Here is a 57671-nt window from a genome sequence, read left to right as displayed (position 1 = left end):
CGGGGCGGACCGAGCGGTCGACCGTGGCGTGGTAGTGGCCCTCGGTCGCCGCGACGTCCAGGCCGAACCGGCGCAGCGCGATCATGTGCGGCTCGATGGTCCGCGTGCCGAGGTCGCAGCCGCCGGCGTACGGCAGCTTGAAGCGGTCCATCCGGTGCAGGAGCGGGCCGAGGAACATGATGATGGACCGCGTGCGTACGGCGGCCTCCGCGTCGATGGCCGCCATGTCCAGCTCGGCCGGCGGCACGATTTCCAGGTCGACGCCGTCGTTGATCCAACGGGTGCGCACACCGATGGAGTTGAGCACCTCCAGGAGGCGGTAGACCTCCTCGATACGGGCGACGCGGCGCAGCAGCGTGCGCCCCTTGTTGAGCAACGAGGCGCACAGCAGGGCCACACAGGCGTTCTTGCTGGTCTTGACGTCGATCGAACCGGACAGTCGACGCCCGCCGACGACCCTCAGATGCATCGGCCCGGCGTACCCGAGGGACACGATCTCGCTGTCCAGGGCTTCACCGATTCGGGCGATCATCTCAAGGCTGATGTTCTGGTTGCCGCGCTCGATGCGGTTCACGGCGCTCTGGGAGGTGCCGAGCGCCTCGGCCAGCTGCGTCTGTGTCCAGCCACGGTGTTGCCGGGCGTCACGGATGAGCTTGCCGATGCGTACGAGGTAGTCGTCTGCCATGAGGTTGAGGTTATCTCAGATATGAGATGGCACATCCCGAGGGGGCCATTCGGGTGACGGACCGTCAATGTCGCCTGGCGTTACGGGTTCGACGCCACCCGAAAGGTCCGGGCAAATCCACCGATGTCGTATGACGTCCGGTGCTGCTGTAGGTGTGGCGCGGTCCCTTCCTGCCGCCGGTGGTCAGGGACCAGGAGCGCCGGTTGATGTTCAGGCGCACTCCGGGCAGGATCCGGAAACTCTTGCGGAATGTGAGGGGCATGGACGCCTCCCGATGGGGTCGTGTACGTACCCCTCGGTTACCCCGGCTTGGCGAACTGATGGCACGAGGGGAAGCCGGAAGACGTGCGGGGAAAGCCGGAAGACGTGCGGGGAAAGCCGGAAGGCCGGCTCGGCGCCCTCGGCGCCCAGCCGGCCTTCCGGTGGTGGTGGTCCGTCCCCTCGTCCGCGGTCAGTCCGTGCCGGACTCCATCGCGGCGCGGTCCAGCAGCGCGTCCTCCGCGGAGACCTCGCCGCGGGAGGCGATGGCCTCGGCGCCGCCCTCCGGCAGCTCCGGCATGGTGCCGATCAGCCCGGTCGCGGCCGCCTGGGAGGCGCCGATGGTGGGGCTGCCGGTGCCGATCAGGCCGAGGCCGGCGTACTGCTCCAGCTTGGCGCGGGAGTCGGCGATGTCGAGGTTGCGCATGGTGAGCTGGCCGATCCGGTCGACCGGGCCGAACGCCGAGTCCTCGGTGCGCTCCATGGACAGCTTGTCCGGGTGGTAGCTGAACGCCGGGCCCGTGGTGTCGAGGATCGAGTAGTCCTCGCCGCGCCGCAGTCGCAGGGTCACCTCTCCGGTGACGGCGGCGCCGACCCAGCGCTGGAGCGACTCGCGGATCATCAGCGCCTGCGGGTCCAGCCAGCGGCCCTCGTACATGAGGCGACCCAGGCGCCGGCCCTCGTTGTGGTACTGGGCGAGGGTGTCCTCGTTGTGGATGGCGTTGACCAGGCGCTCGTACGCCGCGTGCAGCAGGGCCATGCCGGGCGCCTCGTAGATGCCGCGGCTCTTGGCCTCGATGATCCGGTTCTCGATCTGGTCCGACATGCCGAGGCCGTGCCGGCCGCCGATGGCGTTGGCCTCCATGACCAGGTCGACGGCGGAGGCGAACTCCTTGCCGTTGATCGTCACCGGGCGGCCCTGCTCGAAGCCGATCGTCACGTCCTCGGTGGCGATGTCGACCTCGGGGTCCCAGAACCGCACGCCCATGATGGGCTCGACGGTCTCGATGCCGGTGTCCAGGTGCTCCAGCGTCTTGGCCTCGTGGGTGGCGCCCCAGATGTTGGCGTCGGTGGAGTACGCCTTCTCGGTCGAGTCCCGGTAGGGCAGGTCGTGGGCGACCAGCCACTCCGACATCTCCTTGCGGCCGCCGAGCTCGGTCACGAACTTCGCGTCCAGCCACGGCTTGTAGATCCGCAGGTTCGGGTTGGCGAGCAGGCCGTAGCGGTAGAACCGCTCGATGTCGTTGCCCTTGAAGGTGGAGCCGTCGCCCCAGATCTGGACGTTGTCCTCCAGCATCGCCCGCACCAGCAGCGTGCCGGTGACGGCACGGCCCAGCGGCGTGGTGTTGAAGTACGCCCGCCCGCCGGAACGGATGTGGAACGCGCCGCACGTCAGCGCGGCCAGGCCCTCCTCGACCAGCGCCGCCCGGCAGTCGACCAGGCGCGCGACCTCGGCGCCGTAGGTCTTGGCGCGGCCGGGCACCGAGGCGATGTCGGGCTCGTCGTACTGGCCGATGTCGGCGGTGTAGGTGCACGGGACGGCGCCCTTGTCGCGCATCCAGGCGACCGCGACCGAGGTGTCGAGGCCGCCCGAGAAGGCGATGCCGACGCGCTCGCCGGTGGGGAGGGAGGTGAGGACCTTGGACATAGGAAGAGTATGCATGATCCCGCATGATCATGCAAAGGGCTTGCGTGAGAGCGCGCGATCCCGGTCGGGGGCGCACGGAAAGAGGCGGGGGAAAGGCGTGCCGAAAGAGGGGATTCCGGTGGTGGATCCGCGCGATTCCTGTGGCGGGCGCAGGGGTGGCGGGCCGGATGTGTGGAATGTCGCGAGCGGGTGTGGGCAACGACACGGCCGAATGGCGCGCGACGACGAGGCCGGGCATGACCATCCCGGCCCCATGTACTAGAGTTATCTCGACATCGAGATATCTGCCGAGGCGCACCGCAGTCGCCACTCCAGTAAGGCATGCCTAACTTAGCCTTACCTTAGCGGATCGGCCAAGACGGCGTGGCGGCAGGATGCGGTGGTAAGCGCACAAAAATGAAGGAGACTGTCGTGTCGGCGAACAGCTTCGACGCCCGCAGCACGCTGCAGGTGGGCGACGAGTCGTACGAGATCTTCCGGCTGGACAAGGTCGAGGGCTCCGCGCGCCTCCCCTACAGCCTGAAGGTGCTGCTGGAGAACCTCCTCCGCACCGAGGACGGCGCGAACATCACCGCCGACCACATCCGCGCCCTCGGCAACTGGGACTCGCAGGCCCAGCCGTCGCAGGAGATCCAGTTCACGCCGGCCCGTGTGATCATGCAGGACTTCACCGGCGTGCCCTGTGTCGTCGACCTCGCCACCATGCGTGAGGCCGTCAAGGAGCTCGGCGGCGACCCGGCGAAGGTCAACCCGCTCTCCCCGGCCGAGTTGGTCATCGACCACTCCGTCATCGCCGACAAGTTCGGCACCAACGACGCGTTCGCGCAGAACGTCGAGCTGGAGTACGGCCGCAACAAGGAGCGCTACCAGTTCCTGCGCTGGGGCCAGACCGCCTTCGACGACTTCAAGGTCGTCCCGCCCGGCACCGGCATCGTCCACCAGGTGAACATCGAGCACCTGGCCCGCACGGTGATGGTGCGTAACGGCCAGGCCTACCCCGACACCCTCGTCGGCACCGACTCGCACACCACCATGGTCAACGGCCTCGGTGTGCTGGGCTGGGGCGTCGGCGGCATCGAGGCCGAGGCCGCGATGCTCGGCCAGCCGGTCTCGATGCTCATCCCGCGCGTCGTCGGCTTCAAGCTCACCGGCGAGCTGCCCACCGGCACCACCGCCACCGACCTCGTGCTGACCATCACCGAGATGCTCCGCAAGCACGGCGTCGTCGGCAAGTTCGTCGAGTTCTACGGCGAGGGCGTGGCCGCCACCTCGCTCGCCAACCGCGCCACCATCGGCAACATGTCGCCGGAGTTCGGCTCGACCGCCGCGATCTTCCCGATCGACGACGAGACCATCAAGTACCTCAAGCTGACCGGCCGCTCCGAGCAGCAGCTCGCGCTCGTCGAGGCGTACGCCAAGGAGCAGGGCCTCTGGCTGGACCCGGCCGCCGAGCCGGACTTCTCCGAGAAGCTCGAGCTGGACCTGTCCACGGTCGTCCCGTCCATCGCCGGTCCGAAGCGCCCGCAGGACCGCATCGTCCTCGCGAACGCCGCCGAGCAGTTCAAGCAGGACGTCCGCAACTACGTCGACAGCGTGGACGAGGCGGGCCAGGAGTCCTTCCCGGCCTCCGACGCTCCGGCCGTCGCCCCGAACGGCGCCCCGTCCAACCCGGTCACCGTGACCGCCCCCGACGGCTCGACGTACCAGATCGACCACGGTGCCGTGACGGTCGCCGCCATCACCTCCTGCACCAACACCTCCAACCCGTACGTCATGGTCGCCGCCGCGCTCGTCGCGAAGAAGGCCGTGGAGAAGGGCCTGACCCGCAAGCCGTGGGTCAAGACCACCCTCGCCCCGGGTTCCAAGGTCGTCACCGACTACTTCGACAAGGCGGGCCTGACCCCGTACCTCGACAAGGTCGGCTTCAACCTGGTCGGTTACGGCTGCACCACCTGCATCGGCAACTCCGGCCCGCTGCCGGAGGAGGTCTCCAAGGCCGTCAACGACCACGACCTCGCGGTCACCTCGGTCCTGTCCGGCAACCGGAACTTCGAGGGCCGTATCAACCCCGACGTCAAGATGAACTACCTGGCGTCCCCGCCGCTGGTCGTCGCGTACGCCATCGCCGGCTCGATGAAGGTGGACATCACCAAGGACGCCCTCGGCACGGACCAGGAGGGCAAGCCGGTCTACCTGTCCGACATCTGGCCCTCCGAGGCCGAGGTCAACGACGTCGTCGCGAACGCCATCGGCGAGGACATGTTCAGCAAGTCCTACTCCGACGTCTTCGCCGGTGACGCCCAGTGGCAGGCGCTGCCGATCCCGACCGGCAACACCTTCGAGTGGGACCCGCAGTCCACGTACGTCCGCAAGCCCCCGTACTTCGAGGGCATGACGATGGAGACCACCCCGGTCTCCGACATCACCGGCGCGCGCGTGCTCGCCAAGCTGGGCGACTCGGTCACCACCGACCACATCTCCCCGGCCGGTGCGATCAAGGCCGACACCCCGGCCGGCAAGTACCTCACCGAGCACGGTGTGGAGCGTCGTGACTTCAACTCCTACGGCTCCCGCCGTGGCAACCACGAGGTCATGATCCGCGGTACGTTCGCCAACATCCGCCTGCGCAACCAGATCGCGCCGGGGACGGAGGGTGGCTACACCCGCGACTTCACCCAGGAAGGCGGGCCCGTCTCCTTCATCTACGACGCCTCCCGCAACTACATCGAGCAGGGCATCCCGCTCGTCGTCCTCGCGGGCAAGGAGTACGGCTCCGGCTCGTCCCGTGACTGGGCGGCCAAGGGCACCGCGCTGCTCGGCGTCAAGGCCGTCATCGCCGAGTCCTACGAGCGCATCCACCGCTCGAACCTCATCGGCATGGGTGTCCTGCCGCTGCAGTTCCCGGAGGGTGCTTCCGCCGAGTCCCTCGGCCTGACCGGCGAGGAGACCTTCTCCATCACCGGCGTCGAGGAGCTCAACAACGGCACCACCCCGCGCACGGTGAAGGTCACCACCGACACGGGCGTCGAGTTCGACGCGGTCGTCCGCATCGACACCCCCGGTGAGGCCGACTACTACCGCAACGGCGGCATCATGCAGTACGTGCTGCGCAGCCTGATCCGCAAGTAAGCGGTACGGCGCGGCAGTCGACGCCGTGAAGGGCCGCATCCCCGGCGACGGGGGTGCGGCCCTTCGGCGTCCCGGCGGCGGACCGACCGCGCGGTAGCGGCGGTGCGCCGCCGCGCTTTCCAACCGCGCACCGCGCTTTACAACCGCGCCCCACAGCGCTACTTTCCGAATCAGGTGGTGGTGGGAGCGCTCCCATGGTGGACCGGAACCCGCCCCGGACCGCTCCCGCCCCACGCTCCCGCACGCGCGCGCCGCATCCATGGCGTGCCTGCGGCACGACCGCACCCGCATGCGCAGGTATGCGCACGGCCCGTACCTGAAGGAACGGACTCTAATGTCATGATCCTGACAAAAATGGAGCCGAGTGCACCTTCGGCTCGCCGATTAACTCTTCCCACCCGTGTCAGAGCCCTCTTCCTCGTCCTGGTCTCCCTGCTCGCGACCATCCCGGCGGTCGCCCTCGTGGTGAGTGCCGGCGGTGAGGCGGAGGCCCACGGCACTCCCATGAAACCGGGCAGCCGCACCTTCCTGTGCTGGCAGGACGGCCTCACCGACACCGGTGAGATCAAGCCGGTCAACCCGGCGTGCAGGGCGGCCCAACAGGTCAGCGGCACCACGCCGTTCTACAACTGGTTCTCGGTGCTCCGCTCCGACGGCGCCGGCCGCACCCGCGGCTTCGTGCCCGACGGCGAGCTGTGCAGCGGCGGCAACACCAACTTCACCGGCTTCAACACGCCCAGCAAGGACTGGCCGCTCACCCACCTCACCTCGGGCGCGACCGTCGACTTCTCCTACAACGCCTGGGCCGCGCACCCGGGTTGGTTCTACGTCTACATCACCAAGGACGGCTTCGACCCGACCCGGACCCTCACCTGGGACGACATGGAGGAGCGGCCCTTCCTCTCCGTCGACCACCCGCCGCTCAACGGCTCCCCGGGCACGGTCGAGGCCAACTACTCCTGGACAGGAAAGCTTCCTGACAACAAGTCGGGCCGCCACATCATCTACATGGTCTGGCAGCGCTCCGACAGTCAGGAAACCTTCTACTCCTGCTCCGACGTCGTCTTCGACGGCGGCAACGGCGAGGTGACCGGCATCAAGGAGCCCGGCAACCCCACCGACCCGGTGCCCGGCGAGTGCTCCGCCACCCGCCGCACGACCGGCAGTTGGAACGGCGGCTACCAGTCCGAGGTGACCGTCACCAACACCGGTGACGTCCCGATGCTCGGCTGGATGGTCGACTGGACGCTCCCCGCCGGCCAGAAGGTCGACAGCCTCTGGAGCGGCACCGCGACCTACAACGGCCAGGCCGTGATGGTCCACAACGCCGACTGGAACGGCTCCCTGAGTCCCGGTCAGAAAGCGACATTCGGCTACGTCGTCTCCGGACCCGGCGGCGACAGCACCACGACCCTGCCCTGCCGGGTGGGCTGAGCCACCGACTCGGGCGGACCCGGTGGGCGTCGAGCGGGGCGTCCACCGGGTCCGTGTCCTGATGAACCGGTCGAATGGGTGATTGACAGGAGAACAAACTGATAACAGGGGGCAACCCGGGGCAGGTTGGCGCGGTCTAGTCCGCCATGAAGATCTCTTTCCTGTTGCACAACGCCTACGGGATCGGAGGCACGATCAGCACGACCTTCAATCTCGCGCAGGCGCTGGCCGAACGGCACGAGGTGGAGATCGCGTCCGTGCTGCGGCACCGCGAACACCCCAACCGCACGCTCGACCCGAGAGTGCGCCTACGACCACTGGTGGACCTGCGGCACGAGAAGGAACATCCCCTGCATCTGAGACCGGCGGGAGTGTTCCCCGCCGCCGAGTACCGCCACCGCCAGTACAGCGAGTTGACCGACCAGCGGATCGGCGAGTACCTGGCGGCGACCGACGCCGACGTGGTCATCGGCACCCGGCCGGGACTCAATGTGCACCTCGCGCTCCAGGCGCCGGAGCATGTCGTCCGCATCGGGCAGGAGCACCTCTCCCTCGACAACCATCCGCCGGCGCTGCGCATCGCGCTGCGCCGGGCCTACCGCCGGCTCGACGTGCTCACCACCGTCACGGAGGCGGACGCAACCGCCTACCGGCGCAGGATGCGGCTGCCGGGCGTTCGGGTGGAGGCGCTTCCCAACAGCGTCCCCGATCCGGTGCTGCCTGCGGCGGACGGCACCGCGAAGGTGGTGGTCGCGGCGGGCCGACTGGGCCCGGTGAAGCGGTACGACCTGCTCATCGAGGCGTTCGCCCTGGTGGCCGCCGAGCGCCCGGACTGGCACCTGCGTATCTACGGCAAGGGAGACGAACACGCCCGGCTCCAGGAGCTGATCCAGCGCCTCGGTCTGTACGAGAACGTCTTCCTGATGGGCGCGGCCGCCCCCATGGAGGCGGAGTGGGTCAAGGGGTCGATCGGCGTGGCCGCGTCCGACTTCGAGGCGTTCGGCATGACCATCGTCGAGGCGATGCGCTGCGGACTGCCGGTGGTGAGCACCGACTGCCCGTACGGACCCCGCGAGATCATCAAGGACGGGGTGGACGGCCGCCTGGTGCCGGTCGGGGACCGTGACGCGATGGGCGCGGCGCTGCTGGACCTCGTCCGCGACGACGAGTTGCGCCGGCGGATGGGGCGTACGGCGATGGAGAACGCGCGACGGTTCGCCCCGGTCCCCGTCGTGGAGCGGGCCGAGCGGCTGATCGGCGAGGCGATGTCCGCCCGCAGGGCCGGTCGGCCGGTGGCGCCGGAGCGCCGCCGAATACACCACACCCTGGTCACCCAGGGTTTCGCCGCACGCGACACCGCGTACGCCGCGGCGTACCGCGCGCTGCACACGGTACGGAGGGGACAGCGATGACGACGGAGCCCGGCGTGAGAAGCGGGGCGTCGCTCCGTGCCGACTGCACGGTCGACGAGGACGGGCGGATCACCTTCGTCCTGGGGGCGGACGCGGTGTCCGGTACCTCCGCGCCCCAGTTGCTGCTGCGGCTGCGCCCCAAGAAGGGGGCGCCGGAGAAGCTGCTGCACCCGCTCGATCCGGAACCCGTGGGCGACGGCCGTCTGCGGGCCGTCCTGGAGCCGAAGCCCGCACTCGCCGAGGGCCGGTGGGACGTGTACCTGGTCCCCGAACCGGGAGCCCAGCGTCAGCGCGTGCGCCCCGGTCTGCGTGACCTGCGGGCCCTCGTCGACGGCCGGGACCGCGACTGGCCGGCTCCGGTCGCCGTGCGGGTGCCGTACACCACCAAGGACGGCTATCTCGCGGTGCGGGCCTGGCTGCGCACCGCCCATGCGGAGGTCCACGGCATCGAGCTGACGGACCGGTCGATGACGTTCCGGGCCCGGCTGCACGGCGCCGCGCTCTCCGAGGGGGCCGCCGTACGACTGCGCCTGCGGGGCGGGAAGGGTGTCGTACGGAGCCTGGAACCACGGGCCGCCGACGACGGCCGGGAGTTCTCCTGCACCGTGGATCACGGGGAGTTGGCCGCCGACCACGGCACCGGAAGCCGCGTCTGGGACGTCTTCGTCCAGCCGCGAGCCGACGAGGGAGCCTCTCCGGTCCGGGTCGGCCGGCTGTTCGACGACGTGGCGGACCGCAAGGAGATCTTCGTCTATCCGGCGACCCAGGTCGCAGGCGCCACCGTGCGGCCCTACTTCACGGTCGACAACGACTTCTCCGTGGAGGTGACGGCTCCTACGGCGTGATGCCCCACACGTCGTCCAGCCAGTCCAGTTGGCGCCGCACGTGCACCGCGTCCCCGCCCTCGTGGCCGTTGAACCGGTACGCGTGGATCTCCCTGCGCGGGTCGGCGCCCGACAGCTCCGCATAGCGGTTGAAGGCGCCGTACGCCCCGCTCGGCGGGCACACCGTGTCGCGCAGGCCGACCCCGAAGTGGGCCGGGGCACGCGCACGCCGGGCGAAGGAGATCCCCTCGACGTAGGCGAGCGTGTCGTACGCGGCCCGCTCGGCACCCCGGTGCACGCCGAGGTACGCGGCGATCTCGCCGTACGGCCCCGCGTCGGTGAGGTCCAGCGCGCGCCGGATGCCGCACAGGAACGGCGCGGTGACCAGGAGCGCGGCGAGGTCGGGCACGAGTCCCGCGACGGCCAGGGCGAGCCCGCCGCCCTGGCTGTTGCCGACGGCCGCGACCCGGGTGCCGTCCACGCCCGGAAGCGCGCGTACCGCCCCGACAGCCCGGACGGCGTCCGTGATCAGGCGCCGGTAGTGGTAGCCCCGCGGGGATAGCAGGCCGCGTACCGCCGGGCCCGGGCCGCCCGGTGCCATGGCGTGCGGGTCGGGGGTGGCGCCGCCGTTGCCGTACTGGTCGCCCTGGCCCCGGTTGTCCATCAGCAGATGCGCGTATCCGGCGTTCACCCAGGTCAGCCGCTCGTGCGGGAGTCCGCGGCCGCGGCCGTAACCGGCGTACTCCACGACCGCGGGCAGGGGATCGCGCACCCCCGCCGGTCTGCTGAACCAGGCCCGGACCAGGTCCGCGCCGAAGCCCCGGAAGGTCACGTCCCAGGTCTCGGTCAGCCGTAGCCCGGTCCGCACCGGGTGCGCCGCCGCCAACCCCTCCTCCCGCGCCGCCTCCTTGAGGGTGTGGTGCCAGAACTCGTCGAAGTCGGCGGGCTCCGGAGGATCCGGACGGTAGTGCTCCAGTTCTGCCGGGGGCAGGTCGAACGCGGGCAACGAGGGCCTCCGATTGTTGCGCTGCTCCACCAGAATGTTTCGTAACCCTGGATCGCCTCGGTGGCAGCCCCCTCAACCGGTGTTCCCTGTCAGTCCCATTGACAGCCATTACACCCGCCCCTAACCTCGCCGCAAAGTTGCCGGTACGACTCCGAAACTTTCGGTGCCACCGGGAGGCCACCGTATGAGCACCTCCACCAGATCGGCTCCACCGCCCGGCACCCAGGAGCCGCCACCGACGAAGGCTCCACCCCGCCGCGCGCGGCGGCCGACGCGCACGGGCCGGCGGCGGGCGCTGCGCCGGGACTGGCAGTTGTACTCGCTGGCCGTGCTGCCGCTGCTGTTCTTCCTGGTCTTCCGCTATCTGCCGATGATCGGCAACGTGATCGCCTTCCGGCGCTTCGAGCCGGGCGGCTCGATCCTGGGCGAGCAGTGGGTGGGGCTGCGCTATGTCGAGATGTTCCTCTCCGACCCCACCTTCTGGCAGGTGTTCCGCAACACCCTGTGGCTCGGCGGGCTCACGCTGGTCTTCTGCTTCCCGATCCCGATCGTGCTGGCGCTGCTGCTCAACGAGGTGCGCCGGCAGTCACTGAAGCGGTTCGTGCAGTCGGTGTCGTATCTGCCGCACTTCCTGTCGATCGTGATCGTCGCGGGCATCACCATGCAGATGCTCGCCACCGACGGCCCGATCAACCACGTGCTGGGCTGGTTCGGGCACGATCCGATCCGGTTCATCCAGGAGCCCGAGTGGTTCCGCACCATCTACGTCGGCTCGGAGATCTGGCAGACCGCCGGCTGGGGCACGATCCTCTACCTCGCCGCGCTCACCACCATCGACGAGGACCTGTACGAGGCCGCCCGCATCGACGGCGCGGGCCGCTGGCAGCAGATCTGGCACGTCACCCTGCCCGGCATCCGGCCCACCATGATCACGCTGCTGATCCTCAACATCGGCACGTTCCTGGCGGTCGGCTTCGAGAAGGTCCTGCTGCTGTACAACCCGCTGACCTATCCGACCGCCGACGTGATCTCCACCTACCTCTACCGGACCGGTCTCGAGTCCAACAGCTTCAGCTACGCCGCCGCCATCGGCCTGTTCGAGGCGATCATCGGCCTGGTCCTGATCACGTCCGCCAACCAGCTCTCGCGCCGCACAGTGGGGACGAGCCTGTGGTGAAACCGAGCCGCTCCTACCGCGTCTTCCAGGGCATCAACGGGGTGATCCTCACCCTCGTCGTGCTGGTGACGCTGTATCCGTTCGTCAACATCATCGCCCGCTCGTTCAGCGGGGAACGGCAGATCCGGGCCGGCGAGGTGACGCTGTGGCCCAAGGGCTTCAACCTCACCACCTACGAGATCGTCTTCTCCGACTCGACGTTCTGGCGGAACTACGGCAACACCGTCTTCTACACGGTCGTCTCCACCGCCGTCGCGATGGTGCTGACGACCTGTTACGCGTACGTCCTGTCGAAGAAGCACCTCAAGGGGCGCAGCGCGCTCGTCGGTATCGCCGTCTTCACGATGTTCTTCACCGGCGGCCTGATCCCCAACTACGTGCTGATCAGCAGCCTCGGCCTGAAGAACTCCGTGTGGGCGATCGCCATCCCCAACGCCATCAGCGTGTTCAACCTGCTGGTGATGAAGGCGTTCTTCGAGAGCCTGCCGAGCGAACTGGAGGAGGCCGCGGAGATCGACGGCCTGAGTACGTACGGCATTCTGCTGCGGATCGTGCTGCCGCTGTCGAAAGCGGTGGTCGCCACGATGGTGCTGTTCTACTCGGTGTCCTTCTGGAACTCCTGGTTCTCGGCGTTCCTGTACATGGACAAGACCGAGTTGATGCCGGTCACCGTCTATCTGCGCAACCTCCTCGCGGGCGCGACCGGCGGCGGCAACGCCGGGGCCACCACGGAGCAGGGCAGCCAGGTGGCGACGAACATCCAGGCGGTCACGATCGTGCTGACCTCGCTGCCCATCCTCTGCGTGTACCCGTTCGTCCAGCGCTACTTCGTCTCGGGCGTGATGCTCGGCGCGGTCAAGGGCTGACCTCCTCAACTCACTTACGGAACGAGGGAGTTCCCGTGAAGAACACAGGACAACTGTCCCGGCGCCAGATCCTCGCCGCCGCCGGTTTCATCGGCCTGGCCACCCTCACCGGCTGCGGCGGCGACGACGGAGGGGGCGGCAAGGACCTGTCGAAGAAGCGACACGGCGCGATGAAGAACTACCGCGTCGGCGACCAGTTCAAGGCCGCCGAGCCGCTGTCGTTCTCGGTCCTGTACAACAACCACCCGGGCTACCCGCTGAAGAACGGCTGGCTGTTCTGGAAGGAGCTCACCCGCCGCACCGGCGTCACCCTGAAACCGACCGCCGTCCCGCTGAGCGACTACGAGAAGAAGCGCAGCCTGCTCATCGGCGCGGGCGACGCCCCCCTCATCATCCCCAAGACGTACCACCCCTCCGAGGCCGCGTTCGTGTCATCGGGCGCGATCCTCCCGGTCAGCGAGTACGTGCACCTGATGCCCAACTTCCGGGAGAAGGTGAAGAAGTGGCGCCTGGAGCCCGAACTCGACTCCATCCGCCAGTCCGACGGCAACTACTACCTGCTGCCCGGCCTGCACGAGAAACCCAAGCCCGGCTACTCGCTGTCGCTGCGCACGGACGTCCTCGACAGACTCGGCCTGAGCCTGCCCACCACCTGGGACGAGGTGTACTCCGTCTTCAAGGCGATCAAGGAGGAGTACCCCGACCGCTACCCCTTCTCCGACCGCTGGAGCGACAACACGCCCTTCCCCGCGGGCGCCCTGATGAGCTACCTCGGCCAGGCGTACGGCATCGGCGCCGGCTGGACGTACGAGAACACCACCTGGGACGCGCAGGCGAAGAAGTTCGTCTTCACCGGAGCCACGGACGCCTTCCGCCAGATGATCACGTACCTGCACAAACTGGTCGCCGAGAAGCTGATGGACCCCGAGAGCTTCACCCAGCACGACGACGAGGCGATCCAGAAACTGCTGTCGGAGCGGTGCTTCGCGATCAGCGCCAACCCGCAGGAGCTGGTGCAGAACTACCGGTACAACCTGGAGAGGCAGGTCGAGGGCGCGACCATCGAGATGGTGCCGGTGCCGCTCGGGCCGGCGGGACCGGTGGTGATGGGCGGCAGCCGCCTGGAGAACGGCCTCATGATCTCCAGCAAGGCCCTCGACAGCGACAACTTCGTGGCGATGATGCAGTTCGTGGACTGGCTCTGGTACTCGGACGAGGGCCAGGAGTTCGCCAAGTGGGGCGTCGAGAACGAGACGTACACCACCTCCGGGCCGGGCCGGTACAAGGTCAAGGACGGCATCACCCTCATGGGCTCGGACCCGGACGCCCCGAAGGACCTGCAGAAGGACTACGGCTTCTCCAACGGCGTCTTCGCCTACGGCGGCACCTGGGCCCTGGTCTCGTCCTCGTTCCTCCCGGACGAGAAGAAGTTCCAGGACGCCATGGCCGAGCGCGAGCAGCTGCCCATCGACCCGCCCCACCCCCTGCAGTCCACGGAACAGGAGCAGGCCACCCTCTGGGACACGCCGCTCAGGGACCACGTCACGCAGAACACCCTCAAGTTCGCCCTCGGCAAGCGCCCGCTGTCCGAATGGGACGACTACGTGGCCGAGTTGAAGTCGAAGAACATGGACCAGTACATCGACCTGCACAACCGGGCGTACGAGCGGTACCAGAAGGAGAACGGGTGATCATCCGCGTCCCCGCCGAGCCGAGCGGCCGCCTGTCCGACGCCTGGCGCCACTGCGTCGGCACCGGCCGCCTCGACCTCGCCCTGCGCCGCGACTACCAGGACTCCCTGAAGGTCCTGCGGGACGAGATCGGCTTCCGGCACATCCGCGGCCACGGCCTGCTCAGCGACGGCATGGGCATCCACCGCCCCTACGACCACCAGGGCACCCGGCACGTCCACCACTCGTTCACGTATGTCGACCAGGTCGTCGACGCCTACCTCGACCTCGGCATCCGCCCCTTCCTCGAACTCGGCTTCATGCCACCCGGGCTGGCCTCCGGCGAGCAGACGGTGTTCTGGTGGCGGGGCAACGTCACCCCGCCCCGCTCCCACCCGGAATGGGCGGAACTGGTCCGGGCCACGCTCACCCACCTCGTCGACCGGTACGGCCTCGACGAGGTGCGCACCTGGCCCATCGAGGTGTGGAACGAACCCAACCTGCGCGACTTCTGGCAGGACGCGGACGAGCAGGCGTACCACCGGCTGTACGAGGTCACCGCACACGCCGTGAAGGAGGTGGACGCCTCGCTCCAGGTCGGGGGCCCGGCGATCTCACCCGGCGCAGACGAGTGGCTGGTCCGCTTCGCCGAGTTCGCCGACCGCCGCGACGTCCCCGTCGACTTCGTCTCCCGGCACGCCTACACCTCCGGACCCGCCCAGCACGTCCCGTTCGGCGTCCACCAGACACTCGCCCCGGCGGACCACCTCCTCGACCAGTTCGCCCGGCCGCGGGACCGGCTCAAGGGCACCCGGTACGCCGAACTCCCCGTCCACATCACCGAGTTCAACTCCTCCTACCGCCCCGACAACCCCGTCCACGACACCGCCTTCCACGCCGCCTACCTCGCCCCGGTCGTCGCGGCCGGCGGCGAGCACGCCGACTCCTTCTCGTACTGGACGTTCAGCGACGTGTTCGAGGAGACCGGCATCCCCACCGCCCTCTTCCACGGCGGCTTCGGCCTGCTCACCCACCGGCAGATCAGGAAGCCGACGTACCACCTGTACGCGTTCATGGCCCGCATGGGACCGCAGCTGCTCGCGCGCGGTAACGGCCACCTCGTCACCCGGCACCCCGACGGCCGGGTCACCGTCCTCGCCTGGGCCCCGGTCGACCCGACCGGCGAGAGCCCCGGCCCGGACCGGCACACCCTGCGCCTGTCCGTGCCGGTGAGCGGCGGCGAGGTGTTCGTCCGCCGCTCCCGCGTGGACGAGGAGCGCGGCAACGCGTACACCGCCTGGCGGCACATGGGCAGCCCGCGCTCACCGAAACCCGCCCAGCTCGACGTCCTGCACGAGGCCGCCGAGCCCGCCCGCCACCACTCCCGGCTGCCGGTGCGGGACGCGCGCGTGACCCTGGACCTGACGCTGGGCCGCCACGAGGTCACCCTCGTCGAACTCACCCCGGTCGAGGACGAGACCCCACCCTGGTGGGACGAACGCCGACTGCTGGGAAGGGAGCCGCGGTGAGCAGCGTCCGTACGACCGACTTCGGCACCGGCGTCCTCTCCCGCGCCGCCGCCCTCATCCACACCCTCGTCACCGTCGAGGTCCTGCTGCTGGTCGCCGCCTCGCCGGGCCTGGCCGGGCTGTTCCTGCTCGGCGCCGACCCGTCCAACCTCCCCCTCGCGGCCGTATGCCTGCTGCCCCTCGGCCCGGCCCTGTCCGCCGCCCTGTACGCCCTGCACCACCGCAGCCGCGACCTCACCGAGCTGCGCCCGGCCCGCGCCTACTGGCGGGGCTGGCGGCTGGGCGCCCTCCCGGCGCTGAAGCTGTGGACCCCGCTGCTGGCGTGGCTCACCGTCATCGCGTTCACCCTCACGCACTTCTCGGCCACCGGCCTGCCCGGCTGGTGGGCGGTCCTGCTCGCGGCGATCGGCGTCGTCTCCCTGCTGTGGGGCGCGCACGCGCTGGTCCTGACCTCCCTGTTCACCTTCCGCACCCGCGACACCGCCCGCCTCGCCGCGTACTTCCTGCTCCGGCACGGCCGCGCCACCCTCGCCGCGGCCTCGCTGCTGGTTCTGACGGCCGCGGCGACCGCCCTGCTGACCGAGGCCCTGCCCGCCCTGCTGGCCGCCCCGCTGCTGCTGTCCCTGCTGCACGGCAGCCGCCCGGTGATCGCCGAGACCCAGGAGGAGTTCACCGCATGACCGCGCCCCGCCTCCCGAAGATCGCCTACGGCGGCGACTACAACCCCGAGCAGTGGCCGGAATCCATCTGGGACGAGGACCACCGCCTGTTCGACCGGGCCGGCATCGACACCCTCACCGTCGGCGTCTTCTCCTGGTCCCTCACCCAACCCTCCGAGGACACCTACGACTTCACCGTCCTCGACCGCATCCTCGACCGGGCCGCCGCCGAGGGCCGCGGCGTCTGCCTGGCCACCGGCACGGCCGCCCTCCCGCCCTGGCTCGCCAAGAAGTACCCCGAGGTCAACCGCACCGACTTCGAGGGCCGCCGGCACCGCTACGGCCAGCGGCACAACTTCTGCCCCAGCTCACCGGTGTACCGCGAGCAGGCCACCGCGATGGCGGGCAGCCTCGCCGAACGCTACGCCGACCGCCCCGCCCTGCTCGCCTGGCACATCAACAACGAGTACGGCGGCGCCTGTTACTGCGAGCGGTGCGCCGACGCCTTCCGCGCCTGGCTGCGCGACCGGTACGGCACCCTCGACGCCCTCAACGACGCGTGGTGGACCACCTTCTGGTCGCACCGCTACACCGACTTCGACCAGATCGAGCCACCGAACGCCCTCACCGAGCACTGGCGCGGCCCCGACCACACCGCCTTCCAGGGCATCACCCTCGACTACTTCCGCTTCACCACCGACGCCCTGCTCGGCTGCTTCCTCGCCGAGAAGGAGGCGATCCGCGCCCACGACCCGGACACCCCCGTCACCACCAACTTCATGGGCATGTTCCGCCCGCTCGACTACCACCGCTGGGCACCCCACCTCGACTTCGCCTCCTGGGACAGCTACCCGCCGCTCGACGCCCCGCCCACCTGGCCCGCCCTCGCCCACGACCTGATGCGCGGCCTGAAGGACGGCGCCCCCTTCTGGCTGATGGAACACACCCCGTCCACCACCGCCTGCCGTGACGTGAACCCGCTGCGCCGCCCCGGTGAGCTGCGCCTGGCCACCTTCCAGGCGATCGCCCACGGCGCCGACGCCGCCCTGTACTTCCAGATGCGCGCCTCCCGCGGCGCCTGCGAGAAGGACCACGGCGCCGTCATCGGCCACGCGGGCCGCGACGACACCCGCGTCTTCCGCGAAGTCGCCGACCTCGGCCGGGAGTTGAAGCTACTGGGCGACAGCACGCTCGGCGCGCGCACACCCGCCCGCACCGCCCTGGTCTTCGACTGGGACAGCTGGTGGGCCCTGGAGATCTCCGACGGCCCCTCCCGGCTGGTCAGGTACCAGGAGGTCGTCCACGCCTACTACCGGGCCGCCCGCGAGGCTGGCGCGGACGTCGACGTGGTCCCGGTCACCGCCGACCTCACGGCCTACGACGTGGTCCTCGCCCCCGCCCTCCACATGGTCAAGGACGATCTCGCCGAGCGCCTGGAAGCCGTCGCCGCACGCGGCGGCACGGTCCTCGCGACCTTCCTCTCGGGCCGCGTCGACGCACACGACCGCGCGTTCCTCACCGACGTCCCCGGTCCGCTCGTCCCGCTCATGGGCGTCCGCGTCGACGAGTGGGACACGAGGCCCCCGGAGTTCGTACAGCCCGTCCAGGTCGGGGAGCTGACCTGCGAGGCCCGCCTGGTCTTCGAACTCGTGCTGCCGCGCGGCGCCGAGCCGGTCGGCACCTACGGCGCCGACTTCTACGCCGGCACCCCTGCCGTGACCCGTCACCCCTTCGGCGACAGCGGGGGAGAGGGCTGGTACGTCGCCACCGCCCTCGACCAGCCCGGCGTCGACCGGGTCGTCCGCCGCGTCCTCGCCCGCCACGACCTGCTCGGCCCGTACGCCGACCACCCCGCCCTGGAGACCGCGACCCGGGTCGCCCCCGACGGCACCCGCCTCCTCTTCCTCCTCAACCACGCCCCCGAACCGGTCCACCCGACCGCCCACACCACCGCCACCGACCTGCTGACCGGCAAGCGGGTCGAGCAGGGCGAGCCCCTGGCCCTCGATCCGCTGGGCACAGCGATTCTGCGGATTCAGTAGATGCGCCGCCCATGTGCGTCGGGCACACCGGACTTGCGGAAGAAGTAGCTGTTGACCTGATCGCGCCACTCACGGGCACTGCGGAGCTGCTCCTCGAACAGCTCTGTCACCCGTGCGTGGCGCCCCGGCTCGACCAGCCCGGCCAGCGAGGCCCACACCCGCTGGGCCTCCTCCACCTCCGCCACACCCTCGAAGTGTGTGTCGTAGATGTGCTGGATCACCGTCTTGCCGCTGCGCAACATGTGCCCGTACGCCATGTGGTGGAAGAACAGCAGCAGCTCGTCGGGACAGGTGTCCGGCGACTCGTACCGCTCGGCCCACGGCTTGGCGTACTGCCCCGCGTACCCGGTGCCGGTCGCCACACTGCGGTCCACACCGACGCCGTCGCGGTCGGCGAAGTGATAGGTGCCCCAGGGGCTGTACTCGTAGCCGTCCACGCTCGGCCCGTAGTGGTGCCCGGGCTGCACCATCCAGCCCACGCCCAGCGGCGCGGTGTACTTCTCGTACGTCCGCCACGAACCGTCCAGCACCGCGCGCAGCCCCGTGTGCAAGCGTGGGTCGCCGGGCCCGAAGCTGAGCCGGATCCACTCGTCGAGGATCCGGCCCGGATCCGCGACCGGCTGCCAGGCCAGCCGCCCGAAGGTGTACAGGTTCGCCTGGGCCAGCGGGTGGCCGGTCCAGAACGGGTCGTCACCGACGTTGGACACGGCGACGAGTCCACCGCGCGCCAACTCCCCGACGGATGACCCCTCTTCGGGCCGGAACCGCAGCACCTCGCTCCACATCGGGCCCAGCCAGCACACATGCCGCTGCTGCCCGGTGTACTCCTGCGTGGCCTGCATCTCCACCGCGAGCCGGGTGCGGGGCATCGCGCCGATCAGCGGCGAGACGGGCTCGCGCACCTGGAAGTCCATCGGCCCGTGCTTGACCTGGAGGACGGCGTTCGGCGCGAACTGCCCGTCCAGCGGCACGAAGTGGTCGTACGCGGCCCGCGCCCGGTCCGTCGTCCGGTCCCGCCAGTCCTGGCGGTGGTCGTAGACGAACGCCCGCCAGTGCACGGTGCCGCCGTACGGTTCCAGCGCGGCCGCGAGCATGTTCGCGCCGTCCGCGTGACTGCGGCCGTACGCGAACGGTCCCGGCTGCCCCTCCGAGTCGGCCTTCACCACGTACCCGCCGAAGTCGGGGATCGCCTCGTGGACCCGCGCGGTCGCCCCGGCCCACCACGCCCGCACCGCCTCGTCCAGCGGATCGGCGGTCGGCAGCCCGCCGAGCAGCATCGGGGCGGCGAAGGTCACCGACAGATGGACACGGATGCCGTACGGCCGCAACACGCCCGCGAGGTCGGCCACCTCACCGATCCGGTCGGTCAGCAGGCGCGCCTCGGCCGCGTGCACGTTGACGTTGTTCACGGCCACGGCGTTGATCCCGCAGGCCGCCAGCAGCCTGCCGTACGCCCGGACGCGCTCGAACTCCCCGCGCGCCCGTCCGTCCCGCCAGAACAGCGACCCGCCGGCGTAGCCACGCTCCACCTGGCCCATGACCGGATGCACGGCCACGTTGTCCCAGTGGTCGAGCATGCGCAGCGCCATGGCGGGCCGGTGCTCCTCACGGCCGTACGAGCCCTGGAACGCCGTGTCCCCGAGCCGTACGACGTGGAAGAGGCCGTACAGCAGCCCGGGGCCCCCGGACGCGGTGACGGTCGTGCGGCCGTCACCGCGCTCGAAGGTGAACGCCTCGCCGCCCTCGGCGCCGGTCAGCTCCAGCACCAGGTCGTACGGCCCGGGGGAGCCGTCGCGCGCGACGCTTCCGCCGAACCGTGCGCAGGCCTCAGCCACCTCCCCGTGCACCGTGTCCACCAGAGGTCCCGAGCCGCGGACCAGCGTCCGCCGGGTGCCGATCGGCCGGAACGCCCCGTCCGGCAGCCAGGCCGGATCGACACCCTGCATGAGACCCCCAATGCCCCTGCTCAGGCGAGCAGTTCGACTTCCGACACCACCGCCTCGCCGTCGAGGACCAGGCGGTACCTCCCGTACGTACCCGGTGACCCCACGGTGAACGCCCGTGTCTGCCGGTCCCATGCGAAGGACTGCCCGGAGCGCTCGTCGAGGGTCCGCCACGTGGTGCCGTCCTTCGACCCCTGGAGCTGCCACCCGGTCGGCGCCCGCGTCCGGTCCGCCGGCGAGGTCAGCGTGTACTGCACGGCCTTGGTGCGCCCGGACACCGGCAGGTCCAGCGAGGAGACGCTCGCCTGCGTCGCCGACGTGTCGTCGAACAGCGCCCCGTCGCCCTTGAGCACATCCGCGCGCGGCTGCGGCACCTCGTCGTCCTCGGTGATCGACACCGGCGCCGCGTGCTTGCCGGTGCCCCACGACGAGGGCCGCGGCCCCATGTCGAACTCCAGGACACCGCCCTTCGCGATCAGCGAGTGGGGGAGCGACGTCGACTTCCACGCAACGCCGTCGACCTTCAGCCCCTGCACGTACACATTGCGGGCGCTGTTCCTCGGCGCCTTGACGACCAGCTCCCGGCCGTTGTCCAGACGGACCGTCGCCTTGGTGAACAGGGGTGATCCGATGGCGTACTCACCACTGCCCATCACCAGCGGATAGAAGCCCAGCGCGGAGAACAGGAACCAGGCCGACTGCTCGCCGTTGTCCTCGTCGCCGTGGTAGCCCTGCCCGATCTCGCTGCCGACGTAGAGCCGCGACAGCACCTCGCGGACGTGTCTCTGCGCCTTCCAGGGCTGCCCGGCCGCGTCGTACATGTAGATGGCGTGGTGGGCGACCTGGTTGGAGTGGCCGTACATGCCCATGCGGACGTCCCGCGCCTCGGTCATCTCGTGGATGACACCGCCGTAGGAGCCGACGAGGTCGGGCGAGGCGGTCTCCGGGGTGGCGAAGTACTCGTCGAGCTTGTCGGCGAGGCCGTCGCGGCCGCCGTAGAGGTTGGCCAGGCCCCGGCTGTCCTGGGGCGCCGTGAAGGCATAGCCCCAGCCGTTCGTCTCCGTGTAGTCGTATCCCCACACCCGCGGGTCGTACTTCGAGGACTCCACGCGCCAGTCGCCCTTCGCGTCCCGGCCCTGGAAGAAGCCGGCCTCGGAGTCGAAGAGGTTGACGTAGTCCCGGGCGCGGTCGAGGAAGTACGCGGACTCCTCCTTGTACCGCTTGTCGCCGGTCTTCTTGTACAGCGCCTGTCCCATCCGCGCGATGCCGTAGTCGTTGAGGTAGCCCTCCAGCGCCCAGGACAGGCCCTCGTGCGTCTCGGTGCCGGTGTAGCCGAGGAAGGGCGAGGTCGCCATCCCCTTGCGGCCCACGCCGGACGACGGCGGCACCACGGTCGCGTTCTTCACGGCCGCGTCGTACGCCGCCTCCGCGTCGAAGTCGACGCCCTTGACGTAGGCGTCCGCGAAGGCGACGTCCGAGGAGGTGCCGGTCATGAGGTCCGCGTAGCCGGGGGAGGACCAGCGGGAGGTCCAGCCGCCGTCCTTGTACTGCTGTACGAACCCGTCGACCATCTCGCCGGCCTGACTGGGCGTCAGGAGTGAGTACGCGGGCCACGTCGTCCGGTAGGTGTCCCAGAAGCCGTTGTTCACGTACACCTTGCCGTCCACGATCTTCGCGCCGGTGTGCGTCGGCGTGTCGGGGCCCGGCATCGGGGAGAACGGCGACGCGTACCGGTACGTCGAACCGACCTTCTCGAAACCGGAGTTGGGGTACAGGTACAGCCGGTACAGGCTGGAGTACAGCGTGGTGAGCTGGTCCGGCGTCGCGCCCTCGACCTCGACCTTGCCGAGGAGGCGGTCCCACTGGCGCTGGGCGCGTGACTTGACCGTCTCGAAGGAGGTGCCGCCCGGGATCTCCTGGCGCAGGTTGTCCCTGGCCTGGTCGATGCCGATGAGCGAGGTGGCCAGGCGCAGGGTGACGGTCCGGTCGGCTCCGGCGTCGAAGCGCAGGTGTCCCTTCACCCCGCCGGCGGAGCCCTCGGTCACGGGCTTGTCGAACTCGCCGTACACGAACAACCGCGTCGCACCCGTCGACAGCCCGGACTTCACGTCCGAGTAGCCGGTGACGATCCCGTCGTCCTGGTCGAGCGTGAGGCCCGCCTGGTCCGTCACATTGTCGAAGAGGACGCTCGCGTCGTCGCCCGGGTAGGTGAAGCGCAGCACCGCCGCGTGGTCGGTCGGCGCCATCTCGGCCTTCAGCCCGTTCTCGAACCGCACCCCGTAGTAGTACGGCCGCGCTGTCTCGTTCTCGTGCCGGAAGGCGAGCTCCCGTGCCTCACGGCCCAGGTCCGGGGTGCCGGAGACGGCCGACGGCATCACCTGGAAGGTCTGCCGGTCACCCATCCAGGGGCTGGGCTCGTGGCTCGCGCTGAACGCCTGGATCGTCGGCAGGTTGTCGGCGTTGTTCGCGCGGGCGTAGTCGTACAGCCAACTCAGCGAGCCCGCGTTCGTCACCGGCGTCCAGAAGTTGAAGCCGTGCGGCACGGCGGTCGCCGGGAAGGTGTTGCCGCGCGAGAAGCCGCCGCTGGAGAGGGTGCCGCGGGTGGTGAGCGCGTAGTCGGACGGGTGGGCCTTGGGCTTCTCGGGCGCCACGCGCTGCAGCGCGATGTCGTCCAGCCAGCCCCGGAACCTCGCCGGGCCCTCGGGGGAGTCGTACGCCACCAGGATCCGGTCGACCGTCCTGCCCGCCGCGACCGAACCGATCCGTGCGACCACGTTGTTCCACTGGTTGACGTACAGCACCTTGGCGGCGCCCTGCCCGCGCGGCGACAGCGGGAAGCCGTGCTGGTCGGTGGCGCCGAGGTCGCTGAGATGGGTGCCGTCGGTGAAGGCGAGGTCGACCGAGACGTGCGTGGCGTCGTAGTCACGGTCGCCGTCCGCCATCGACGGGAAGACGCGGTAGGACAGCCGGGTGTCGCGGCCGACGGCCACGTTCACGTCGTAGACCTTGTTGTACGAGTACGCCCGCCCGTCCGCCGTGTGCCGTCCGGCGTACCTGAGGGCCCGCTTGCCGGTGAAGCCCGCGCCCGCCTTCGCGGTCGGGGAGCCGCTCGGGCCGCGGTCGACCAGGGAGAGCATGTCCTGCGGGACCGGGCCGTCGCCGCCGCCCGTGGAGAACTGGACGTCGGCCAGTTGCAGGATGTCGGAGGCGCCGTTGTTCCTGGTGACCTCCAGTCGGAGGTGCTGGTACTCGGCCGGTTCCGGGAGGTCGTACGTCTTTGTCTGGAACCGTTCGGTGAACGTCTCACCGGAGCGGGTGTCCAGGGTCTTCCAGTCCTTGCCGTCGACGGAGCCCCGCAGGGTCCAGTCCCGTGGGTCGCGCTCGGCGTGGTCGTTGGCCGAGGTGAGCGCGTACTTCGCGATCTTTACCGCTTTGTCCATGTCGAACTCCAGCCACCCGCTGCGTTCGAAGACCAGCCACTTGCTGCTCGGCTCCCCGTCGACGAGGTTCTCCTTCACCTCCCCGCCGCTCGTGTTCTCGCCGTTCGCCCGTACGTCCGTGACATGGTCGGTCACATTGCCCGGTATGCCGCTGCCGTAGCCGCCGTCGACGCCCGAGGCCCGCTTGCCGCCGTCCGGCGCGGTGTCGACGGTGTTGAGCCAGTCGGGTGCCGGGTCGCCCGCCTCGAACGAGGACGCGAATTCCTGGTCAGCCGTCGCGGGAGCGGTCGGCAGGGACACCGCCACCCCCTGCGCGCTCACGGTCAAAGCGAAGGCGGCCGCCGACACGACCGCCGATTTCACCCATCTGTGCCGAGCTCTCTGCTGCTTCAACGGGTAGCCTCCCTGCGCACGGGACAACGTTGTCAACTTCGATGCGCAAGGATCAGTTGTGGCCCAAGTACTCAGTCATGTCAAGGGTGTTGGATGTGGCAATCGGGGCCGATGGCAGGGAATTTTCCGCCAAGGAACGCGCAGGTCGCTCGTATTTCCGGCAGGTCTCAACTCGGAAAAGACCACCGGCCAACCTTGCATTCGATCTTGCTCCGTTGGCGGGAAGTGGACTATACCTATCGGCGATTCACACGATCCGCACTTCCTGCACGACCCAGCCTGCACGACCAGTTCGACCCGATCGCGGTGCCGGGGAGGATCCGGTTCACCGCCTGAGTCCTGGAGAAGGCGAGGACTTGAGCATGGGATCCACTTCCGCCGAGAACGTCGAGAACGTCGAGAACGATGGCACCGAGAACACCGGCGCACCTGGTGTCGGACGCCGCGACCTGATCAGGCGGTCCGTCGCGCTCGGTCTGATCTCCGTACCGACGATGAGCTTCCTGTCGGCCTGTGCCACCGGCGGTGGCGGCGGCGAGAGCCAGGAGAGCAAGGCGCCCGGTGGTCCGAAGTCGGCCACCAACCCGCTCGGCGTGAAGGAGGGTGCCGCGCTGGAGGCGTTCATCTTCAAGGGCGGCCTCGGTGACCAGTACGCCAAGGACGCGGAGGCCGACTACAAGGCGAAGTACAAGGCCGAGGTCAAGCACACCGGTACCCAGCAGGTCGGCCCGAAGCTGACCCCGCGCTTCGCGGGCGGCAACCCGCCGGACGTCATCGACAACTCCGGCGCCGACCACCTCGACATGAACAAGCTGTCCACCCAGGGCCAGCTCCAGGACCTCCAGCCGCTGCTCGACGCGCCCTCGTTGGACGACGCGAGCAAGAAGATCTCGGACGTCATCCACCCGAGCACCATCGAGAAGGGCAAGCACGGCGACACCTTCGACGTGCTCTACTACGCCTTCACCATCTACGGCACCTGGTACTCGCAGAAGGCCCTCGACGACAACGGCTGGGAGTACCCCAAATCGCTCGACGACATGGTCAAGCTGTGCGGCGAGATCAAGAAGAAGGGCATCGCGCCCTGGACGTACGCCGGAAAGTATCCGTACTACGTCCATTTCAACCTGTTCGCCCAGATCGCCAAGATCGGCGGCATGGACGGCTGGATCGCCATCGACAACCTGGAGCCGAACGCCTGGACCGGCAACGACGCGGTCAAGCAGGTCGTCGAGCACTACGAGGAGCTGGCCGCCAAGAAGTACTTCCTCCAAGGCAGCCAGGGCCTGACGCACATTCAGTCGCAGACCGCCTGGAACAAGGGCAAGGCGATCTTCATCCCCAACGGCTCCTGGGTGGAGAACGAGGCCGCCCCGACCACGCCCAAGGACTTCCGGATGTCCGTCGGTGCCCTCTTCGACGGCTCCGGCGGCGACAAGCTGCCGCACGGCACCCTGCGCGCCGAGCCCAGCGAGCCCTACATCGTGGCCGGCAAGGGGAAGAACCCGGCCGGCGGCATGGAGCTGCTGCGCATCATGCTCTCCAAGAAGCACGCGCAGAACTTCGCCACCAAGGTCAAGTCGCTGACCTGTGTCGTCGACGCCACCGAGGGCATGACTCTCTCGCCGGGCCTCGCCTCGGCGAGCAAGGCGTTCAAGGACGCCGGCGACAACATCATCAGCCTCCAGCTCCAGGAGTGGTACCCCTCGCTGACGGACGAGAAGATCGGCGGGCTCACCGGCCAGCTCCTCACCGGTGAACTGAAGGCGGCCGACTGGATCAAGAAGACGCAGCAATACGCCGACGCCGTGGCGAAGGACGATTCCGTGAAGAAGTTCAAGCGCGAGAAGTAGGCCGGGCACAACACCGAGGGGAAGGTCCGGGAAGCACACCATGCAACACGGCAAATACCGATTCATCGTGGGCTTCCTGGCCCTGCCCGTGATCGTGTACGCGGTCTTCGTGATCTCGCCGTTCGTCCAGGCGTTCCAGATCTCGCTGACCGACTGGTCGGGCCTCGTCGGAACCGCGAAGTTCGTCGGACTCGAGAACTTCGAAAAGCTCTGGCACAACGAGGACTTCTGGAACGCGCTGTGGCACAACGTCTACATGCTGATCGCGGTGCCGATCGTGACGCTGGCGCTCGGCCTGTTCTTCGCCTTCATGCTCAACGTCGGCGGAAAACGCCGTAAGAACGAAGTCATCACCGGCGTCGCGGGTTCCAAGTTCTACCGTTTCGTCTTCTTCTTCCCGCAGGTCATCTCCATCACCATCATCGCCGTCATCTGGTTCAACATCTACAACCCCGACCCGCAGGACGGCATGCTCAACTCCCTGCTCGGCGCGGTCGGTCTGGACGGCTGGCAGAACGCCTGGCTGGGAGAGAAGAGTCTCGCCCTGATGTGCATCATGGCGGTGATGATCTGGTCCCACGTGGGCTTCTACGTCGTGCTGTTCTCGGCGGCGATGGCGTCCATCCCGCGGGACATCTACGAGGCGGCGCTGCTGGACGGCGCGGGCCGCTTCCACACCTTCTTCAGGATCACCCTGCCGCTGCTGTGGGACACCGTGCAGACCGGCTGGGTCTACATGGGCATCATCGCCCTGGACGGCTTCGCCCTGGTGCAGATCATGTCGGTCAACATGGGCGGCCCCGACGGCGCCACGGACGTCATGCCGCTGCGCCTGTACCTGACGGCCTTCCGCGACAGCCAGTTCGGCTACGCGTCCGCGATGGGCGTCGCGATGCTCATCGTCACCATGACGTTCGCAGTGCTCACCCTGCGCTTCGCGCGGCGTGAGCGGATCGAGTTCTAGGGGTACGGGGCGATGACGACCGACACGAACACCGGCACGGTCACCAAGACGGACGAGCCGGCCCGTCCGAAGGTGACCAAGACCCTCGGCCCGGCCGACGGCCGTACCTCCGAGGGCGGCGTCCTGCACGTCTTCTCGCACGGCATGCTCGTCGTGTGGGCGCTGATGGTGGGCGTACCGCTGCTGTGGGTGCTGTGGAGCTCCTTCAAGACGAGCAACGGCATCCTGTCCGACCCCTGGGGGCTGCCCACCTCGCTCCACCTCGAGAACTGGGCCAACGCCTGGAACAAGGCGAACATGGGCCGGTACTTCCTGAACACCGCGATCGTGGTGGGCGGTTCGGTGGTCGGCACGATGGTGCTGGGCTCGATGGCGGCGTACGTGCTGGCCCGGTTCACCTTCCCGGGCAACCGGTTCATCTACTTCATGTTCGTGGCAGGCATGTCCTTCCCGGTGTTCATGCTGGTCATCCCGCTGTTCTTCGTGCTGCGCGACTTCCCGGGCAGCACGCTGCTGGCGACGTACCACGGGCTGATCCTCGTCTACATCGCCTACTCGCTGCCGTTCACGGTCTTCTTCATGACCGCGTTCTTCCGCACGCTGCCGACGTCGGTCGCGGAGGCGGCGCTGATCGACGGCGCCTCGCACACACGCACGTTCTTCCAGGTGATGCTGCCGATGGCCAAGCCGGGCCTGATCAGCATCGGCATCTTCAACTTCCTGGGGCAGTGGAACCAGTACCTGCTGCCGATGGTCCTCAACCAGAACGAGGACAAGTACGTCCTCACCCAGGGCCTGGCGATGATCGCCCTCCAGCAGGGCTACGAGAACGACTGGGGCGCCCTGATGGCCGGCATGATGATCGCGATGCTGCCGGTGCTCATCGTCTACTTCATCTTCCAGCGGCAGGTGCAGGCGGGCCTGACGGCCGGCGCACTGAAGTAAACGCTGTCTGTTGGCCCCAGCGTAAGGGGCACGTCACTGAGTGTCGAAACTGGGCCGCCCCGGGACGGGGCGGCTCACGTGTGCGTGTACACACCCCCGGATCCGGTTCAACCTCTTGACGGGAGGCAACCCGAACGGCTCAGCTTAGAGTTCACTAGTTGGACATGAACGGGGCCCCGTCGAAGCGGTCCCGCGCGCAGGAGGTCGTCGTGGAGACTCCGGGGTCGCAGTCGTCGCTGCACCGAGCCAACCTGGAGCGGGTCGTCCGTGCCGTCAGGCTGGCCGGATCGCTCACCCAGGCGGAGATCGCCAGGACCACGGGTCTGTCCGCGGCGACGGTCTCGAACATCGTCCGGGAGCTCAAGGACGGCGGAACGGTCGAGGTCACGCCCACGTCGGCGGGTGGCCGCCGGGCCCGCAGCGTCTCGCTCAGCGGTGACGCCGGGATCGTCATAGGAGTCGACTTCGGCCATACGCATCTGCGCGTCGCGGTCGGGAACCTCGCCCACCAGGTGCTGGCCGAGGAGTCCGAGCCGCTCGATGTCGACGCCTCCTCGACGCAGGGCTTCGACCGGGCGGAGGAGCTGGTCAATCGCCTGATCGCGGCAACGGGAGTCGACCGGTCCAAGATCGCCGGGGTCGGCCTCGGCGTACCCGGCCCCATCGACGTCGAGTCCGGCACCCTGGGCTCGACCGCCATCCTGCCCGGCTGGACCGGCACCAAGCCGGCGGAGGAGCTGCGCGGCCGGCTCGGCGTGCCCGTGCACGTGGACAACGACGCCAACCTGGGCGCCCTCGGCGAGCTGGTCTGGGGCAGTGGCCGGGGGGTGCGGGACCTGGCGTACATCAAGGTCGCGAGCGGTGTGGGTGCCGGTCTGGTCATCAGCGGCAAGATCTACCGGGGCCCGGGCGGCACAGCGGGAGAAATCGGACATATCACCCTTGACGAGTCCGGCCCGGTCTGCCGCTGCGGAAACCGGGGCTGCCTGGAGACCTTCGCGGCCGCCCGCTATGTGCTGCCGCTGCTCCAGTCCAGCCATGGCACCGACCTCACCATGGAGGGCGTCGTACGGCTGGCCAGGGACGGAGACCCGGGCTGCCGTCGGGTGATCGCCGACGTCGGCCGCCATATCGGCAGTGGAGTCGCCAACCTCTGCAATCTCCTGAACCCGAGCCGCGTGGTCCTCGGCGGTGATCTCGCCGAAGCCGGTGAGCTGGTCCTCGGGCCGATCCGGGAGTCCGTCGGCCGCTATGCCATTCCCAGCGCGGCACGCCAACTGTCCGTTCTTCCCGGGGCACTTGGCGGACGCGCGGAGGTGCTCGGCGCACTCGCGCTCGCGCTCAGCGAGATGGGTGATTCCGCGCTTTTGGACGGAACTGTCGCCAGTACGCCGCAGGTAGCCGCCCCTGCCTTCACTTAGAGAACGGATGGCACCGTTGCCAAGCCGTTAAGGATTTACTTCTTGACGTCGTACGTGTGGCCGAGTTGACTTCCAGCCACCTCGGCCGCAATGTCGCGGCCTCGTCAGGGAGGTTTCTGAAGTGAACACGCGTATGCGTCGTGCCGCCGTCGCCGTCGCCGCTGGTGCGATGGCCGTCTCGCTGGCTGCCTGTGGCAGCGCCGAGGAAGCGGGCGGCGGCAACGACTCCACTGCTTCCGCCGCCAAGGGTGATGACATCAAGGTCGGTCTCCTGCTCCCGGAGAACCAGACCGCGCGCTACGAGAAGTTCGACCGCCCGCTGATCCAGCAGAAGATCAAGGAGCTGACGAACGGCAAGGCGACCGTCGACTACAACAACGCCAAGCAGGACGCCAACCTGCAGGCACAGCAGGTCGACACCATGATCACCAACAAGGTGGACGTCCTGATCCTGGACGCCGTCGACGCCAAGGCGATCAAGAACTCCGTGCAGAAGGCCGTGGACCAGGGCATCAAGGTCGTCGCCTACGACCGCCTGGCCGAGGGCCCGATCAGCGCCTACACCTCGTTCGACAACGTGCAGGTCGGCAAGACGCAGGGCGAGGCCCTGCTGAAGGCCCTGGGCGACAAGGCCAAGGACGGCCAGATCGTCATGATGAACGGCTCCGTCACCGACCCGAACGCCGCCCAGTTCAAGGAGGGCGCGCACGCCGCCCTCGACGGCAAGGTGAAGATCGGCAAGGAGTACGACACCAAGGAGTGGAAGCCGGAGAACGCCAACGCCAACATGGAGGCGGCCATCTCCGCCCTCGGCAAGGACAAGATCGTCGGCGTCTACTCCGCCAACGACGGCATGGCGGGCGGCATCATCACCGCCCTGAAGGCGGCCGGCATCGACGTCCCGGTCACCGGCCAGGACGCGGAACTCGCCGCCGTGCAGCGCATCGTCGCCGGTGAGCAGTACATGAGCGTCTACAAGCCGTACGCTCCCGAGGCCGAGGCCGCCGCCGAGATGGCCGTCGCGCTCGCCCAGGGCAAGTCGCTCGACTCCGTCGCCAAGGACAAGGTCGACAGCGGCAGCGAGAAGGGCATCCCGTCCGTGCTCGTGCCCGTCACCTCGCTGACCAAGGACAACATCAACGACACCGTCATCAAGGACGGCGTCTACACGGCCGCCGAGATCTGCACCGGCAAGTACAAGGCCGCCTGCGACAAGCTCGGCATCAAGTAAGCAGCCCCAGGTCCCTTGCCGGGTACGGGCGTTCGTCCCTGAACTCCCGCACGGGACATGACTGCTCCAACTCCTCCGGCGTCCCGCGCGTCATCCAGCCCCGCAAAGCTCGGCGCGGGGCGCCGGACGGAACTCCCCCAACTCTTCTGCACTACCTTCCGCCGGGTCAGGCGGCGAAGGAGATGGTTCACGTGTCCGCTACGCCCGTGCTGGCGTTGCGCGGGGTCTCCAAGCGATTCGGTGCCGTTCAGGCGCTCACCGACGTAGAGCTTGAGGTCCACGCCGGTGAAGTGGTCGCCCTGGTGGGCGACAACGGCGCCGGAAAGTCCACGCTGGTCAAGACGATCGCCGGCGTGCACCCCATCGATGAGGGCGTCATCGAGTGGGAAGGCAAGGCCGTTTCGATCAACCGGCCGCACGACGCCCAGAGCCTGGGCATCGCGACGGTGTACCAGGACCTCGCGCTGTGCGACAACATCGACGTCGTCGGCAACCTCTTCCTGGGCCGCGAGCTGAAGAAGCGCGGCATCCTCGACGAGGTCGAGATGGAGCGCCGCTCCCGCGAGCTGCTCCAGACGCTGTCGATCCGCATCCCCAGCGTCCGCATCCCGATCGCCTCGCTCTCCGGCGGTCAGCGCCAGACCGTGGCCATCGCCCGCTCCATGCTCGGCGAGCCCAGGCTCGTCATCCTCGACGAGCCCACCGCGGCCCTCGGCGTCGAGCAGACCGCCCAGGTCCTCGACCTCGTGGAGCGGCTGCGCGAGCGCGGGCACGCCGTCATCCTCATCAGCCACAACATGGCCGACGTCAAGGCCGTCGCGGACAAGGTCGCGGTGCTGCGCCTCGGCCGCAACAACGGCGTCTTCGAGGTCAAGACGACCTCGCAGGAGGAGATCATCTCCGCCATCACCGGCGCCACCGACAACGCCGTGACCCGCCGTGCGGCGCGCACGACCGGGGAGGTTTCCAAGTGAGCATCGACAAGACCTCCACGACACCGAAGGACGAGCACGAGGTCGTCAACACCGAGGCCGCCGCGGCCGCGGTGACCGCGGTCGACCCCCGCCTGCTGGTGCAGGAGCAGGGCCTGGCCGGTTACCTCACCGAGTTCCGGCGCAAGCTGAAGGCCGGTGAGCTGGGCTCCCTGCCGGTCATCCTCGGCCTGATCGCCATCTGCGTCATCTTCCAGAGCCTGAACTCCGCCTTCCTGTCCGCGCAGAACATCAGCGACATCACCGTCACCATGGTCGGCACGGGCATGATCTCCGTCGGCATCGTCTTCGTGCTGCTGCTCGGCGAGATCGACCTGTCCGTCGGCTCGGTCAGCGGCGCGTCCAGCGCCATCGCGGCCGTCCTCGCGGTGAACCAGGGCTGGCCCGAGTGGGCGGCCGTGCTGTTCGCAGTCGCCGCCGGTGTCGTCATCGGCGCGGCGCACGGCTTCTTCTTCGCGGTGCTCGGCGCTCCCGCCTTCGCCGTCACCCTGGCCGGTCTGCTGTTCTGGCTCGGCTTCATGCTCCAGACACTGGGCGAGAACGGCACGATCAACCTCGACAGCGACGGGCTGATCGGCAAGCTGACCACGTACTTCTTCACCGACGTGGCCGCCGCGTACGGCCTGGCGGCCGTGGTGACCGCTGTGTTCTTCATCACCTCGTTCCTCGGCAACCGCCGCCGCGCCGCCGTCGGGATCCCGTCCCGGCCGCTGAGCGACACGATCCTGCGGACGGTACTGCTCGGTGTGGTCTCCTTCGCGGCGGCGATCATGTACAACCAGTACAAGGGTCTGCCGCTGGCCACCGTGATCTTCCTGGTGTTCCTGGTCGGCACGGACTTCCTGCTGCGCAGGACGGCGTACGGCCGCAAGGTCTTCGCCCTCGGTGGCAGCGTCGAGGCCTCGCGTCGTGCGGGTATCAACGTGACCGCGGTGCGGATCTCCGTGTTCGCGATCTCGGGCGGCTTCGCGGCGATCGGCGGTCTCTTCCTCGCCTCGAAGATCGCCTCCGCCAACCAGAGCGCCGGTACCGGTGACCTGCTGATGAACGCCATCGCCGCGGCCGTCATCGGTGGTACGTCGCTGTTCGGCGGTCGTGGGCGGACGTGGAACGCGCTGCTCGGTGTGCTGGTGATCGTCTCCATCCAGTACGGGCTGCAGCTGGAGTCCATCGCCGAGCCGGTGAAGTACATGATCACCGCGGGTGTTCTGCTGACGACGGTCGTGATCGACTCGATCACGCGCAAGACGCAGAAGACCGCGGGGCGCGCGTAGCGCTCCGCCCCGCGCCCCGTACCGGCGTGACCGTGCCCGGCACCGCATGGGTGCCGGGCACAGTCGTGTCGTACGGAGCGTTGCTCATGGGTAGAGCCGAACGGTGACGCATGACGCACCGCCCGGGCGTCGTCCCCGAGGGCGGAACATTAGACTCGACAAGCCCGGAAACAGCTCGAACAGCTCTAATGCAAGGAGGCACGGGTGCCGCTGCTGACCCGCATCACGGGACCGCGCGATCTGGACCGGCTCAGCCCGGAGCAGCTGGACCAGCTGGCGGAGGAGATCCGGACCTTCCTCGTCGACGCGGTTTCCAAGACCGGCGGCCACCTCGGCCCCAACCTCGGTGTCGTGGAGCTGACCATCGCCCTGCACCGGGTCTTCGACTCGCCCAAGGACAAGGTGCTCTGGGACACCGGCCACCAGTCCTACGTCCACAAGCTGCTCACCGGCCGCCAGGACTTCAGCCGGCTGAAGATGAAGGGCGGCCTGTCCGGCTACCCCTCGCAGGCCGAGTCCGAGCACGACATCATCGAGAACTCGCACGCCTCGACCGTCCTCGGCTGGGCCGACGGACTCGCCAAGGCCAACCAACTGCTCGAACGCGACAGCCATGTCGTGGCCGTCATCGGTGACGGCGCGCTGACCGGCGGCATGGCCTGGGAGGCGCTGAACAACATCGCCGAGGCCAAGGACCGCCCCCTCGTCATCGTCGTCAACGACAACGAGCGCTCCTACGCGCCCACCATCGGCGGCCTCGCCAACCACCTGGCGACCCTGCGCACCACCGACGGCTACGAGCGCTTCCTCGCCCGCACGAAGGAGATCCTCGACCGCACCCCCGTCGTCGGCAAGCCGCTCTACGAGACCCTCCACGGGGCCAAGAAGGGCCTCAAGGACTTCATCGCCCCGCAGGGCATGTTCGAGGACCTCGGCCTGAAGTACGTCGGCCCGATCGACGGGCACGACATCGAGGCCCTGGAGTCGGCGCTGGCACGCGCCAAGCGCTTCGGCGGCCCGGTCATCGTGCACTGCCTCACCGAGAAGGGCCGCGGCTACCAGCCCGCCCTCCAGGACGAGGCCGACCGCTTCCACGCCGTCGGCAAGATCCACCCCGACACCGGACTGCCGATCGCCACGTCCGGCGCCGACTGGACGTCCGTCTTCGGCGAGGAGATGGTCAAGCTGGGCGAGGAGCGCGAGGACATCGTCGCGATCACCGCGGCCATGCTCCAGCCGGTGGGCCTGGACAGGTTCGCCAAGCGGTTCCCCGAGCGGGTCTACGACGTCGGCATCGCCGAGCAGCACGGCGCCGTGTCCGCGGCGGGCCTGGCGACGGGCGGTGTGCACCCCGTCTTCGCCGTCTACGCCACCTTCCTCAACCGCGCCTTCGACCAGGTCCTCATGGACGTGGCGCTGCACAAGTGCGGGGTCACCTTCGTCCTGGACCGCGCCGGCGTCACCGGCACCGACGGCGCCTCCCACAACGGCATGTGGGACATGTCGATCCTCCAGGTCGTCCCCGGGCTGCGGCTGGCCGCCCCGCGCGACGCCGACCAGGTCCGGGCACAACTGCGCGAGGCCGTCCAGGTCAAGGACGCCCCGACCGTCGTCCGCTTCTCCAAGGGCGCCGTCGGCCCCGCCGTCCCCGCCGTCGGCCGCGTCGGCGGCATGGACGTGCTGCGCGAGCCCGGCACCGACACCCCGGACGTGCTGCTCGTCTCCGTCGGCGCCCTCGCGCCGATGTGCCTGGAGATCGCCGACCTGCTCGACAAGCAGGGCATCTCCACCACCGTCGTCGACCCGCGCTGGGTCAAGCCCGTCGACGAGGCCATGGCCCCGCTCGCCGAGCGGCACCGCGTGGTCGTCACCGTCGAGGACAACTCCCGGGTGGGCGGCGTCGGCTCGACGATCGCGCAGGCCCTGCGCGACGCGGGCGTGGACGTCCCGCTGCGCGACTTCGGCATCCCGCCGCGCTTCCTCGACCACGCCTCCCGCGCCGAGGTGATGGCCGAGATCGGCCTCACCGCCCCCGACATCGCCCGCCAGGTCACCGGTCTGGTCTCCAAGCTGGACGGCCGGTTCGACCGTACGGCGGCCGAGGTCGACTCGGTTGAGCCCGCCCGGGACTGACCCCACGGGTACGCCCGGGACTGACCCCACGGGTATGCCCGGGACCTGTCCCACGGGTACGGCCGTATGGGCCGGTTTCGCCATCGTGATGGTGGTGAAACCGGCCCATCTGTGTGACTCCGCCCGTGTCGGGGCATGCGTACCACGCCCCCTCTCGATCATGTCGAGGACAAGCGTGGGAGGTATGACCGTGAGCAGCACACTCTTCCGGACGAAGAGAGTCGAGCAGTCCATCCTCGACACCGAGGAGCCAGAGCACGCGCTCAAGAAGTCCTTGTCCGCGCTGGACCTGACCGTCTTCGGTGTCGGTGTCATCATCGGCACCGGCATCTTCGTCCTGACCGGAACAGTCGCCAAGAACAACGCCGGACCCGCGGTGGCCCTGGCGTTCGTCGCGGCCGGCGTGGCCTGCGCCCTGGCCGCCCTCTGTTACGCCGAGTTCGCCTCCACGGTTCCGGTCGCCGGGTCCGCGTACACGTTCTCGTACGCCTCCCTCGGCGAACTGCCCGCCTGGATCATCGGCTGGGACCTGGTCCTGGAGTTCGCGCTCGGGACGGCGGTGGTGGCCGTCGGCTGGTCCGGCTACATCCAGTCGCTCATGGACAACGCGGGCTGGGAGATGCCCGCGGCCCTGGGCAGCCGTGAGGGCGCCGACGCCTTCGGCTTCGACATCCTCGCCGCCGCGCTGGTCCTGGTGCTCACCGGCATCCTCGTCCTCGGCATGAAGCTGTCCGCGCGGATCACCTCGCTCGTCGTCGCCATCAAGGTGACGGTCGTCCTGACCGTGATCATCGCCGGTGCCTTCTTCATCGACGGCGACAACTACGACCCGTTCATTCCGAAGCAGCAGGCCGTGGAGGCCGGCGAGAGTCTCCAAGCCCCGCTGATCCAGCTCATGTTCGGCTGGGCGCCCTCCAACTTCGGCGTGATGGGCATCTTCACCGCCGCCTCGGTCGTGTTCTTCGCCTTCATCGGCTTCGACGTCGTGGCCACCGCCGCCGAGGAGACCAAGAACCCGCAGCGCGACATGCCGCGCGGCATCCTCGGCTCCCTCCTGATCTGCACCACGTTGTACGTCCTGGTGTCGATCGTCGTCACGGGCATGCAGCACTACAGCCGGCTGTCCGTGGACGCCCCGCTCGCCGACGCCTTCAAGGCCACCGGGCATCCGTGGTACGCGGGCTTCATCAGCTTCGGCGCCGCCGTCGGCCTGACGACCGTCTGCATGATCCTGCTCCTCGGACAGACCCGGGTCTTCTTCGCGATGAGCCGGGACGGACTGCTGCCCCGCTTCTTCTCCCAGGTGCACCCGCGGTTCAAGACCCCGCACCGGCCGACCATCCTGCTCGGCGTGGTCATCGCGGTTCTCGCCGGCTTCACCCCGCTGACGGAACTCGCCGCCCTGGTGAACATCGGCACCCTGTTCGCCTTCGTCGTCGTGGCCATCGGCGTGATCATCCTGCGCAAGAGCCGCCCCGACCTGCACCGGTCCTTCCGCACCCCCTGGGTGCCGGTCATTCCCATCCTGTCGGTGTGCGCCTCGCTCTGGCTGATGATCAACCTGCCCGCCGAGACCTGGGTCCGGTTCGCCATCTGGATGGCCGCCGGGTTCGTCGTGTACTTCCTCTATGGCCGCTCCCACAGCCGCCTCGGACGGCACGAGGAGACGAGCGTGGCGGAGGTGGAGAAGGGAGAGCGCGGAGACACCGCGTAGTCGAGCCCCACGGCGCGGGACCGCGTACGGCGGCCGGCTACGGCCGAACCGTACGCGGCCCCGCCACCTCGGCCCCCAACTCCGTGACCCTCCGGCGCAGTTCCCGATCCGCGGTCACCACCAGGCAGGGCCGCCCGCCCGCGTGCGCGACGAGCTCGACCATGTGGTCGTCCCCGCTCCCGCCCGCGGCTCAACCCGCACGCCCGGCACGGACTCCACGCCCCGAGCCGCCCCCTCCACCACGAGCACGATCTCCACGGGCCCCGCACGCCCCGGCACCCCGTCCGCCGCCAGCAGGTCCCGCAGCCGCTCCGCGGCCCCCCGCCGATCCCGCCACCACCCGTCGGGCACCGACCCGACGACATTCGCGGCGTCGACGATCACGAGCAGGGGGGCGTCCTCGTTCATGGGGCAAGGGTCGCACGGCGTTCCACGGCGTTCACGGGCCGAGGACCGCCGGCTCACTCCGCGGCCCGGTCCTTGCCCCCGTCCTCCTCGAAGCTGGCGAAGTAGGCCGCCGCCATGTCCTCGTCCCCGTGCCCCAGCGCGGCCGCCCGCTCGAAGCGCCGCGCACTGGCCTCGGCCACGTCCAGGCGGGCGCCGTACCGCTCGCCCGCCTCCACGATGAGCCGCGCGTCCTTCGCCGCCGTACCCACCGCGAACTGGGCCGGGGACAGGCTGCCGTTCAGCACCAGTCCGGTCTTGGCGCGCAGGTACCCCATGTCGAGCGGGCCGCCGTCGATCACCTCGAAGAACCGCTGGGGATCGACGTCGAGGGCATCGGCCAGCGCCAGCACCTCACCGGCCGCGTTCGTCACCGCCAGCACCCAGCTGTTGGCGACCAGCTTGAGACGGGTCGCGCTGCCCGCCCCGCCGTCCTCACCGGTCCACACCGTACGGGCACCGACGGCCTCGAACACCGGCGTCACCGTCCGACGCCCCTCGACCGGTCCCGCCGCCAGCACGGTGAGCCGACCTGCCTCGGCGGGCTGGCGGGTGCCGAGCACCGGGGCGTCGTAGAAGACGAGGCCGTGCTCGCGGGCGAAGGCGGCCAGGTCGGCGATCCCCTCGACGCCGGCGGTCGTCGACTGCACCCACGCGACGCCGGGGCGCAGCGCGGGCGCCGCCGCACGCATGACGTCCAGCGTCGCGGGACCGTCGTACAGCATGGTCAGGACGACGTCGGCGCCCTGGACCGCCTCGGCGGGGGTGTCGGCGACGAACGCGCCGTCGGCGGCCAGGGGTTCGGCCTTGGCCCGGGTACGGTTCCAGGCGCGGACGGCGTGCCCGGCCTTCGCGAGGTTGCGGGCCATCGCGGCGCCCATGATGCCGGTGCCCAGGACGCTCACGGTGAGCTTGTCGGTCATGACGTCGACTTCCTGTTCTCGTACGGAGGTTGCTGCTGGGATCCAGCTTGCCCGGGGGCGGGGCCGCCCGGCGGGCAGGCCCCGAATAGAGTGAACCGGTGAACGGCGACTGGCTCATCCGCGGCCGCGACGGCCGCCTCAGTGTCTATCTGCCGACCGACGACGCCCTCCTGTGCCGGGCGGAACTCGGGCCCGGTGGCCCGTGGGGACCCCCACGCCGGGTCGGCGGCGACCAGAAGCTGCGCCCCGGCCCCGCGGTCGGCCAGGGCGTCGACGCCTACGCCCATCTGGCCGCCTGGCGACCGACGAAGCCGGGTGAGGCCGGGCTCGTCCACTCCACGCACTTCCGGCCCCGGCTGGCCGCCCTGGACTGGATCTCGATCGGCCACCCCGACAGGACCGGCGACCGCACCGGCACGCCCGCGGTCACGGTCGACGCGCAGGGGCGCGCCCATGTCTTCGTGCGCAACAAGGGCGGCGGCGTCAGCATGCGCGGCCAGAAGGCGGTCGGCGGCTGGGGGCCGTGGCGCGACCTCAAGGGGCGGGAGGCCGACGACCGGCTCGCCGCCGTGACGGGGGAGTCCGGGCTCGTCGAGCTGTACGCCGCCGCCCCCGGCGCCCTTCTGCACTGGCGGCAGGAGGAGCCGGGCAGCGTCCCGGTCCTGGAGGAGGCGATGGAGACCTCGGTCCGCCCGGGCACCCTGTACGCCCTCGCCACCTCCGCGGACCGCACCACCCTCTTCTACACGGACGACTCCGGCGACCTGTGCGCCTGGCGCCCCGGCGGCAAGCCGGTGACCCTGCTGGCGTCCGCGGGGCCCGGCCCGGTGGCCGCGATCCGCTGTGAACTCGACGGCCACGACTGCACGTTGCTCGCCCAGCGCTCGGCGAGCGGCCGGGTCGCCTTCGCCGCGTATCCGACGGAGCAGGAGTCGGCGGGCGCGTGGTGGACCGCGTCGGGGCCGCAGCTCCCGGCCGACGCGGTGGTGGCGCTGGCCGTGGACGAGACCGAGCGGGTGGTCGCCGCCACGGCGTCCCCGTCGACGGGGCAGCTGCTCATCACCCGGCGCAACGACGAGCCGGGGCTGGCGTTGGAGGCGTGGCGCGAGGTGTGAACGGTCGGCGGGGCGTTTCATCCGGAACGCCGGTCCAGGCGGTTCGGCCCCCAGGCACGTACCCGACGACGCCGGTGCCCCGCACACCAGGTCGGCGTGCGGGGCACCGGCGTGCACAGCGGAGCGGTTACGCGGGGACGCTCGCCACGCCCGGCGCCAGGAACTTCTTGCCGTTCACGCGCTCGGAGACACCCTCACGGTCCAGGTACGGCGTGATGCCGCCCAAGTGGAAGGGCCAGCCGGCGCCCGTGATCAGGCAGAGGTCGATGTCCTGGGCCTCGGCGACGACGCCCTCGTCGAGCATGAGCCCGATCTCCTGGGCGACCGCGTCCAGCACACGGGCACGGACCTGCTCCTCGGTCAGGACGACATCGCCCTGCTTCAGCAGCGCGGCGACCTCCGGGTCCAGCTCCGGCTTGCCGGAGTCGTAGACGTAGAAGCCGCGCTTGCCCGCCTTGACGACGGCCGCGAGGTTCGGGGAGACCTTGAAGCGGTCCGGGAAGGCCCGGTTGAGGGTCTCGGAGACGTGCAGACCGATCGCGGGACCGACCAGCTCCAGGAGGACCAGCGGCGACATCGGCAGGCCCAGCGGCTCGACCGCCTTCTCGGCGACCTCGACCGGCGTGCCCTCGTCGATGACGTTCTGGATCTCGCCCATGAAGCGGGTCAGGATGCGGTTCACGACGAACGCCGGGGCGTCCTTCACCAGAACCGCGGTCTTCTTCAGCTTCTTGGCGACACCGAACGCGGTGGCCAGCGAGGCGTCGTCCGTCTTCTCGCCGCGGACGATCTCCAGCAGCGGCAGCACCGCGACCGGGTTGAAGAAGTGGAAGCCGACGACCCGCTCGGGGTGCTTCAGCTTCGACGCCATCTCGGTGACCGACAGGGACGAGGTGTTGGTGGCGAGGATCGCGTGCGCCGGGGCGACCGCCTCGACCTCGGCGAACACCTGCTGCTTGACGCCGATCTCCTCGAACACGGCCTCGATGACGAAGTCCGCGTCCGCGAAGCCCTCGGCCTTGTCCAGGACACCGGTGACCAGGGCCTTGAGGCGGTTGGCCTTGTCCTGGTTGATACGGCCCTTGCCGAGCAGCTTGTCGATCTCGGCGTGGACGTAGCCCACACCCTTGTCGACGCGCTCCTGGTCGATGTCGGTCAGCACGACCGGCACCTCCAGACGGCGCAGGAACAGGAGCGCCAGCTGCGAGGCCATCAGACCGGCGCCGACGACACCGACCTTGGTGACCGGGCGGGCCAGGTTCTTGTCCGGGGCGCCCGCCGGGCGCTTGCCGCGCTTCTGCACCAGGTTGAACGCGTAGATGCCGGCCCGCAGTTCGCCACCCATGATCAGGTCGGCGAGGGCCTTGTCCTCGGCGTCGTAACCCTGCTGGAGGTCGCCGTTCTTGGCGGCGGCGATGATGTCCAGGGCGCGGTAGGCGGCCGGGGCGGCCCCGTGCACCTTGCCGTCCGCGATGAAGCGGCCCTTGGCGACGGCCTGGTCCCAGGCATCGCCGCGGTCGATCACCGGGCGCTCGACCTCGATCTCGCCCTTGAGGACGTTCGCGGTCCAGATCAGCGACTGCTCCAGGAAGTCGGCGCCCTCGAAGATGGCGTCGGCGATGCCCAGGTCGTAGACCTGCTGGCCCTTGAGCTGCTTGTTCTGGTTGAGGCTGTTCTCGATGATGACCTGCACGGCCTTGTCGGCGCCGATCAGGTTCGGCAGGATCGTGCAGCCGCCCCAGCCGGGGACCAGGCCGAGGAAGACCTCGGGGAGCGAGAACGCCGGGAGCGCCTTGGAGACGGTCCGGTAGGTGCAGTGCAGACCGACCTCGACGCCACCGCCCATCGCGGCGCCGTTGTAGTACGCGAAGGTCGGGACGGCGAGGCCCGCCAGGCGCTTGAAGACCTCGTGGCCGCCCTTGCCGATGGCCAGCGCGTCCTTGTGCTCCTTCAGCAGCTCGACGCCCTTGAGGTCGGCGCCGACCGCGAAGATGAACGGCTTGCCGGTGATGCCGACGCCGACGATGTCGCCGTCCGCGGCCTCCTTCTCGACCTGGTCGAGGGCGGCATTGAGGTTCGCCAGCGACTGCGGGCCGAAGGTGGTCGGCTTGGTGTGGTCGAAGCCGTTGTCCAGCGTGATGAGCGCGAAGCGCCCGGCGCCGTACGGCAGGTCGAGGTGACGTACGTGCGCGGACGTCACGACCTCGTCCGGGAACAGCTCGGCCGCGCCCTTCAGGAGCTCAGCGGTGGTGCTCACTTGTTGCCTCCGTCGAAGTGCGGGTTCTCCCAGATGACCGTCGCGCCCATGCCGAAGCCGACGCACATGGTGGTCAGGCCGTAGCGGACCTGAGGCTGCTCCTCGAACTGACGGGCGAGCTGCGTCATCAGACGCACACCCGACGAGGCCAGCGGGTGACCGAACGCGATGGCGCCGCCGTACTGGTTGACGCGCTCGTCGTCGTCCGCGATGCCGTAGTGGTCGAGGAAGGCCAGGACCTGGACGGCGAAGGCCTCGTTGATCTCGAAGAGGTTGATGTCCTCCATGGACAGGCCCGCCTTGGCGAGGGCCTTCTCCGTGGCCGGGATCGGGCCGTAGCCCATGACCTCCGGCTCGACGCCCGCGAAGGCATAGGAGACGAGGCGCATCTTGACCGGGAGGTTGTGCTCCCGGGCGAAGTCCTCGGACGCGATGATCGAGGCGGTGGCGCCGTCGTTCAGACCGGCCGCGTTACCGGCGGTGACCCGCCCGTGCACGCGGAACGGCGTCTTCAGGCCCTGGAGGTTCTCCAGGGTGGTGCCCGGGCGCATCGGCTCGTCGGCCGTCACCAGGCCCCAGCCCGTCTCGCCGGCCTCAGGGTTGGTGCGGCGTACGGAGATCGGGACCAGGTCGGCCTGGATCTTGCCGTTGGCGTACGCCTTGGCGGCCTTCTCCTGGGAGCGCACGGCGTACTCGTCGGCGCGCAGCTTGGTGATCTGCGGGTAGCGGTCGTGCAGGTTCTCGGCGGTCATGCCCATGAACAGCGCCGACTCGTCGACCAGCTTCTCGCTGACGAACCGCGGGTTCGGGTCCACGCCCTCGCCCATGGGGTGGCGGCCCATGTGCTCGACACCACCGGCGATGACGGCGTCGTAGGCACCGAAGGCGATCGAACCGGCGACGGACGTCACGGCGGTCAGGGCGCCGGCGCACATACGGTCGATGGAGTAGCCGGGCACCGACTGCGGCAGCCCGGCGAGGATGCCGGCCGTACGGCCGAGGGTCAGGCCCTGGTCACCGATCTGGGTGGTCGCGGCGATGGCGACCTCGTCGATCTGCTTCGGGTCGAGACCGGGGTTGCGGCGCAGCAGCTCCCGGATCGCCTTCACGACGAGGTCGTCGGCGCGGGTCTCGTGGTAGATGCCCTTCGGGCCCGCCTTGCCGAACGGGGTGCGGACGCCGTCGACGAAGACGACGTCCCTGACGGTACGAGGCACGATGGCTCTCCTCCAGGGTGCGGGATGGCACTACTGCTGCGCGGCACGCTCGCTGAGCGCGCGCTCAGGCCCATGCTACTTACGAGTAACGTAGCTGCACAGTCCTGAGGACGGGAGCGGCGAAGGTCACACCCCGGGACTCCGGCACTCGCGGCCCCATCTCCGCCAATCGGCGGCACGGTCCTGATCGGCTCGATGACGGCGTACGCCGTCGACCGCTTCAGCTTCCACTCCAAGAAGCTGGTCGTGGCCCTGTTCCTTTCTGTCCATGCCGTCGGAGGATCTTGGCGTGATCTCGACGCTCCTGTTCCGCTTCAAGGGCCCGTTCGGCGCCCACTGGGAAACGATCTCGGCAGGAGCGGTGCCGGTGATCCTGCCGACGCTGATCGTCTTCCTGCTGCTTCAGCGGTTCGTCTCCAACGGTTTCACGCGAGGCGCGAGCAGGTGAGTCGCTGCGGCGACCAGGCGGACAGCCAGGCGGACAACTAGGCGGACAACGCGGCAACGAGAACCGGTGTGACCTGCTCGACCTGCCAGGCCCGAGCCCCATGACCAGCCAGCGCCTCGGCGATCGACTCGGCGTCGACCACCTTCGGCGGCTCCCAGCAGACCCGGCGCACGGTGTCCGGCGTGATCAGGTTCTCCTGCGGCATGTTGAGCTGCTCGGCCAGCGCCGAAACGGCGGCCCGAGCCGCGGACAGCCGAGCCGCGGCAGCCGGATCCTTGTCGGCCCAGGCCCGCGGCGGCGGCGGCCCGGTCACCGGCTGCCCCGGCGCCGGCAGCTGCGAGTCGCTCAACGCCTTCGCACGATCGACGGCGGCCTGCCACTGCTCCAGTTGCCGCCTGCCCATCCGATGCCCGAACCCGTTGAGCGCGGCCAGGGCATGCACATTCGCCGGCAGGGAGAGCGCGGCCTCCACGATGGCCGTGTCGCTGAGCACCTTGCCCGGCGACACATCCCGCTTCTGAGCGATACGGTCCCGCGTCTGCCACAGCTCCCGCACCACGGCCAGCTGCCGACGCCGCCGCACCTTGTGCATCCCGGACGTCCGCCGCCAGGGATCCTTGCGCGGCTCGGCGGGCGGCGCGGCCGCGATCGCGGCGAACTCCTGGTGCGCCCACTCCAGCTTGCCCTGCCGGTCCAGCTCCTTCTCCAGCGCGTCGCGCAGATCGACGAGGAGCTCGACGTCCAGCGCCGCGTACCGCAGCCACGGCTCGGGCAGCGGCCGGGTCGACCAGTCGACGGCCGAGTGCCCCTTCTCCAGGACGAAGCCCAGCACGCCCTCGACCATCGCACCGAGGCCGACCCTAGGGAACCCGGCGAGCCGCCCGGCCAACTCGGTGTCGAACAGCCGAGTCGGGACCATGCCTATGTCGCGCAGACAGGGCAGATCCTGGGTGGCCGCGTGCAGCACCCACTCCACGCCGGAGAGCGCCGCACCGAGACCCGACAGATCGGGACAGGCCACGGGATCGATCAGCGCCGAGCCCGCGCCCTCGCGGCGCAGCTGCACCAGATAGGCGCGCTGGCCGTAGCGGTAGCCGGACGCGCGTTCGGCGTCGACGGCGACGGGGCCGGAGCCGGCGGTGAAGGCGGCGGTCACCTCGGCGAGCGCGGCCTCGTCGGCGATCACGGGCGGAACGCCCTCGCGGGGCTCCAGCAAAGGAATCGGCGCCTCCGTAACAGAAGATCCGCCGTCGTCCGGAGGGGCGCCTCCGGTGGTTCGCAGTGAGCTGTCTGCTGCGGTTTCTTGGGCGTCGGTCACCTGTCAAGGGTATCCGTACGGACGAACGTCTGACCTGCGCCTTCCGGACACATTGGCGCTGACCTGCGCAAACACGTCTCGTCGTTTCTCACGGCCGACCGGTGCTTCTCGGCCACGTGCGCCCTCGATGTGCCCTGCAGATCGGTACGGATCATGCCGAGATGGACGTAGGGCACTCCCGGCGGCGGGCCTGCGGCACATGACGCACGCGGCCGCGCTCCGTGCGGAAGGCAGGGGACGCGGTGGAATCGTGTCCCCTGCCTCAGGCGGGTCCCTAGTCCTCCGGGGTGGGGGTGGCCGGGCGGAGGGTGGAGACGAAGGTCTGGTAGTCCTCGAGGACGTCCTGGAGCTGACTCCTCTTCGCCGTCAGCGCGATCTCGATCTCGGCGCGTTCACTGCGCCGCTGCTCGTTCTCCAGCACCAGGATGAACTGGCTCTGCGCCAGCTCCATCGGCTGCCCGTTGACGGTGGCCTGGATGCGCAGGTTCTGCACGATCCCCGGGGCGTCGATGAGACCCGGCGCCGGCGAGGTGCCCACCTCGGTGCGCTTGACGACGTCGACGGCGCCGATGTTCTCGCGCAGTCGCCGCACCGACTCCTCGGCGAGGCTGTGCAGGCTCGACGAGCCCTCGAGGGTGCGGCCGGTGACCGTGATGTTCGGCATGAAGCCCTGGCCCCGGGAGGCCAGGTGCAGGGCGACGAAGGCGGCGTGCGGGGCGCCGACCTCGTCCGGAGGTGCCGACTGCCAGCCCTGCGGAAGCTCGATGGTGAGCGGGACCGGAAGTGTGCCCGGCATGGTGGATCAACTCCTTGCGGTACGGCTTTCGACGGTACGGGAAGCGACGGGGAAGAGGCGACGGCGGGCAGCCCCGGGCGGGGCCGCCCCGCGGCGGTCAGTCGAACCAGTCCCCGATCGCGTCGACCGCGTCGCCGGCCGCGTCGGTGACCTTGCCCGGGTCGATCTCGATCTGGCCGCCGAGCTTGCCGCCGACGCCGAGGCCGATGCCCAGGTCGCCGCCGATGACGATCTTGCCGTCCTTCACGCCGGCGTCGAAGTGGGCCTCGGCGCCGGCGCCGGCCCACGCCTCCGCCGTGCCGCCGACGCCGATACCGGCGACGGAGGCGTGCCCCTCGGCCGTGGCCTTGGCACCGGCGAAGGCCTCGCCGCCGACGTGGACACCGTCCGTGCCGACGGAGCCCTTGACGCCGGCCTCGGCGCCCACGTAGGCCTCGCCCTTGCCGGATGCCTCGAACCGACCGACCTCGTACTTGCCTTCGGCCGTGGCCTGGGCGAGATACGCCTTGCCGGACGCCTGTGCGGTGGCGTTCCCGTCCCTGAGTCCCACCCCGGCGGAGCCCTCGACGCCGAGGAGGTTGACGCCGGTCTTGCCGGAGACCTCGCCGCCCGCGAACTCGCCGCGGCCCCTGGCCTCGGCGCCCCAGACCTTGGCGTCGGCCGCGACGGAGGGGCCGGCCACGGTGATGCCCGGTCCCTTGCCCTCGCGCAGCGCTTCCCGCTGCTGCTGCGTCATGTTCTTGTGGTCGCCCCAGGCCCCGAGGGGCCGCATGTCGGGTGCCCGTTCCAGCTCGGCGAGTTGCTTGGACGTCGCGCCTGTGTTGTCCTGCGCCGCTTCGGAGGCCCAGAAAAGCCAGTCGGGCGCGTTGTCACCCCCACCGCCCTGCGCCTTGAACTTCTCGGCCGCCGCGTCGCCCTCCGACTGGACGTGGGCGCGCGCTGATTCCAGCAGCTGCGCGCCGCCGCTCTCGTCGCCCCCTTCGTACAGCCGGACGGCTTCCCCCGCCTGCTCCTGGGCCCATGTGAGAGCTCTGGCGTAGTCCCGCAGCGCCCCTGCGGCCGCGCTGAGGGAATCCGAGCCGCGGTACCACTTCTGCTTCTGGCCCGAGAAGTCCTCCCAGAAGGCGTCGCCGGCCTTTCCCTGCCAGCCGGGGATGCGGACGGAGCCGAGCTCGTCCCCGATGCCGTCGAGGGTCTTCGCATGGCCGTCGAGCTTGTCCGCGCAGCCCGTGAGCTTCGACGGGTTTCCCGGGATGAGTTCGCGCGGATCCTGGGTTGATCCGAGTTGTGCCGCCATCGCTTCCCCGTCAGTAGCTCGAGCCGGCGACCGCGGGCCCGGTGAAGTGGTTCTGGGACTGCTGCTCGGCGTGCTCGTAGGACGCGGCGTTCTCGTCCAGCTTGTCCGCCGAGCTCTCCCCGTCCTCCTTCATCGGGCTCTTGATGGCCTCCATCCAGGTGGCCATCAGCCGGCTGAACTCCTTGGCCGCGTCCCCGTGGCCGAAGTCGCCGCTGGAGTCCCCGAGTTCGCCGAGCTTCACCTTGTCGCTCCTGCCCACGGAGTCCTTGATCTTCTTGGCGGCCGACCGCAGCTCGGATGGCTCGACGTCGAACTGGCCCATCCGCTCCCCCTCTACGTCCGAGAGGGTGCGAACTCGCGTCCGCACCCTGATTGTTGAGAACGTCGACAGGGTCTCTCAAGGCCAGGACGCGGCGTCACCGCCCCTGGTCATCACCATGATCCCTACCGGGAAGCTTCATAGTGCGGTCGAATCGTGTGCCTCAGGAGAGCGGCGGGTGCCGAAGCCAGGAGCTACGGCGCCTGCGGAGGCGGGGCGGGTGACAGGGCTCCCAAGTGGCCGACGGCGTCGACGAGATACTCAAGGGGCTCGTCGAGCGTCTCGCTGCTCAGGGCGGTCTGCGCGCGCCAGGTGATCAGCTGACCGTCGTGGAGGCGGAGCGGCAGCTCGCGGGCGCGGGGGTCGGACGTGAGGAACTCCGCCAGGCCGCCGAGCACCACCGCCCGGGCGCGCTCCTCGTCGCGAGAGACGATGTGGAAGTCCTCGTCGAGCTGCGGGATTCCCACCGTCATGGCCCTGCCCCGTGTGATGGTGTCGAGCCACCCGTCGCGGTAGACGCGCAGGTCCGGAACCTCCACGCCCAGGTTCAGGGCCCAGACGGAGTGGACGATGACGTTCGTCGTGTTCGTGTCGATGTCGCTGTTGTAATAGCGGTACTCGAAGGCGCGGAAGCCGAATCCGCGGTGAGTGCCGCTGACGACGTTGTCCCCCGGGATGCCGCTGGCCTTGACCGGGAGCGGCTCGGCCCCCTGGTACGCGTCGACGAGGCCCGGCACCAACTCCTCGTAAGTCCACCCGCGGCTCTCGACGAGCGACTGCAGCTCTGCGTACGCCTCTTGTATCTCGCGCTTCTTGCGGGCCTTGCGCCGGTTCACCCACACGACGAGCGCCGCGATGGCGCCGCACCACAGCAGGATCAGGACTGCTTCCATTCCACTCATGGGGCCAGCATCCCCCGCTGCCTCTGTCCGGGCCCGTCACCCTGGCGCTCCATCACAATCCGCACGTCGTGATCACACATTTCCCACGCGCCCGGCCGGGCGCGTGGGCTGAGCGGCCGCCTGGCTCAGGAGGGCTTCTCGTCGACCTCGATGTCGTATTTGATCGTGTCGCCGTCGACGGAGGTGACCTTGGTGGTCACGCCGAAGCTGGTGCCGTCGGTCGCGGTGAGCCTGCAGCGCAACGAGGTCCCGACCTTGCCGACGAGGTCCTCGGGGCAGGTGACGTCCGGCTTCGGCTGACCCGTCTGCGCGGCGAGCTTCTCGGCCACCGTGTTCGCCACCTCCTCCTTGGACAGCTTGGCCTCCGAGGAGCAGCCCACCAGCAGCGCGGCGGCGGCTGCGGCGGCGAGGCTCCAGGAGGCCGAGGAAGAGGAGGACTTGGGCATGACGGGCTCCGTTCGGGGCGGCAGGATGACGAGGGGCGGAGGGTGACGCTCGTCAGTGCGACTGTCTATCAGCCCGGGCGGCCCGCCTGGCGGGTCTTCACATGCTCCCGCTCCCGCCCGCGAGTGATCTTCACTTGCGATCTTCCCGAACCGACGGGGCGGCGCTGGTCAAGAGCTCTGTGGATGGACAGCGCCCGCCGACGGAACGTTCCGTCGGCGGGCGCCTGAGGGTCGTGAACCAGTCAGGGAAGAGAGAGATCCGGTTCACGACGGGTGAGGACGTGAGTGGGGATCAGCGGCCCATCCCGTTCACGTCAGTGAATGATCAAGCCTTCAAGGGGGGTGCGGTGACGCGTCGTGGCGGGTGGTGGGTGTGGTGTCAGTGGATGATGCCCGTCCGCAGGGCCACGGCGACCATGCCGGCGCGGTCACCGGTGCCGAGCTTGCGGGCGATCCGGGCGAGGTGGCTCTTGACGGTGAGGGCGGACAGGCCCATCGAGACGCCGATCGCCTTGTTCGACTGGCCCTCCGCCACCAGCCGCAGCACCTCGACCTCACGACCGGAGAGCTCGCGGTAGCCGCCCGGGTGGCTCGGAGCACCCGGGTGGCGACGGTGCATGCGGGCGGCGGCAGCGCCGATGGGGGCCGCACCGGGCCGGGTGGGGAGCCCGACGTTGGTGCGGGTGCCGGTGACGACGTATCCCTTCACGCCACCGGCGAGGGCATTGCGTACGGCACCGATGTCGTCGGCGGCGGAGAGGGCGAGGCCGTTGGGCCAGCCCGCGGCGCGGGTCTCCGACAGGAGGGTGAGGCCGGAGCCGTCGGGCAGGTGGACGTCGGCGACGCAGATGTCGCGGGGGTTGCCGATGCGGGGACGAGCCTCCGCGACGGACGAGGCCTCGATGACATCACGCACACCGAGCGCCCAGAGGTGGCGGGTGACGGTGGAGCGGACGCGGGGATCGGCCACGACCACCATGGCGGTCGGCTTGTTCGGGCGGTAGGCGACCAGGCTTGCGGGCTGCTCAAGGAGAACGGACACCGGGCCTCCTGGGGTGCGGGGACGGCTTTCAAGGTCACAGTCGTCTTCGGCACCAAACCCATGGCCCTTTAGGGAAAGATCACGATTTAGTGAGTAACAATTGGGGCAATTCAGACACGTGGTCGATCGTTCGGTGAACCAATCGGTTCGATCGCGAACTTTTCCTGACCGAAAGTGGCCGTATCGACAAAGTGACGGTCAAGTCGGTGGTGTCGCGTCGCGACGGTCGCACAGGCGGTGGGTCAGCGCGCCTGCGGGTCGCGGCGCTGCGGCAGCGTCACCACCGACGCGTCGCCCGGGCCCGCCGGAGGCAGGCCCGCGACCTGGGCGAGCAGATCGCACCAGGACGTCAGATGAGCCGCGGTGTCCGGAACGCCGCCCAGACCCTCCCGCGGGGTCCAGGAGGCGCGGATCTCGATCTGCGACGCCGCCGGGCGCTCGGACAGACCGCCGAAGTAGTGGGAGCTCGCGCGCGTGACGGTACCGCTCGGTTCGCCGTACGACAGCCCGCGCGCCTGGAGCGCACCGGTCAGCCAGGACCAGCACACCTCGGGCAGCAGCGGGTCGGCGGCCATCTCCGGCTCCAGCTCCGCGCGCACCAGGGTCACCAGCCGGAAGGCACCGCGCCAGGCGTCGTGCCCGGCCGGGTCGTGCAGCAGCACCAGGCGGCCGTCGGCCAGGTCCTGGTCGCCGTCGACGACGGCGGCCTCCAGCGCGTACGCGTAAGGAGCCAGACGCTGGGGCGCCTTCGTCTGCTCGACCTCGATCTGCGGCCGCACCCGGCTGCCGCGCAGGGCGTCCACCGCGGCACGGAAGGCGGGCGGAGCCGTACTGCTCGAATGCCGGTCCGCCTCCCCGGTCCCCTTCGCGTCATCCATCCCGCCCGTGCCGTCCGACAGTCGTTCCTGAGCCGCAGCCATGCGGGAAGATTAAGGGGAACCGGGGCTTCGTGCCGGGCTAGACACCCCGTTCCCGGTGTCGGCGTGGCCGTCATCGGGGCTGCCGCCCCCGGACCTTGGGCGGCCGGCGCCGTGCGAGACTTGCCACCGTGAGTGCCAACAACACGCAGCCGACGCCGCCGACCGCCACGCCCGACGCAGTCAAAGACGCAGCCTTCCTCAAGGCGTGCAGGCGCGAACCCGTGCCGCACACGCCCGTGTGGTTCATGCGGCAGGCCGGGCGCTCCCTGCCGGAGTACCGCAAGGTGCGCGAGGGCATCCCGATGCTCGAGTCCTGCATGCGGCCCGAGCTGGTCACCGAGATCACCCTCCAGCCCGTGCGCCGGCACAACGTGGACGCGGCGATCTTCTTCAGTGACATCGTCGTCCCGCTCAAGGCCATCGGCATCGACCTCGACATCAAGCCCGGCGTCGGCCCGGTCGTCGAGCAGCCGATCCGCACCCGCGCCGACCTGGACCGGCTGCGTGACCTGACCCCCGAGGACGTCTCCTACGTCACCGAGGCCATCGGCCTGCTCACCCGTGAGCTCGGCCCGACCCCGCTCATCGGCTTCGCCGGCGCGCCTTTCACCCTCGCGAGCTACCTCGTCGAGGGCGGTCCGTCGCGTACGTACGAGAACGCCAAGGCGATGATGTACGGCGACCCCGAGCTCTGGGCCGATCTGCTCGACCGCCTCGCCGACATCACGGCCGCCTTCCTGAAGGTGCAGATCGAGGCCGGCGCCTCCGCCGTCCAACTCTTCGACTCCTGGGTCGGCTCCCTCGCCCCCACCGACTATCGGCGCTCGGTGATGCCCGCCTCGGCGAAGGTCTTCGACGCCGTCGCCGGGTACGGCGTCCCGCGCATCCACTTCGGCGTCGGCACCGGTGAGCTGCTGAAGCTCATGGGCGAGGCCGGCGCGGACGTCGTCGGCGTCGACTGGCGCGTCCCGCTGGACGAGGCCGCCCGCCGCGTCGGCCCCGGCAAGGCGCTCCAGGGCAACCTCGACCCGACCGTGCTGTTCGCCACCCCCGAGGCGATCGAGGCCAAGACCCGCGAGGTCCTCGACGCGGCGGCGGGCCTGGAGGGCCACGTCTTCAACCTCGGTCACGGCGTCATGCCGTCCACCGACCCGGACGCACTGACCCGGCTCGTCGAGTACGTCCACACGCGGACGGCACGCTGAACCGCATGCGTGGGCCACTTGGCGCCCGCGCCCGTGCCCGTGCCCGCGACGCGATCGGCTCTCTCTTCCGCGGAGCGCTACGTGACCGGCGGGGCGCCCAGTCCCGCCCAGCTCCGCTCCAGTCCGGCGCCTAGGTGCTCGAACCCGGTTCCCGCTCCTACGAGGACCTGGCGGCCGAGCGCGACCTCGCTCAGGTCGCCGTCATCACCGCCCTGGCCCGCTGGCGAACAAGTCGCCCCAGCGCCAAGGGAGTTGACCTCAACTGCCATTGAGGTTGCAGCATGATCGCACCGGTTCACCGATCGATCTGGGTGAACCGGTGCATTCGTGGATGTGATGAAGGGAAGCTTCATGCTGGCAGCAGTGTTCAGTGCCTTCGGCGGCCCCGAGGTGCTGGAAGTGAGCGAGGTCGACAAGCCCGCTCCGGCCCGCGACGAAGTGCGCGTCCGGGTCAGGGCCGCGGGGGTGCAGGCGTACGACTGCGCCGTCCGGGGCGGTTGGAACCCCCCTGGCACGACCATCGAGTTCCCGCAGATCGTCGGTAACGACTTCGCCGGTGTCATCGACGAGGTCGGTGCGGATGTCACGGGCTTCGCGGTGGGTGACGAGGTCTTCGGCTGGGCCGTGCTGTCGTGCTACGCCCAGTACCTGGCCGTCTCCGCCGACCAACTGGTGGCCAAGCCGGCGAACATGTCGTGGGAGGTGGCCGGAGCGTTCTCCGCCTCGGCGCAGACCGCGCACACCGCCCTGCGGGCGCTGGAGGTGGGCCAGGGGGACACCCTGCTCGTGCACGCCGCGGCCGGGGGCGTGGGAACAGTCGCGGTGCAGTTGGCCAAGGCATGGGGCGCCACCGTCATCGGCACCGCCGGCGAGCGCAATCACGACTACCTTCGTTCCCTCGGCGCCATTCCCGTCACCTACGGCGAGGGGCTCGCCGACCGTGTCCGCGAGCAGGCGCCGCACGGGGTGACCGCCGCTCTCGACGCCATCGGAGGCGAGGCACTGGACGTCTCCGTGGAACTGGTCAAGGACCGCGACCGGATCGGCACCCTCGTCGACTTCGCACGGACCGAGGAACTGGGCGTCCGGGCCCTCTTCAGCCAGCGGTCCGCTACCCGGCTCCAGGAGCTCGCCGACCTGTACGCCCGTGACGAACTGCGCGTGGAGATCTCCCGTGTGTTCCCGCTGGAGTCCGCCGCCGACGCTCACCGCGAGGTCGAGACCGGACATGTGCGCGGCAAGATCGTTCTGAGCATCCCCTGAGCAAGCCGGCCGGACCGCTCCACCGCCCGCAGCGAGGGGGTCTCATGAAGATCGAAATCTTTTCGGACGTGCTCTGCCCCTGGTGCTACATCGGCAAGCGCCGCATCCGGGCGGCGCTGGAGGCCTTCGCCCACCGTGACCGGCTGGAAGTCGTCTGGCGAAGCTTCGAACTGGCGCCGGAACTGGACCGCACTCCCGGGGTGACGGCCGCGCAGGCCATGGAACAGTGGATGGACCCGGCAGCCGTACCCGCGCGCGTGCGGCTCATCAAGGACAACGGACGTCAGGAGGGCCTGGAGCTCAATCTGGAGCGCTCCAGGCCGATCAGCACGTTCGACGCCCATCGGCTCAGCCATCTCGCCGCCCACCGCGGCCAGGCCGACGAGATCCTGGAGCGGCTGTTCCACGCCTACCACACCGAGGCCGTCAACGTCGCCGACCACGACGTGCTGGCACGGCTGGCCGTCGAAGAGGGCCTGGATGCCGGGGAGGTGCGGGCGCTGCTCGACGGGGACGCGTACGCCGACGACGTCCGCGCGGACGAGCGAAGGGCCCGTGCTCTCGGAGTGTCCGGCGTGCCCTCTGTCGTCGTGGACGGGATGTGCCCTGTCCCCGGCGTGATGCCTCCCGCCGAACTCGCGTCCGTCCTAGAGCAGGCCTGGGCACGTGGCGGCGGTCGCGCGGAGGCACCCGTCGAGGGGTGACGGCCGTGCGCGACTCCCGCTGAAGAGGCGTCGCCGTTCGTGGGCGCGGTGTTCTTCCCTTCCACCCACCTCTACCTCTCCTCGCTGGAGGCTCTCTGATGGCTTCGGCCACGCCATCCACCTCGTCCGCTTCCGGCTTACCTCACCGGGCGACCTTGGTCGTCCTGATGCTCGCCTCGACGCTCACGGTGATGGCGGGCGCCATCATCGCCCCCGTTGTCGGCGTGATCCGCGGTGAGCTGGGCGTCAGCGGCACCAGCGCGGGACTGATTCTCACGGCGCACGGCCTGTCCCTGGCCGTTGTCAGTCCGTTCGTCGGGTGGGCGATCGACCGCTGGGGACTTCGCATCCCCCTGGTCAGCGGGCTCCTGCTCTACGGAGTCGCCGGCGGCGCCGGGCTGCTCACCGAGTCCTACGGGGCGCTGATCGTCAGCCGCTTCCTCTTCGGTGTCGGCGCGGCCGCGGTGTTCACCGGTACGACGGTGGCCCTGCTGGCGCTCTACCAGGGTGCGGAACGCGACCGGGTGGCAGGCTGGCGTTCCACCGCCATCAGCCTGGGCGGCATCATCTGGCCGCTGCTCGGCGGCGCTCTCGGTGAGCTGTCCTGGCACGGGCCCTTCGCCATCTACCTTCTCGGCATCCCGGTGGGCGTGGCCATGCTCCTTGTGATGCCCGACCTTCCGGCTGAAGGACGCGGGACGCGCGGTGGTGCGGTGCGGCTGCTGCGCGAGCACCCCCGGCTGCCGGCGCTGTACGCGCTGTCGTTGTTCGGCTCCTTCCTCTTGTACGTGATGGCCGTCTTCCTGCCTCAGCTGCTCACCGAGAACGGCATCGAGGAACCGTTCACGATCTCTCTCATCACCACCAGCACATCCGTCGGGGGAAGCCTGATCGGACTCGTCTACGCGAAGATGAAGGCCGGGCTCGGCTACCAGAACCTGCTGCGGCTGGCCGTCGTCGCCTGGATCCTGGCCTTCCTGATCACCGGACTGTCGGACCATGCCGCGCTCCTGACGGCGTCGGCGTTCCTGTTCGGTCTCGGCAGCGGCCTGTCCGTCCCCGCCCTCGCCATGCTGATCGGGGAAACCGCGCCGCCGGCCAGGCGCGGTCAGGCGATGTCGCTGTCCGGAACCGCGAACTTCACGGGACAGTTCGTTGCACCACTCGTCATCGGCCCGGTCGTCGGGGCCACTTCGATCGCCGCGGGCTTCCTCGTCGGGGCGGTGCTGGGCGGACTCGTCCTGCTGCTGCTCCTGCTGGTCAGGGTCAGCCCACGGACAGCGCAGCCCGCGCCCGGTGTCCAGGACCGCGTCGACGAGGACGACACGGGCGGCGCTTCCACCGACACGGCATCGGTGTAGTCCGGGTACCTCCCTCCCCGCCTGCCCGGGGCAGCCCCGCCGCGCCCTCCTGCCGAACAGCGGGCCGCGCGATTCCCGACTGGCCCCGGCGCCGGGCAACCGCCCCTCGACCCGCCGCTCGCCTCGCACACCGGGCGCAGCGCATCGCGGCTCAGGGCACGTCGAACGGCGTCAGCGGCCTGACGGCTTCCTCGATCCGCGCGCCGCGGCGGGCGAGATCGCCTGCCGGTTCGTCGTGGCGGTCATCCGGCCGCCGGCGAGTCGACACCGTCAACGAGTTCGCCACCGGTCACGGCAGGCGCCGCTGCCGCTGTCGGGGCAGCACCGGCGACCGGCCGCCTCAGGGAAACCCCTGGCCGGCACGGGATTCCTCGGCTGGTCTCGACGGCTGCAGGGGCGTCCAGTTCTCACCAGCCGCCCGGCCGTGCGCGCCTCCCGAACAGCAAGGCGCCCGGATCGGGTGGCGGGGGAGTGCCCGGGCGCAGCGGCCAGGCCAGCGCCATCCCGGCCAGGAAGCCGACGATGTGCGCCGCGTACGCCACGGTGCCCGCGTCGGAGACGCCCTCGCCGTTCGAGTACACCGCCTGGAGCAGGAACCAGAAGCCGAGGACCAGCCAGGCCGGCAGCCGCAGGGGCAGGAAGATCAGGAACGGGACGAGGACCCACACCCTGGCCTTCGGATAGAGCACGAGATAGGCGCCCAGCACCCCCGCGATGGCCCCGGAGGCGCCGATCAGCGGGGCGGCGGAGTCGGCGTTGAACAGCGCGAAGCCGTAGGACGCCGCGTAGCCGCAGACGACGTAGAAGAGCAGATACCGCACGTGGCCCATGCGGTCCTCGATGTTGTTGCCGAAGATGAGCAGGAAGAGCAGATTGCCCAGCAGGTGCAGCCAGCTGCCGTGCAGGAACATCGCGGTGAGGACGGACAGCGCCGGGGACTTGTCGTAGTCCGGCGGGCCGACCACGCAGCCGGGGCCCTGGGGACCGAGGGCGATCTCACCGGTGGGGACCACTCTCGGCATCCGGTCGTGGATCAACTCGCGTGGCACCGCCGCGTAGTGGTCCAGGAACGCGTGCAGATGGCACAGCTGGGCCAGGCTGCTCTCCCCGGCCACGGATGCGGCCATGCCGGGCGTGGACAGGAAGGCGAGGACGTTCGCGGTGATCAGCGCGTAGGTGACCCAGGGGGTGCGGCGCGCCGGGTTCACGTCATGGACGGGGATGACCACGACAGGTATGTGCCCGGGATACGTCCGGCGAATCGGTGAACATCGTCGGCGCCGCGTGCGTATGTCTCGGCAACCTACGTGAGGAACAGGTGATGAACGACCGAGTTACTCCTCCGATCCACGCGTTGCCCGACGGTGAGGCCGAGCTCGCCGTGGTGCTGCGGTTGCCGTGGGAAGACGTCGCCCGGCTGGGGCAGGAGGCGGGGCGGCTGGCTTCGCAGTTGCAGCGGCCGGTGACGTTGGACGAGGCCGTCAGCCATCGGTTGCGGTCGGCGAGGACCGCTGCGCATGCGAAGCCGGCGGGGGAGCAGCCGGCCGCCGCCATGCCGGCCAGCGCGTCTGTGTCGCCGTTGCCTTCTCGGGCGCCGTCGGAGCAGGCCCGGCAGGCCATCGAGCGGATCAACGGAACCGCGTAGGCGCCGTGGGCCCCTGGGCCGGCTGTCGTACCGCTTTCGACGCCTTGCGGGCCGCCACCAGTACCGGGTCCCACACGGGGGAGAACGGTGGCGCGTACCCCAGGTCCAGGGACACCATCTGCTCCACCGTCATCCCCGCCGTCAGTGCCACCGCCGCGATGTCGACCCGCTTGCCCGCGCCCTCCCGGCCCACGATCTGGACGCCCAGCAGTCGGCCCGTGCGGCGTTCGGCGAGCATCTTGACCGTCATGGGGGAGGCGTTCGGGTAGTAGCCCGCGCGGCTCGTCGACTCGATCGTGGCGGTGACGTACTGCAGCCCGGCCCTGCGCGCGTCCTTCTCGCGCAGGCCCGTGCGGGCGATCTCCAGGTCGCAGACCTTGCTGACGGCCGTGCCGACCACGCCGGGGAACGTGGCGTAGCCGCCCGCCGCGTTCGTGCCGATGACCTGGCCGTGCTTGTTGGCGTGCGTGCCGAGGGCGATGTGGCGTTCCTGGCCCGAGACCAGGTCGAGGACCTCCACGCAGTCGCCGCCCGCCCAGATGTTCTCGTGGCCGCGCACGCGCATCGCGAGGTCGGTGAGCAGACCGCCGTGGCTGCCGAGGGGGAGGCCGGCCGCCCGCGCCAGCGTGGTCTCCGGGTGGACGCCGATGCCCAGGACGACCACGTCGGCCGGGTACTCGGCGTCCTCCGTGGCGACCGCGCGCACCTGGCCGTCCCCGCCGGTGAGGATCTTGGTCACCTCGGCGTCGTCGACCATCGTGATGCCCAGGCCCGCCATGGCCTCGTGCACCAGACGGCCCATGTCCGGGTCCAGCGTCGACATGGGCTCGCTGCCGCGGTTGACGACCGTCACCTCGTAGCCTCGGTTGATCAGTGCCTCGGCCATCTCCACGCCGATGTAGCCGGCGCCGACCACGACGGCACGGCGGCCACGCGTGCGTGCCAGCGTGTCGATGAGGGCCTGGCCGTCGTCGAGGGTCTGCACACCGTGGACGCCGGGGGCGTCGACGCCCGGCATGTCGGGACGGATCGGGCGGGCACCTGTCGCGATCACGAGTTTGTCGTACGACGTCCAGGACTCGGCCCCGGAATCGACGTCACGCGCGCGTACCCGGCCGCCGGCCACGTCGATCTCCGTGACCTCCGTCCGCATGCGCAGATCGATGTCGCGGGCCCGGTGCTCCTCGGGCGTGCGGGCGATCAGCTCGTCGCGTTCGTGCACGTCACCGCCCACCCAGTACGGGATGCCGCAGGCCGAGAAGGAGGTGAAGTGGCCGCGTTCGAACGCCACGATCTCCAACTCGTCGGGCCCTTTGAGGCGCCGGGCCTGCGACGCCGCGGACATGCCCGCGGCGCGCCCATCCACATCTCCGCCTGCGGTTCGCCGGTCGGCTCGACGCCGAGCAG

The 57671-nt window shown here is 69.7% G+C and carries 45 protein-coding genes and 2 pseudogenes (1 of these 47 running past the window's edge); 27 read left to right on the top strand and 20 right to left on the bottom strand.

The window, feature by feature from the left end:
• The 3 genes from ABZ078_RS23850 to argG form a co-directional block, all read right to left on the bottom strand.
• Positions 1–685, bottom strand: partial view of a UDP-N-acetylglucosamine 1-carboxyvinyltransferase gene (locus ABZ078_RS23850; protein ID WP_356578175.1) — the start only. Its footprint begins 845 nt before the window's first position; only the first 685 of its 1530 coding nucleotides appear in the window; the start codon lies at positions 683–685; its stop codon lies off the left edge, out of view.
• A 64-nt stretch (positions 686–749) separates the two neighbouring features.
• Complete coding sequence (locus ABZ078_RS23845) at positions 750–947, bottom strand: DUF4236 domain-containing protein (RefSeq protein WP_356578173.1); 198 nt, start codon at positions 945–947, stop codon at positions 750–752.
• Between the two features lie 189 nt (positions 948–1136).
• Positions 1137–2591, bottom strand: a complete 1455-nt coding sequence (argG, locus tag ABZ078_RS23840; RefSeq protein WP_356578240.1) for an argininosuccinate synthase — start codon at positions 2589–2591, stop codon at positions 1137–1139.
• 411 nt (positions 2592–3002) lie between these two features.
• Between argG and acnA the strand changes: the two genes are divergently transcribed.
• The 4 genes from acnA (at position 3003) to ABZ078_RS23820 (ending at position 9411) form a co-directional block, all read left to right on the top strand.
• A complete protein-coding gene (gene acnA, locus ABZ078_RS23835; protein WP_356578172.1) occupies positions 3003–5720 on the top strand; it encodes an aconitate hydratase AcnA in 2718 nt (905 codons plus the stop codon).
• A 354-nt stretch (positions 5721–6074) separates the two neighbouring features.
• Positions 6075–7154 carry a lytic polysaccharide monooxygenase gene (locus ABZ078_RS23830; RefSeq protein ID WP_356578238.1) on the top strand — a complete coding sequence of 360 codons (1080 nt, stop codon included), beginning with the start codon at positions 6075–6077 and terminating at the stop codon, positions 7152–7154.
• Positions 7155–7300: 146 nt separating this feature from the next.
• Entirely contained in the window at positions 7301–8566 is a 1266-nt protein-coding gene (locus tag ABZ078_RS23825) for a glycosyltransferase family 4 protein (RefSeq protein WP_356578170.1), read from the top strand.
• The gene (locus ABZ078_RS23820; RefSeq protein WP_356578168.1) at positions 8563–9411 is read left to right on the top strand and encodes a transferase; all 849 of its coding nucleotides are present in this window, start codon (positions 8563–8565) and stop codon (positions 9409–9411) included. The genes ABZ078_RS23825 and ABZ078_RS23820 overlap by 4 nt, the downstream gene beginning before the upstream one ends.
• Here ABZ078_RS23820 and ABZ078_RS23815 read toward each other — a convergent pair.
• The gene (locus ABZ078_RS23815) at positions 9401–10396 is read right to left on the bottom strand and encodes an acetylxylan esterase (RefSeq protein WP_356578166.1); all 996 of its coding nucleotides are present in this window, start codon (positions 10394–10396) and stop codon (positions 9401–9403) included. The two genes, ABZ078_RS23820 and ABZ078_RS23815, sit on opposite strands and share 11 nt — an antisense overlap.
• A 184-nt stretch (positions 10397–10580) precedes the next feature.
• Here ABZ078_RS23815 and ABZ078_RS23810 point away from each other — a divergent pair, with 184 nt between their 5' ends.
• Genes ABZ078_RS23810 through ABZ078_RS23785 form a run of 6 tightly spaced genes read left to right on the top strand, consistent with a single transcriptional unit; the run spans position 10581 to position 18339 of the window.
• Complete coding sequence (locus tag ABZ078_RS23810; RefSeq protein WP_356578164.1) at positions 10581–11573, top strand: ABC transporter permease subunit; 993 nt, start codon at positions 10581–10583, stop codon at positions 11571–11573.
• Entirely contained in the window at positions 11567–12439 is an 873-nt protein-coding gene (locus ABZ078_RS23805) for a carbohydrate ABC transporter permease (protein WP_356578163.1), read from the top strand. Before ABZ078_RS23810 ends, ABZ078_RS23805 begins: the two co-directional genes overlap by 7 nt.
• 35 nt (positions 12440–12474) lie before the next feature.
• Positions 12475–14130 (top strand): extracellular solute-binding protein, encoded by a 1656-nt coding sequence (locus tag ABZ078_RS23800; protein WP_356578162.1) that lies wholly within the window; start codon positions 12475–12477, stop codon positions 14128–14130.
• On the top strand, positions 14130–15638 hold the full coding sequence (locus ABZ078_RS23795; protein ID WP_356578236.1) for a xylan 1,4-beta-xylosidase: 1509 nt from the start codon (positions 14130–14132) through the stop codon (positions 15636–15638). The genes ABZ078_RS23800 and ABZ078_RS23795 overlap by 1 nt, the downstream gene beginning before the upstream one ends.
• On the top strand, positions 15635–16318 hold the full coding sequence (locus ABZ078_RS23790; RefSeq protein WP_356578160.1) for a hypothetical protein: 684 nt from the start codon (positions 15635–15637) through the stop codon (positions 16316–16318). Before ABZ078_RS23795 ends, ABZ078_RS23790 begins: the two co-directional genes overlap by 4 nt.
• Entirely contained in the window at positions 16315–18339 is a 2025-nt protein-coding gene (locus tag ABZ078_RS23785; protein ID WP_356578158.1) for a beta-galactosidase, read from the top strand. The genes ABZ078_RS23790 and ABZ078_RS23785 overlap by 4 nt, the downstream gene beginning before the upstream one ends.
• On the opposite strand, the gene ABZ078_RS23780 is transcribed toward ABZ078_RS23785, so the two are convergent.
• Complete coding sequence (locus ABZ078_RS23780) at positions 18333–20285, bottom strand: alpha-glucuronidase (protein ID WP_356578156.1); 1953 nt, start codon at positions 20283–20285, stop codon at positions 18333–18335. The two genes, ABZ078_RS23785 and ABZ078_RS23780, sit on opposite strands and share 7 nt — an antisense overlap.
• A 20-nt stretch (positions 20286–20305) precedes the next feature.
• Positions 20306–24049 carry a GH92 family glycosyl hydrolase gene (locus ABZ078_RS23775; RefSeq protein ID WP_356578234.1) on the bottom strand — a complete coding sequence of 1248 codons (3744 nt, stop codon included), beginning with the start codon at positions 24047–24049 and terminating at the stop codon, positions 20306–20308.
• A 428-nt stretch (positions 24050–24477) separates the two neighbouring features.
• On the opposite strand from ABZ078_RS23775, the gene ngcE reads away from it, so the two are divergent.
• The 9 genes from ngcE to ABZ078_RS23730 all read left to right on the top strand — a co-directional run bounded on the left by ngcE (position 24478) and on the right by ABZ078_RS23730 (position 36642).
• Positions 24478–25968, top strand: coding sequence for an N-acetylglucosamine/diacetylchitobiose ABC transporter substrate-binding protein (ngcE, locus tag ABZ078_RS23770; RefSeq protein ID WP_356578155.1), 1491 nt, complete (start codon positions 24478–24480; stop codon positions 25966–25968).
• A 40-nt stretch (positions 25969–26008) separates the two neighbouring features.
• Positions 26009–26932, top strand: coding sequence for a sugar ABC transporter permease (locus ABZ078_RS23765; protein WP_356578153.1), 924 nt, complete (start codon positions 26009–26011; stop codon positions 26930–26932).
• Positions 26933–26944: 12 nt separating this feature from the next.
• Positions 26945–27877: a carbohydrate ABC transporter permease gene (locus tag ABZ078_RS23760; protein ID WP_356578151.1), complete on the top strand. Its 933-nt coding sequence runs from the start codon at positions 26945–26947 to the stop codon at positions 27875–27877.
• Between the two features lie 209 nt (positions 27878–28086).
• Positions 28087–29298, top strand: coding sequence for an ROK family transcriptional regulator (locus ABZ078_RS23755; RefSeq protein WP_356578232.1), 1212 nt, complete (start codon positions 28087–28089; stop codon positions 29296–29298).
• 133 nt (positions 29299–29431) lie between these two features.
• Positions 29432–30529, top strand: a complete 1098-nt coding sequence (locus ABZ078_RS23750; RefSeq protein ID WP_356578230.1) for a substrate-binding domain-containing protein — start codon at positions 29432–29434, stop codon at positions 30527–30529.
• Positions 30530–30711: 182 nt separating this feature from the next.
• Complete coding sequence (locus tag ABZ078_RS23745) at positions 30712–31503, top strand: ATP-binding cassette domain-containing protein (protein ID WP_356578149.1); 792 nt, start codon at positions 30712–30714, stop codon at positions 31501–31503.
• The gene (locus ABZ078_RS23740; protein WP_356578147.1) at positions 31500–32795 is read left to right on the top strand and encodes a sugar ABC transporter permease; all 1296 of its coding nucleotides are present in this window, start codon (positions 31500–31502) and stop codon (positions 32793–32795) included. Before ABZ078_RS23745 ends, ABZ078_RS23740 begins: the two co-directional genes overlap by 4 nt.
• A gap of 204 nt (positions 32796–32999) precedes the next feature.
• The gene (dxs, locus tag ABZ078_RS23735; RefSeq protein ID WP_356578143.1) at positions 33000–34928 is read left to right on the top strand and encodes a 1-deoxy-D-xylulose-5-phosphate synthase; all 1929 of its coding nucleotides are present in this window, start codon (positions 33000–33002) and stop codon (positions 34926–34928) included.
• A 190-nt stretch (positions 34929–35118) separates the two neighbouring features.
• The gene (locus ABZ078_RS23730) at positions 35119–36642 is read left to right on the top strand and encodes an amino acid permease (RefSeq protein ID WP_356578141.1); all 1524 of its coding nucleotides are present in this window, start codon (positions 35119–35121) and stop codon (positions 36640–36642) included.
• Positions 36643–36679: 37 nt separating this feature from the next.
• Here the strand turns inward: ABZ078_RS23730 and ABZ078_RS23725 are convergent.
• A pseudogene (locus tag ABZ078_RS23725) lies at positions 36680–37050 on the bottom strand (NTP pyrophosphohydrolase).
• Between the two features lie 53 nt (positions 37051–37103).
• Positions 37104–38009 carry an NAD(P)-dependent oxidoreductase gene (locus ABZ078_RS23720; RefSeq protein WP_356578139.1) on the bottom strand — a complete coding sequence of 302 codons (906 nt, stop codon included), beginning with the start codon at positions 38007–38009 and terminating at the stop codon, positions 37104–37106.
• Between the two features lie 98 nt (positions 38010–38107).
• Between ABZ078_RS23720 and ABZ078_RS23715 the strand changes: the two genes are divergently transcribed.
• Positions 38108–39124 carry a hypothetical protein gene (locus ABZ078_RS23715; RefSeq protein WP_356578137.1) on the top strand — a complete coding sequence of 339 codons (1017 nt, stop codon included), beginning with the start codon at positions 38108–38110 and terminating at the stop codon, positions 39122–39124.
• 127 nt (positions 39125–39251) lie between these two features.
• Here the strand turns inward: ABZ078_RS23715 and ABZ078_RS23710 are convergent, their stop codons facing one another.
• Together ABZ078_RS23710 and ABZ078_RS23705 are read right to left on the bottom strand one after the other, a co-directional pair.
• The gene (locus tag ABZ078_RS23710) at positions 39252–41381 is read right to left on the bottom strand and encodes a 3-hydroxyacyl-CoA dehydrogenase NAD-binding domain-containing protein (protein WP_356578136.1); all 2130 of its coding nucleotides are present in this window, start codon (positions 41379–41381) and stop codon (positions 39252–39254) included.
• Positions 41378–42598 (bottom strand): acetyl-CoA C-acyltransferase, encoded by a 1221-nt coding sequence (locus ABZ078_RS23705; protein ID WP_356578134.1) that lies wholly within the window; start codon positions 42596–42598, stop codon positions 41378–41380. Before ABZ078_RS23705 ends, ABZ078_RS23710 begins: the two co-directional genes overlap by 4 nt.
• A gap of 168 nt (positions 42599–42766) precedes the next feature.
• Here ABZ078_RS23705 and ABZ078_RS23700 point away from each other — a divergent pair.
• Positions 42767–43046: pseudogene (locus ABZ078_RS23700) on the top strand (hypothetical protein); the annotation flags it as partial.
• Between the two features lie 37 nt (positions 43047–43083).
• On the opposite strand, the gene ABZ078_RS23695 reads toward ABZ078_RS23700, so the two are convergent.
• The 8 genes from ABZ078_RS23695 to ABZ078_RS23660 all read right to left on the bottom strand — a co-directional run bounded on the left by ABZ078_RS23695 (position 43084) and on the right by ABZ078_RS23660 (position 50044).
• On the bottom strand, positions 43084–44364 hold the full coding sequence (locus ABZ078_RS23695) for a ribonuclease D (RefSeq protein ID WP_356578133.1): 1281 nt from the start codon (positions 44362–44364) through the stop codon (positions 43084–43086).
• Positions 44365–44638: 274 nt separating this feature from the next.
• The gene (locus ABZ078_RS23690; protein WP_356578131.1) at positions 44639–45160 is read right to left on the bottom strand and encodes a hypothetical protein; all 522 of its coding nucleotides are present in this window, start codon (positions 45158–45160) and stop codon (positions 44639–44641) included.
• 97 nt (positions 45161–45257) lie between these two features.
• Positions 45258–46457 carry a putative T7SS-secreted protein gene (locus ABZ078_RS23685; protein WP_356578129.1) on the bottom strand — a complete coding sequence of 400 codons (1200 nt, stop codon included), beginning with the start codon at positions 46455–46457 and terminating at the stop codon, positions 45258–45260.
• Positions 46458–46467: 10 nt separating this feature from the next.
• Positions 46468–46779: a hypothetical protein gene (locus ABZ078_RS23680; RefSeq protein ID WP_356578127.1), complete on the bottom strand. Its 312-nt coding sequence runs from the start codon at positions 46777–46779 to the stop codon at positions 46468–46470.
• 191 nt (positions 46780–46970) lie between these two features.
• The gene (locus ABZ078_RS23675) at positions 46971–47678 is read right to left on the bottom strand and encodes a hypothetical protein (RefSeq protein WP_356578126.1); all 708 of its coding nucleotides are present in this window, start codon (positions 47676–47678) and stop codon (positions 46971–46973) included.
• Positions 47679–47803: 125 nt separating this feature from the next.
• On the bottom strand, positions 47804–48124 hold the full coding sequence (locus tag ABZ078_RS23670) for a DUF4333 domain-containing protein (RefSeq protein WP_356578125.1): 321 nt from the start codon (positions 48122–48124) through the stop codon (positions 47804–47806).
• 379 nt (positions 48125–48503) lie between these two features.
• Positions 48504–49166 carry a response regulator transcription factor gene (locus tag ABZ078_RS23665; protein ID WP_356578124.1) on the bottom strand — a complete coding sequence of 221 codons (663 nt, stop codon included), beginning with the start codon at positions 49164–49166 and terminating at the stop codon, positions 48504–48506.
• A 242-nt stretch (positions 49167–49408) separates the two neighbouring features.
• Entirely contained in the window at positions 49409–50044 is a 636-nt protein-coding gene (locus ABZ078_RS23660; protein ID WP_356578228.1) for a DUF3000 domain-containing protein, read from the bottom strand.
• Between the two features lie 170 nt (positions 50045–50214).
• Here ABZ078_RS23660 and hemE point away from each other — a divergent pair, with 170 nt between their 5' ends.
• The 5 genes from hemE to ABZ078_RS23635 all read left to right on the top strand — a co-directional run bounded on the left by hemE (position 50215) and on the right by ABZ078_RS23635 (position 54619).
• The gene (gene hemE / locus ABZ078_RS23655; protein WP_356578123.1) at positions 50215–51291 is read left to right on the top strand and encodes a uroporphyrinogen decarboxylase; all 1077 of its coding nucleotides are present in this window, start codon (positions 50215–50217) and stop codon (positions 51289–51291) included.
• 134 nt (positions 51292–51425) lie between these two features.
• Positions 51426–51563 (top strand): hypothetical protein, encoded by a 138-nt coding sequence (locus ABZ078_RS23650; RefSeq protein ID WP_356578122.1) that lies wholly within the window; start codon positions 51426–51428, stop codon positions 51561–51563.
• Between the two features lie 79 nt (positions 51564–51642).
• Positions 51643–52554 (top strand): NADP-dependent oxidoreductase, encoded by a 912-nt coding sequence (locus ABZ078_RS23645; protein WP_356578121.1) that lies wholly within the window; start codon positions 51643–51645, stop codon positions 52552–52554.
• Positions 52555–52598: 44 nt separating this feature from the next.
• Positions 52599–53258, top strand: coding sequence for a DsbA family oxidoreductase (locus ABZ078_RS23640; RefSeq protein ID WP_356578119.1), 660 nt, complete (start codon positions 52599–52601; stop codon positions 53256–53258).
• 155 nt (positions 53259–53413) lie between these two features.
• Complete coding sequence (locus ABZ078_RS23635) at positions 53414–54619, top strand: MFS transporter (RefSeq protein ID WP_356578118.1); 1206 nt, start codon at positions 53414–53416, stop codon at positions 54617–54619.
• A gap of 407 nt (positions 54620–55026) precedes the next feature.
• Here the strand turns inward: ABZ078_RS23635 and ABZ078_RS23630 are convergent, their stop codons facing one another.
• The gene (locus ABZ078_RS23630) at positions 55027–55848 is read right to left on the bottom strand and encodes a rhomboid family intramembrane serine protease (protein ID WP_356578116.1); all 822 of its coding nucleotides are present in this window, start codon (positions 55846–55848) and stop codon (positions 55027–55029) included.
• Between the two features lie 92 nt (positions 55849–55940).
• Here ABZ078_RS23630 and ABZ078_RS23625 point away from each other — a divergent pair, with 92 nt between their 5' ends.
• Positions 55941–56264, top strand: a complete 324-nt coding sequence (locus ABZ078_RS23625; RefSeq protein WP_356578226.1) for a hypothetical protein — start codon at positions 55941–55943, stop codon at positions 56262–56264.
• Here the strand turns inward: ABZ078_RS23625 and ABZ078_RS23620 are convergent.
• Complete coding sequence (locus tag ABZ078_RS23620; RefSeq protein WP_356578114.1) at positions 56248–57609, bottom strand: FAD-dependent oxidoreductase; 1362 nt, start codon at positions 57607–57609, stop codon at positions 56248–56250. The genes ABZ078_RS23625 and ABZ078_RS23620 overlap by 17 nt on opposite strands.
• Between the last annotated feature and the right edge of the window lie 62 nt (positions 57610–57671).

The organism is Streptomyces sp. NPDC006385 (genome assembly GCF_040612485.1).
GTDB lineage: Bacteria > Actinomycetota > Actinomycetes > Streptomycetales > Streptomycetaceae > Streptomyces.
The sequence above is the reverse complement of the archived record's forward strand: the minus strand, read 5'-3'. Positions and strand labels throughout refer to the sequence as shown.

What these genes read in the sequence shown, in the direction of transcription:
- ABZ078_RS23625 (WP_356578226.1), top strand. Translation starts at nt 55,941, where the DNA reads ATGAACGACCGAGTTACTCCTCCGATCCACGCGTTGCCCGACGGTGAG.
- ABZ078_RS23620 (WP_356578114.1), bottom strand. Translation starts at nt 57,609, where the DNA reads ATGTCCGCGGCGTCGCAGGCCCGGCGCCTCAAAGGGCCCGACGAGTTG.
- ABZ078_RS23750 (WP_356578230.1), top strand. Translation starts at nt 29,432, where the DNA reads ATGCGTCGTGCCGCCGTCGCCGTCGCCGCTGGTGCGATGGCCGTCTCG.
- ABZ078_RS23680 (WP_356578127.1), bottom strand. Translation starts at nt 46,779, where the DNA reads ATGGGCCAGTTCGACGTCGAGCCATCCGAGCTGCGGTCGGCCGCCAAG.
- ABZ078_RS23810 (WP_356578164.1), top strand. Translation starts at nt 10,581, where the DNA reads ATGAGCACCTCCACCAGATCGGCTCCACCGCCCGGCACCCAGGAGCCG.
- ABZ078_RS23780 (WP_356578156.1), bottom strand. Translation starts at nt 20,285, where the DNA reads ATGCAGGGTGTCGATCCGGCCTGGCTGCCGGACGGGGCGTTCCGGCCG.
- ABZ078_RS23660 (WP_356578228.1), bottom strand. Translation starts at nt 50,044, where the DNA reads ATGGATGACGCGAAGGGGACCGGGGAGGCGGACCGGCATTCGAGCAGT.
- ABZ078_RS23675 (WP_356578126.1), bottom strand. Translation starts at nt 47,678, where the DNA reads ATGAGTGGAATGGAAGCAGTCCTGATCCTGCTGTGGTGCGGCGCCATC.
- ABZ078_RS23745 (WP_356578149.1), top strand. Translation starts at nt 30,712, where the DNA reads ATGGTTCACGTGTCCGCTACGCCCGTGCTGGCGTTGCGCGGGGTCTCC.
- ABZ078_RS23760 (WP_356578151.1), top strand. Translation starts at nt 26,945, where the DNA reads ATGACGACCGACACGAACACCGGCACGGTCACCAAGACGGACGAGCCG.
- ABZ078_RS23670 (WP_356578125.1), bottom strand. Translation starts at nt 48,124, where the DNA reads ATGCCCAAGTCCTCCTCTTCCTCGGCCTCCTGGAGCCTCGCCGCCGCA.
- ngcE (WP_356578155.1), top strand. Translation starts at nt 24,478, where the DNA reads ATGGGATCCACTTCCGCCGAGAACGTCGAGAACGTCGAGAACGATGGC.
- ABZ078_RS23820 (WP_356578168.1), top strand. Translation starts at nt 8,563, where the DNA reads ATGACGACGGAGCCCGGCGTGAGAAGCGGGGCGTCGCTCCGTGCCGAC.
- ABZ078_RS23645 (WP_356578121.1), top strand. Translation starts at nt 51,643, where the DNA reads ATGCTGGCAGCAGTGTTCAGTGCCTTCGGCGGCCCCGAGGTGCTGGAA.
- ABZ078_RS23690 (WP_356578131.1), bottom strand. Translation starts at nt 45,160, where the DNA reads ATGCCGGGCACACTTCCGGTCCCGCTCACCATCGAGCTTCCGCAGGGC.
- ABZ078_RS23765 (WP_356578153.1), top strand. Translation starts at nt 26,009, where the DNA reads ATGCAACACGGCAAATACCGATTCATCGTGGGCTTCCTGGCCCTGCCC.
- ABZ078_RS23845 (WP_356578173.1), bottom strand. Translation starts at nt 947, where the DNA reads ATGCCCCTCACATTCCGCAAGAGTTTCCGGATCCTGCCCGGAGTGCGC.
- ABZ078_RS23825 (WP_356578170.1), top strand. Translation starts at nt 7,301, where the DNA reads ATGAAGATCTCTTTCCTGTTGCACAACGCCTACGGGATCGGAGGCACG.
- ABZ078_RS23785 (WP_356578158.1), top strand. Translation starts at nt 16,315, where the DNA reads ATGACCGCGCCCCGCCTCCCGAAGATCGCCTACGGCGGCGACTACAAC.
- ABZ078_RS23685 (WP_356578129.1), bottom strand. Translation starts at nt 46,457, where the DNA reads ATGGCGGCACAACTCGGATCAACCCAGGATCCGCGCGAACTCATCCCG.
- ABZ078_RS23720 (WP_356578139.1), bottom strand. Translation starts at nt 38,009, where the DNA reads ATGACCGACAAGCTCACCGTGAGCGTCCTGGGCACCGGCATCATGGGC.
- ABZ078_RS23640 (WP_356578119.1), top strand. Translation starts at nt 52,599, where the DNA reads ATGAAGATCGAAATCTTTTCGGACGTGCTCTGCCCCTGGTGCTACATC.
- argG (WP_356578240.1), bottom strand. Translation starts at nt 2,591, where the DNA reads ATGTCCAAGGTCCTCACCTCCCTCCCCACCGGCGAGCGCGTCGGCATC.
- ABZ078_RS23830 (WP_356578238.1), top strand. Translation starts at nt 6,075, where the DNA reads ATGGAGCCGAGTGCACCTTCGGCTCGCCGATTAACTCTTCCCACCCGT.